50 protein-coding genes and 3 pseudogenes (2 of these 53 only partly in view) are annotated in these 57,671 nt (G+C 53.0%); 18 read left to right on the top strand and 35 right to left on the bottom strand.

Features of this window, described 5'->3' with window-relative positions; all coding sequences use genetic code 11:
- Positions 1 to 2,148, top strand: the 3' end of a protein-coding gene (locus tag JMJ04_RS21955; RefSeq protein ID WP_201372618.1) for an ATP-binding protein. It extends 3,417 nt beyond the left edge of the window; only the last 2,148 of its 5,565 coding nucleotides appear in the window; the start codon falls outside the window, past its left edge; the stop codon is at positions 2,146 to 2,148.
- Positions 2,149 to 2,739: 591 nt separating this feature from the next.
- Here the strand turns inward: JMJ04_RS21955 and JMJ04_RS21950 are convergent.
- From JMJ04_RS21950 to JMJ04_RS21885, 14 genes are all read right to left on the bottom strand, one after another.
- A complete protein-coding gene (locus JMJ04_RS21950) occupies positions 2,740 to 3,243 on the bottom strand; it encodes a DUF7694 domain-containing protein (RefSeq protein ID WP_201372617.1) in 504 nt (167 codons plus the stop codon).
- Between the two features lie 83 nt (positions 3,244 to 3,326).
- Positions 3,327 to 4,655 carry a hypothetical protein gene (locus tag JMJ04_RS21945; protein WP_201372616.1) on the bottom strand — a complete coding sequence of 443 codons (1,329 nt, stop codon included), beginning with the start codon at positions 4,653 to 4,655 and terminating at the stop codon, positions 3,327 to 3,329.
- Positions 4,648 to 5,565, bottom strand: a complete 918-nt coding sequence (locus JMJ04_RS21940) for a tetratricopeptide repeat protein (RefSeq protein ID WP_201372615.1) — start codon at positions 5,563 to 5,565, stop codon at positions 4,648 to 4,650. Before JMJ04_RS21940 ends, JMJ04_RS21945 begins: the two co-directional genes overlap by 8 nt.
- A gap of 106 nt (positions 5,566 to 5,671) precedes the next feature.
- Positions 5,672 to 6,436: a 3'-5' exonuclease gene (locus JMJ04_RS21935; protein WP_201372614.1), complete on the bottom strand. Its 765-nt coding sequence runs from the start codon at positions 6,434 to 6,436 to the stop codon at positions 5,672 to 5,674.
- A 208-nt stretch (positions 6,437 to 6,644) separates the two neighbouring features.
- Complete coding sequence (locus JMJ04_RS21930; RefSeq protein ID WP_201372613.1) at positions 6,645 to 7,058, bottom strand: ArsR/SmtB family transcription factor; 414 nt, start codon at positions 7,056 to 7,058, stop codon at positions 6,645 to 6,647.
- 9 nt (positions 7,059 to 7,067) lie between these two features.
- Entirely contained in the window at positions 7,068 to 7,778 is a 711-nt protein-coding gene (locus JMJ04_RS21925; RefSeq protein ID WP_201374459.1) for a hypothetical protein, read from the bottom strand.
- 97 nt (positions 7,779 to 7,875) lie between these two features.
- Positions 7,876 to 8,649 (bottom strand): hypothetical protein, encoded by a 774-nt coding sequence (locus JMJ04_RS21920; RefSeq protein WP_201372612.1) that lies wholly within the window; start codon positions 8,647 to 8,649, stop codon positions 7,876 to 7,878.
- Between the two features lie 196 nt (positions 8,650 to 8,845).
- The gene (locus tag JMJ04_RS21915; RefSeq protein WP_236038276.1) at positions 8,846 to 9,667 is read right to left on the bottom strand and encodes an integrase; all 822 of its coding nucleotides are present in this window, start codon (positions 9,665 to 9,667) and stop codon (positions 8,846 to 8,848) included.
- A gap of 81 nt (positions 9,668 to 9,748) precedes the next feature.
- A complete protein-coding gene (locus tag JMJ04_RS21910; protein ID WP_236038275.1) occupies positions 9,749 to 10,003 on the bottom strand; it encodes a hypothetical protein in 255 nt (84 codons plus the stop codon).
- The gene (locus JMJ04_RS46665; protein ID WP_236038273.1) at positions 9,996 to 10,316 is read right to left on the bottom strand and encodes a carbon storage regulator; all 321 of its coding nucleotides are present in this window, start codon (positions 10,314 to 10,316) and stop codon (positions 9,996 to 9,998) included. The genes JMJ04_RS21910 and JMJ04_RS46665 overlap by 8 nt, the downstream gene beginning before the upstream one ends.
- Positions 10,310 to 11,893, bottom strand: coding sequence for a hypothetical protein (locus tag JMJ04_RS21900; protein WP_201372611.1), 1,584 nt, complete (start codon positions 11,891 to 11,893; stop codon positions 10,310 to 10,312). The genes JMJ04_RS46665 and JMJ04_RS21900 overlap by 7 nt, the downstream gene beginning before the upstream one ends.
- 186 nt (positions 11,894 to 12,079) lie before the next feature.
- Entirely contained in the window at positions 12,080 to 12,988 is a 909-nt protein-coding gene (locus JMJ04_RS21895; RefSeq protein ID WP_201372610.1) for a hypothetical protein, read from the bottom strand.
- Between the two features lie 156 nt (positions 12,989 to 13,144).
- Entirely contained in the window at positions 13,145 to 13,462 is a 318-nt protein-coding gene (locus tag JMJ04_RS21890) for a hypothetical protein (protein ID WP_201372609.1), read from the bottom strand.
- Between the two features lie 106 nt (positions 13,463 to 13,568).
- Entirely contained in the window at positions 13,569 to 14,501 is a 933-nt protein-coding gene (locus JMJ04_RS21885; RefSeq protein ID WP_201372608.1) for a hypothetical protein, read from the bottom strand.
- Between the two features lie 813 nt (positions 14,502 to 15,314).
- Between JMJ04_RS21885 and JMJ04_RS21880 the strand changes: the two genes are divergently transcribed.
- The 3 genes from JMJ04_RS21880 (at position 15,315) to JMJ04_RS21875 (ending at position 19,091) form a co-directional block, all read left to right on the top strand.
- On the top strand, positions 15,315 to 17,105 hold the full coding sequence (locus JMJ04_RS21880; protein ID WP_236038271.1) for a hypothetical protein: 1,791 nt from the start codon (positions 15,315 to 15,317) through the stop codon (positions 17,103 to 17,105).
- Entirely contained in the window at positions 17,102 to 17,788 is a 687-nt protein-coding gene (locus tag JMJ04_RS46660) for a hypothetical protein (RefSeq protein WP_236038270.1), read from the top strand. The genes JMJ04_RS21880 and JMJ04_RS46660 overlap by 4 nt, the downstream gene beginning before the upstream one ends.
- A 484-nt stretch (positions 17,789 to 18,272) precedes the next feature.
- Complete coding sequence (locus tag JMJ04_RS21875; protein WP_201372607.1) at positions 18,273 to 19,091, top strand: alpha/beta fold hydrolase; 819 nt, start codon at positions 18,273 to 18,275, stop codon at positions 19,089 to 19,091.
- 120 nt (positions 19,092 to 19,211) lie between these two features.
- On the opposite strand, the gene tnpC is transcribed toward JMJ04_RS21875, so the two are convergent.
- A complete protein-coding gene (tnpC, locus tag JMJ04_RS21870) occupies positions 19,212 to 20,699 on the bottom strand; it encodes an IS66 family transposase (protein ID WP_201372606.1) in 1,488 nt (495 codons plus the stop codon).
- A 343-nt stretch (positions 20,700 to 21,042) separates the two neighbouring features.
- On the opposite strand from tnpC, the gene JMJ04_RS21860 reads away from it, so the two are divergent.
- Positions 21,043 to 21,534, top strand: coding sequence for a hypothetical protein (locus JMJ04_RS21860; RefSeq protein ID WP_201372605.1), 492 nt, complete (start codon positions 21,043 to 21,045; stop codon positions 21,532 to 21,534).
- A 117-nt stretch (positions 21,535 to 21,651) separates the two neighbouring features.
- Here JMJ04_RS21860 and JMJ04_RS21855 read toward each other — a convergent pair whose 3' ends face one another.
- The 6 genes from JMJ04_RS21855 to JMJ04_RS21830 all read right to left on the bottom strand — a co-directional run bounded on the left by JMJ04_RS21855 (position 21,652) and on the right by JMJ04_RS21830 (position 28,303).
- Positions 21,652 to 22,095, bottom strand: coding sequence for a hypothetical protein (locus JMJ04_RS21855; RefSeq protein ID WP_201372604.1), 444 nt, complete (start codon positions 22,093 to 22,095; stop codon positions 21,652 to 21,654).
- A gap of 1,586 nt (positions 22,096 to 23,681) precedes the next feature.
- Positions 23,682 to 24,311: a YdcF family protein gene (locus JMJ04_RS21850; protein WP_201372603.1), complete on the bottom strand. Its 630-nt coding sequence runs from the start codon at positions 24,309 to 24,311 to the stop codon at positions 23,682 to 23,684.
- A gap of 186 nt (positions 24,312 to 24,497) precedes the next feature.
- Entirely contained in the window at positions 24,498 to 25,940 is a 1,443-nt protein-coding gene (locus JMJ04_RS21845; RefSeq protein ID WP_236038268.1) for an IS4 family transposase, read from the bottom strand.
- A 560-nt stretch (positions 25,941 to 26,500) separates the two neighbouring features.
- On the bottom strand, positions 26,501 to 27,259 hold the full coding sequence (locus JMJ04_RS21840) for an AMP-binding protein (protein ID WP_201372602.1): 759 nt from the start codon (positions 27,257 to 27,259) through the stop codon (positions 26,501 to 26,503).
- 50 nt (positions 27,260 to 27,309) lie between these two features.
- Entirely contained in the window at positions 27,310 to 27,597 is a 288-nt protein-coding gene (locus tag JMJ04_RS21835) for an AMP-binding enzyme (RefSeq protein WP_268887393.1), read from the bottom strand.
- A 241-nt stretch (positions 27,598 to 27,838) separates the two neighbouring features.
- Entirely contained in the window at positions 27,839 to 28,303 is a 465-nt protein-coding gene (locus JMJ04_RS21830) for a GNAT family N-acetyltransferase (protein WP_201372600.1), read from the bottom strand.
- A 50-nt stretch (positions 28,304 to 28,353) separates the two neighbouring features.
- Between JMJ04_RS21830 and JMJ04_RS21825 the strand changes: the two genes are divergently transcribed.
- Positions 28,354 to 29,469 carry a tyrosine-type recombinase/integrase gene (locus JMJ04_RS21825; protein ID WP_201372599.1) on the top strand — a complete coding sequence of 372 codons (1,116 nt, stop codon included), beginning with the start codon at positions 28,354 to 28,356 and terminating at the stop codon, positions 29,467 to 29,469.
- 56 nt (positions 29,470 to 29,525) lie between these two features.
- On the opposite strand, the gene JMJ04_RS21820 is transcribed toward JMJ04_RS21825, so the two are convergent.
- From JMJ04_RS21820 to JMJ04_RS21810, 3 genes are all read right to left on the bottom strand, one after another.
- Complete coding sequence (locus tag JMJ04_RS21820) at positions 29,526 to 29,798, bottom strand: hypothetical protein (protein WP_236038266.1); 273 nt, start codon at positions 29,796 to 29,798, stop codon at positions 29,526 to 29,528.
- 1,073 nt (positions 29,799 to 30,871) lie between these two features.
- Entirely contained in the window at positions 30,872 to 31,258 is a 387-nt protein-coding gene (locus tag JMJ04_RS21815; protein WP_236038264.1) for a nuclear transport factor 2 family protein, read from the bottom strand.
- A 357-nt stretch (positions 31,259 to 31,615) separates the two neighbouring features.
- A complete protein-coding gene (locus JMJ04_RS21810) occupies positions 31,616 to 31,960 on the bottom strand; it encodes a hypothetical protein (RefSeq protein WP_201372596.1) in 345 nt (114 codons plus the stop codon).
- Between the two features lie 126 nt (positions 31,961 to 32,086).
- On the opposite strand from JMJ04_RS21810, the pseudogene JMJ04_RS21805 reads away from it, so the two are divergent.
- The 3 genes and pseudogenes from JMJ04_RS21805 (at position 32,087) to JMJ04_RS21795 (ending at position 36,190) form a co-directional block, all read left to right on the top strand.
- A pseudogene (locus JMJ04_RS21805) lies at positions 32,087 to 32,959 on the top strand (IS982 family transposase).
- 140 nt (positions 32,960 to 33,099) lie between these two features.
- Complete coding sequence (locus JMJ04_RS21800) at positions 33,100 to 35,190, top strand: serine/threonine-protein kinase (protein WP_201372595.1); 2,091 nt, start codon at positions 33,100 to 33,102, stop codon at positions 35,188 to 35,190.
- Between the two features lie 130 nt (positions 35,191 to 35,320).
- The gene (locus tag JMJ04_RS21795; RefSeq protein ID WP_201372594.1) at positions 35,321 to 36,190 is read left to right on the top strand and encodes an IS982 family transposase; all 870 of its coding nucleotides are present in this window, start codon (positions 35,321 to 35,323) and stop codon (positions 36,188 to 36,190) included.
- Positions 36,191 to 36,929: 739 nt separating this feature from the next.
- On the opposite strand, the gene JMJ04_RS21790 is transcribed toward JMJ04_RS21795, so the two are convergent.
- Together JMJ04_RS21790 and JMJ04_RS21785 are read right to left on the bottom strand one after the other, a co-directional pair.
- Positions 36,930 to 37,811 carry a metallophosphoesterase family protein gene (locus JMJ04_RS21790; RefSeq protein WP_201372593.1) on the bottom strand — a complete coding sequence of 294 codons (882 nt, stop codon included), beginning with the start codon at positions 37,809 to 37,811 and terminating at the stop codon, positions 36,930 to 36,932.
- A 323-nt stretch (positions 37,812 to 38,134) separates the two neighbouring features.
- A complete protein-coding gene (locus JMJ04_RS21785) occupies positions 38,135 to 41,023 on the bottom strand; it encodes a Tn3 family transposase (RefSeq protein ID WP_268887365.1) in 2,889 nt (962 codons plus the stop codon).
- Between the two features lie 174 nt (positions 41,024 to 41,197).
- Here JMJ04_RS21785 and JMJ04_RS21780 point away from each other — a divergent pair, with 174 nt between their 5' ends.
- The 3 genes from JMJ04_RS21780 (at position 41,198) to JMJ04_RS21770 (ending at position 43,366) form a co-directional block, all read left to right on the top strand.
- Complete coding sequence (locus JMJ04_RS21780; RefSeq protein ID WP_201372591.1) at positions 41,198 to 41,821, top strand: TetR/AcrR family transcriptional regulator; 624 nt, start codon at positions 41,198 to 41,200, stop codon at positions 41,819 to 41,821.
- A complete protein-coding gene (locus JMJ04_RS21775; protein WP_201372590.1) occupies positions 41,818 to 42,627 on the top strand; it encodes an alpha/beta fold hydrolase in 810 nt (269 codons plus the stop codon). The genes JMJ04_RS21780 and JMJ04_RS21775 overlap by 4 nt, the downstream gene beginning before the upstream one ends.
- Before the next feature lie 133 nt (positions 42,628 to 42,760).
- Positions 42,761 to 43,366, top strand: a complete 606-nt coding sequence (locus JMJ04_RS21770) for a helix-turn-helix domain-containing protein (RefSeq protein ID WP_201372589.1) — start codon at positions 42,761 to 42,763, stop codon at positions 43,364 to 43,366.
- A 105-nt stretch (positions 43,367 to 43,471) separates the two neighbouring features.
- On the opposite strand, the gene JMJ04_RS21765 is transcribed toward JMJ04_RS21770, so the two are convergent.
- From JMJ04_RS21765 to JMJ04_RS21750, 4 genes and pseudogenes are all read right to left on the bottom strand, one after another.
- Positions 43,472 to 43,939 carry a transposase gene (locus JMJ04_RS21765; protein ID WP_201371659.1) on the bottom strand — a complete coding sequence of 156 codons (468 nt, stop codon included), beginning with the start codon at positions 43,937 to 43,939 and terminating at the stop codon, positions 43,472 to 43,474.
- The gene (locus tag JMJ04_RS21760; protein WP_201371658.1) at positions 43,914 to 44,501 is read right to left on the bottom strand and encodes an IS110 family transposase; all 588 of its coding nucleotides are present in this window, start codon (positions 44,499 to 44,501) and stop codon (positions 43,914 to 43,916) included. Before JMJ04_RS21760 ends, JMJ04_RS21765 begins: the two co-directional genes overlap by 26 nt.
- A gap of 280 nt (positions 44,502 to 44,781) precedes the next feature.
- Complete coding sequence (locus JMJ04_RS21755) at positions 44,782 to 45,486, bottom strand: tyrosine-type recombinase/integrase (RefSeq protein WP_201372588.1); 705 nt, start codon at positions 45,484 to 45,486, stop codon at positions 44,782 to 44,784.
- Between the two features lie 29 nt (positions 45,487 to 45,515).
- Positions 45,516 to 46,181, bottom strand: a pseudogene (locus tag JMJ04_RS21750) (Tn3 family transposase); the annotation flags it as partial.
- Positions 46,182 to 46,551: 370 nt separating this feature from the next.
- Here JMJ04_RS21750 and JMJ04_RS21745 point away from each other — a divergent pair.
- The 5 genes and pseudogenes from JMJ04_RS21745 (at position 46,552) to JMJ04_RS21725 (ending at position 53,014) form a co-directional block, all read left to right on the top strand.
- A complete protein-coding gene (locus tag JMJ04_RS21745; RefSeq protein ID WP_201372587.1) occupies positions 46,552 to 47,784 on the top strand; it encodes an MFS transporter in 1,233 nt (410 codons plus the stop codon).
- A gap of 247 nt (positions 47,785 to 48,031) precedes the next feature.
- Positions 48,032 to 50,982 (top strand): annotated as a pseudogene (locus JMJ04_RS21740) (Tn3 family transposase).
- Positions 50,983 to 50,987: 5 nt separating this feature from the next.
- Complete coding sequence (locus tag JMJ04_RS21735; RefSeq protein WP_201372586.1) at positions 50,988 to 51,692, top strand: tyrosine-type recombinase/integrase; 705 nt, start codon at positions 50,988 to 50,990, stop codon at positions 51,690 to 51,692.
- Between the two features lie 34 nt (positions 51,693 to 51,726).
- Positions 51,727 to 52,368, top strand: coding sequence for an HAD family hydrolase (locus JMJ04_RS21730; RefSeq protein ID WP_201372585.1), 642 nt, complete (start codon positions 51,727 to 51,729; stop codon positions 52,366 to 52,368).
- Positions 52,369 to 52,513: 145 nt separating this feature from the next.
- The gene (locus JMJ04_RS21725) at positions 52,514 to 53,014 is read left to right on the top strand and encodes a hypothetical protein (protein WP_201372584.1); all 501 of its coding nucleotides are present in this window, start codon (positions 52,514 to 52,516) and stop codon (positions 53,012 to 53,014) included.
- A 597-nt stretch (positions 53,015 to 53,611) separates the two neighbouring features.
- On the opposite strand, the gene JMJ04_RS21720 is transcribed toward JMJ04_RS21725, so the two are convergent.
- Together JMJ04_RS21720 and JMJ04_RS21715 are read right to left on the bottom strand one after the other, a co-directional pair.
- The gene (locus tag JMJ04_RS21720) at positions 53,612 to 54,271 is read right to left on the bottom strand and encodes an NADP-dependent oxidoreductase (RefSeq protein WP_236038262.1); all 660 of its coding nucleotides are present in this window, start codon (positions 54,269 to 54,271) and stop codon (positions 53,612 to 53,614) included.
- 93 nt (positions 54,272 to 54,364) lie between these two features.
- Positions 54,365 to 55,192: an SDR family oxidoreductase gene (locus JMJ04_RS21715; RefSeq protein ID WP_201372583.1), complete on the bottom strand. Its 828-nt coding sequence runs from the start codon at positions 55,190 to 55,192 to the stop codon at positions 54,365 to 54,367.
- 164 nt (positions 55,193 to 55,356) lie between these two features.
- Between JMJ04_RS21715 and JMJ04_RS21710 the strand changes: the two genes are divergently transcribed.
- Positions 55,357 to 55,944: a TetR/AcrR family transcriptional regulator gene (locus tag JMJ04_RS21710; RefSeq protein ID WP_201372582.1), complete on the top strand. Its 588-nt coding sequence runs from the start codon at positions 55,357 to 55,359 to the stop codon at positions 55,942 to 55,944.
- A 593-nt stretch (positions 55,945 to 56,537) separates the two neighbouring features.
- On the opposite strand, the gene JMJ04_RS21705 is transcribed toward JMJ04_RS21710, so the two are convergent.
- From JMJ04_RS21705 to JMJ04_RS21695, 3 genes are all read right to left on the bottom strand, one after another.
- Positions 56,538 to 56,798 (bottom strand): hypothetical protein, encoded by a 261-nt coding sequence (locus tag JMJ04_RS21705; protein WP_201372581.1) that lies wholly within the window; start codon positions 56,796 to 56,798, stop codon positions 56,538 to 56,540.
- Entirely contained in the window at positions 56,798 to 57,370 is a 573-nt protein-coding gene (locus tag JMJ04_RS21700; protein WP_201372580.1) for an alpha/beta fold hydrolase, read from the bottom strand. Before JMJ04_RS21700 ends, JMJ04_RS21705 begins: the two co-directional genes overlap by 1 nt.
- Before the next feature lie 121 nt (positions 57,371 to 57,491).
- On the bottom strand, positions 57,492 to 57,671 hold the 3' portion of the coding sequence (locus JMJ04_RS21695; RefSeq protein ID WP_236038260.1) for a DUF2071 domain-containing protein. The gene runs 474 nt beyond the window's last position; only the last 180 of its 654 coding nucleotides appear in the window; its start codon lies off the right edge, out of view; its stop codon occupies positions 57,492 to 57,494.

Below are 57,671 nucleotides of genomic sequence, written 5' to 3'. Positions count from 1 at the left end.
GGAAATCGCGTGGTTATTCCACTGGATGCCCATATAAATCTTTTTCATCAAGATCCAGGATTTTCCAGACGGCGTAGCGATTTGCTTATGGTAGAAGTTGAGCCAGAAAAGCGCGTCATGGTCTTTCACCTCTTGGAAGTCAAATCGCGCCGTTATGGGGCTGAGCACGGCTTGGAAAATGAGATCGAAGAGCAACTTACAAATACCCAAAGAGTGTTGCAAGATCGCTTTGATCCTCGGCGGCCTCTTCTGGAGAGAGAAGTGCGAACCAAAGAGTTGATCACACTGCTTGATTTCTATTTGAAACGCGCCCTACGGTATGGACTGATTGAGTCTGAGATAGCAGAACAGATGTCTGACTTTTTTATCTCTTTAGATCAGGGGTATGCTCTACAATTTGTGAGCCGTGGCCTTATCTTCGATTTGAGTTCGGCTTCTTTGAAAGAGACAACGAATGCAAATGTTACCTTTCATTTCATTGGAACAGAATACATTAGCCGGATGGTACAACAAGGACTACGCTCTCTTAATTTCATATCAATGTATGTTGAGCAGGCGGAAAGTATTCCCATACTCTCGAGCCAATCCTTTTCTGCTATGCAACGAGATCCTAGTTTTAACTCTATTCGTAGTGCTCTCACCACAACATCTTTTGGTGCACGAGCATTGAGCCGCGGCAATGGGGCTACTTCTAAAGATGCCCCTACGAACGTACCGGAAACAAAGCACTTAGCCGACCCAAGGATATCAAGGAAAGAGGAGGAGCCGGGCTTGTTGTCCAAGCCATTCGAGCCGTCGGTGGAGGCTTCCGTTGGTGAGTCATTGACTAATTCAATGGCAGAAAAAGCTCTAGCTCTTGATCCAGAACTATCTTCCAGCAGTGCGGCAGCGGTGAACAATGATCCGGCGCCTGCGTCATCTGCTATACTAGAGGGACAAGAGCCCATTATTGATGTGTTAGTTGGCGATACCCGCATGACTCCACAGTATGGTGTGCTAGGTAGTGGTGGTGGTAGGATTATCGGGCTGGACTTGAATGGCGTCAATACGATTAGCCTCTTTGGAGTACAAGGAGCTGGGAAGAGTTACACTATAGGGACTGTTGTTGAGATGGCAACTCAATACTCTCCAGGAGTGAATCGCCTGCCTCATCCTTTAGCAACGGTAATCTTCCATTATCACGAGTCACAGGATTATGCGCCTGAATTTGTTTCTATGGTTCAACCTAATAACCGAGAGGAAGAGCTGCAGCGTTTACGCGTGGAGTTTGGCGCTGAAGCAGCCGCGCTATCAGATGTGCTGATCTTAACTTCTGCTGATAAAGTTGCGGCGCGGCGCAGAGAGTTCCCTGATGTTGAAGTACAACCTATCTCTTTCCGCTCAAACGAACTAACAGTACGCGATTGGTTATTCCTGATGAACGCAGTTGATAATCAATCCGTTTATATTACGCAAATCAACAAAATCATGCGTGAGTACCGAAATAACCTTACCATCGAAAATGTGAGAAAAGGTATATTCACTTCGCGGCTCAACGATGCTCAAAAAGATCTGGCGGAAATGCGCCTGGATTTTGCAGCGGAGTATATCTCTGACACTGCAACTCCATTGGCCGACCATCTCAAAGCCGGACGTTTGATCATCGTAGACTTGCGTGACGAGCTTATCCGTAAAGATCAAGCACTTGGTTTGTTTGTCGTTATGCTTACTATCTTTGCTGGTGTCGGGACACATGATGAGAATCATCTCAATAAACTGATTGTCTTTGACGAAGCTCATAAGTATATGACGGGGAGCGAACTGACCAACCAAGTCGTGAGCGTAATTCGACAAATGCGCCACCAAGGTGTTTCGGTTTTAATCGCTTCTCAAGATCCATTATCTTTACCTGGCACTGTAATTGAACTGTCTTCGATCATTCTACTGCATCGCTTTAATTCACCCAGCTGGCTAAAGCATATCCAGAAATCGGTAGTTGCGTTAAACGAGTTAACTTCTGGACAATTAGCTTTGCTCAAACCCGGTGAGGCATATATTTGGGCAAATAAAGCAACTGAACCACTTTTTAGTCAAAAAGCGGTAAAAATACGATTACGACCTAGAGTGACATTGCACGGAGGAGCTACGAAAACTGCGGGAGATCTTTAAGCTGGCTGCAACACCATAAAACTTCAAACATCTGTTTATTTACAAGAAATGATTGCGGGATAGTGTAAGATCAGAATATCTCGCCGCATCCGTGCAGCAAGCGCTTGTGTCAATCCCGCAAGAGCGTCCCAGGTTGTGCTGACTGCTTGGGGCATCCGTTCTAAAAACCAGAGCTTTTATCAAAAAGAGCGAGAGTCAAAAGCTCTGGAGTCGCATTGTTCTAGTCCTTGCCATGAAATAGCTCAAGCCGCTTCTGGTCTAGCTTCATAGGAATTTTATCTAAACTCCAAAATTCCATCAAAGAGGTATAGCTGTTTCCTGCAACTATACCTCAAAGGAACAGGGGCTACATCTGTGTTTACCACGAAAGGGTATGAACCACCATACGATTGAGATGGAACCAATGACCACGTGTGTGAACGAACGCAACATTTTACTCCCCAGCTTTTTGAGGGTCCGAAAATACCAAAATTTGGTATTCTATTATTTATAGAATTATTATCTCCAAAAAAGCGCTTTCTTGAATTGTGCCTCTCCCTTACACTGGATATGGCCTCTGAAGAAGCCGTATCCAGTGCATTGTCGCGTGTGTTAAGAACGCCTGCGTTGTTCTTGCTGGAGAAGTGCTCTTATTTCTTCTTCGGAAAGACAATCAGCCGGGCGTTCGTTGTCCGGCCATGGCTCTTGTCGAGCATCACCAATGGTTGCTTCGGTGATCAGGCGCCGGGTAAACCCAAAGGGGAAGCGGAAGGTGGGATCATCAATGATCCACAGGTGAAACTGGTTGCTTGTGCCTACTTCCCGTGAGCGAGCGGGAAACAACTCGACGCCTTCGCATTCAGGCCCGACGAGTTCATCCTTAATGCGCATTTTATCTCTATAGGGCAGAAACGTTCCGCGATACAGGCGCCGGAACGAGAGGTGGATCAGATCTGGCCCGCCGTCATGTGCCTTGAGCCGCCGCACGTGAACCTGATAGCGGCTGTTGCGAAAGATATCGCAATCAGGATCATTTGGATCTTTCTCACACGGGACAAACGGCGTCCAGGGGGTGCTCAGAAGGTCCTGGGTATGGCGATGTTTCTTGTGTTTCATCTGTTTCTTTCTCCAGAGCACACGCAAGACGGCGCCTTCAACGAGGCGCCGTCTTGCGTGCTAATGTACCACTGGTACGTTTTTCATACGCCTTCCATGCCCTCTAGAGCGATTGCCTTTTGAGGCTCACCGCTGTCTTGTAGTGGCGGCATAGGTGTGTAGAAGAATCCTTCATAGCTGATAGCAGCACAATTGGCCCAGGAGAGGACAAAGAGTTGCCAGGCCGCCTCAAGCGCGATCGTGTCTTGCCCGGATGGAAACAGAAACCAGATGGCCCTGGGAGGTTTGGGGGCACAGGGGGGAAGCTCTGCCGTGTCCATCCAGGGGGCAATGGTGGTGAGGACCTCCGTCCATGGCGTGAAGATGAGCTGAAGGCAATAGAGGTGCGCCGGCTGCCTCCCCTGATCATGCCGGGCGAACAGGGTCTCATACCCTTGCCAATGCATGCGCAGGGCGTAGCCACGCGCTCCAAAGCAAAGCTGATTGACCAGCGCAATAGCCTCTTGCAGTGAGGGCTCATCTTGTATGACCTGTCGGCTTTGCTCAAACGATACGCTTCCCGATGTGGTCCTGTGCCAGGAGCGCCTGGCAAGACGTGCTTGCAGTGCCTCTTCCTGCCGGGCGCAGGAGGCGAGTGCCTGTTGGAGCATCTCCACCGCGTGGATCAGCCGTGCGGCGTTATGGAGATGGGAGAGGGGGCCAAAGAGCGTGTCCGGGTCGGGATCCGCTTCAGGCTCATGCACCGTTTCCCAGCACGCGTGAAGGACGCAGCGATCAAAGGTGAGCACTTCACCAAGGTACCCTGGATCAGCGCATGTTCCTGTTAAGACCTCATGCAGCAGTTGACCGGTCCATCCACGGGCATGGGCTTCAAGTCGAATTTGCCTGAGGGCCTGTTCGGTGCGATCCATATCCGTACTGCCAAGGATGGCAGAGGCGGCGAGGCGCTGCTGCAAACACGCCTCCACCTCTTCCAAGATCTCTGCTATGGTCTCTTCCGGAAACAGATGAGCCACACCCCATCTGTGTGCCAGGGCAATGGCGCGCTGCCAGGTCGCTCGTTCTTCTGCCCACTCCTCTTCAAATGAGGCATACGGCAGTTTCGGGGGACACTGGGCATGAGCCAGTTCGTGGAGAAGGGTGCGCAGGACCTGCTCTTCTGGCATCTCCGGTGCAGACCAGACCCAGATGTCACGATGCTCAACAGAATAGGCCCCTGCGGCGTGAGGATCAAGCGGCTGGCGAACCACGAAGAGCTCGCTCACCACAATACCCGCGGCTCTGGCACACTCCCACAGGTGGAGGAACGCGTCGGGCGGTGGATCGATCAGGGGATCAGGTGCCTCTGGTGGCAGTGAGGCGCGTAGCTCCTGGAGTTGACGGGTGAATGTGGACGGTGGGTGGTTAGGCACGCCTTGTTCCTCCTCTTCTCGTGTGCATGGCAGGTGTGGTCGTGGAGACTGCAAGCTGTGTACTCAGGCGTTGCATGACGACGAAGAAGCAATCCGCCAGTTCCCTGTCTTCTGGCATCTCGTGCAAGGCACGCCAGAGGTCATTATAGGCGGCCTGCCAGTGCTGCCGTTTGGCATGGAGTAACCCGCGAATGGAGAAGAAACGAGCACAGGTGGGATGGAGCTCAATCGCAGCGTTGAGGTCCTCGATGGCTTCCTGATGGTACTGCAAGAGGGAACACACCCCACCACGTTGGGAGAAGAGTTCGGCGTAGGCTTCCGCCCGTTCCTTCTGTCGTGGCAGGCGTAGGCCAGGCGTGGTGGGGGAGAGGATCTCGGTGAGGACCCGGTAGGCTGTGCGCAGGTGGTTGAGCTGCACGAGCACCTTCGTGTAGTACCAGGTCAACGCTAAGTGGTCATATTCCTGTGGATGAAGCCAGGCCCGTGCCTGTTTCCAGAGTGGAAGCGCATCCGGGTAGCGTTCCTGTTCCGTGGCGAGGACGGCAAGCACCAGACAGGCGAGTCCTTCCAGTTGCCTCGTCGTCGTTCCACCGCGTTGTAGGAGGGCATGCAGATCCTGCCGTGCCTGCTCAGGGGCTCCAAGCAGCGCATAGGCGGTCCCGCGTTGTAAAAGCAGGCGTTTCGTATGCTCTTTGTTCAGGAAGATGCGTGGGTTGGACAGAGGGTGTCTCAGGTGTGCAGACCAGGCGGCCATGTGCTCAGAGAGGTGTGTACGTTCGACGGTCCCCTCCTCGCTCACGGAGGAGAAGATCTCGGTGAGTGGATGGGGTGGATGTAGGATGAGGATCTGGTGCAAAGCGTAGCCGATCTCTGAGGCAAGGGTGGGTGTTGGTGATGAAAACGTAGGCATAGTATCATCATGTCCTTTCTAAGGATGATGTGTTGTGGATGGTAGGGTGCCAGAGGGAGCGTGGTGATGTTCCTCCTCTTCTCCCCTGGCAGGGTGGGTGTACGGGTTAGTGCTCCTCGCCCTCGTGTGCCATGGCGCAGAGCACCGCGTGCAACGCCTGGGCACAGTGGAGGGGACTAGGCGTGGGTGGAAGGGATATCCCACATCGTTCGCAGAGGTCTGAGAGCCGCAACCCGAGTTCGCCAAAGTAGGACCGGGTGTGGGCGCGCAGATCCTCCATCTGGACGCTGAGAGGCGGAAGGTGCAACTGTGTGCTCACCTCTTCAAGCCGCGCCATGTCGTAGTCGCACTGGAAACTGAGCAAGAAGCGACCCTGACAGGCCTGGGCAAGCCGATCCCACACCTCGGGTAAAGAGGGCGCCGACGCCAGTTGGGCGGCGCTCAGGTCATGGGTCTCGCCGCGCGCAAAGGAGATGGGCTCTGTTGGGCGAACCACGAGGTGCTCGATGGGCAGGCCTGCTCGATCAAGGAGGGTTACCGCGATGATTTCAGCGTCATGTGCGAGCCCGGCGGTGGTCAGGTGGAACACGGCCAGATCGGGGCGTGCCAGCATCTCCTGCGCCCAGCGGATCTCCTGTAACGGTGGCAGTGGTGGGAGCGTGTGCAGGGCGTAACGCAAGTGACCAATCTCCTGCTGCATACGGATCTGGATCTGCATGAGCAGGTGCCCGAGCCGTTCGCGTCTCTGTGCTCGCGCTCTGTGAGAGAGGCCTGAGGGCATGAGGCTTGCCTGCTGCTCTTCTGCCAGGAGGGCACGTGCTTGTTCCATGGCCTGCTGGTAATCAAAGCGTGGTGGGTTGGTATGCGTCATAGATAGAGTTCCTTTCAGACAAAGGACGACAGCCTCCCACATGCGTAGTGGGAGGCTGTCGCTACCAGAAAACAATGGGGAGAATGGTGCATGCCGGGAGAGCGTGAGGTATCCTCAGAGGAGAGTAGAGTTCTCCAGAACTCCCGCTCTCTCCGTGCCTCTTCAGGGGTGATTTGTGAGATTGAGTCCCTGAAGAGGTGCTTTGTGTTTAGCGCTGATCCTCACGTCTCTGTTGAAGTAGGTGTTCAACGGAGGACAGGGCCTCGCGTATCTCTTTCAGCTTGTCGGGCAAAATGTAGTAGTAGTTATGCGTTCCCAGACGCTTCACTCCAATCAGCCTGGCAAACAGTAAGAGCCGCAAATGGTGTGAGACGACGGGCTGGCTGCGTGGAATCCGTTCGACCAGTTCACGCACACAGAGGTTGCCGCCTTCCTGGGCCAGCAAGCGGAGCAAACGAAACCGGACGGGGCTGGCGAGGGCCTCAAGCAGGAGCACGAGGCCTGCATCCTCTTCCAATCCTGCCTCTCTCCAATCGGTGTTCTCACTCGGCGCTGAGGCTGTCTCTGCGACGGAAGGCATGAGCGAGAGATGCAGGGAACGTTGTTGCTGCTGTGTATTCATAGGGCGTGTTTATCCTTTCTTCGGTGTGTTGGTTGAAGGAGTGTGAACCTCGTTTCGAGTAAAGGGGCCATCGATGTACTGACAGAGTGGGCAGACCAGGGTCAGGGTGCGCTGTGTTTGCTGATCCACATGGGGTGTGAGCCAGCTTTCGCAATGGGGACAAGAGGGAGACTCCTGCAAGAACCCCAACGCCGTGGAAGGCAGGCTGGCAACCGGTTTCAGTGGCACAATGACCTCAGTCTGCGCCGCGAGCCAGTGGCGGACCGCATCGGCGGTCTGTCCCCGCAGTTCCAGGGTCTGGACGGAAGAGGTTGTGGCATCTCCCATGAGTGGATCTGGCAGTGAGTTATAGCGCAGGAGGAGGGTAGTGTCGCCCTCAATGGCGCTTTCCAGCAGTTCGCAGATGTGTGCGCGCGAGAGCAGGTGGGTGCCGAGCTGGAGAAACGGTCGAGGAGTCGAGGGACGCGCGTGGAGATACCAGTCGAGCAGGACCTCCTGGTCGGCTGGGTCCTGAATCAAAAGTGGTGCCAGGCGTTCGCTTGCGAACACGACCTCGATCCCAGGTGCAAGCAGGCGGGAGCGATGATCGATGAGGGTGACCATGTGTTCGCGATCAAGGATGCGACCACCCAGTGGGAGATACCGGTAGGACTGGTCCTCGTCGTGGGCCTTGTGGTCGGCGTCAAGAGATATATGTGTGTCATGGTGGGTCTCAGGCATAACGGTATGATGTCCTTTCTCTATGTGCGTTGTTGGTGAGACGTTGATCTTGAGAGCGAGGCGCGATGGAGGGCTGCGGCAACGGGGAAGGGAATGGTTAGTCATGGACAGTATCTCTCTTCATGGTCTGTTGTGGGATGTCCTGGCAGGGCGGTGTGTGCGAGGGCAATGGCAGTGGGGTGACCTGAAGGGGGCGCTCCGTGTAAAAGGTGGTCAGTTGGGCCACGCGTCTGGCGAGGGCGCGATGTACTGCGGGTGGGAGGTGTTCCAGTTGCCGCCAATCGGTGAAGGCCGCGAGCCGATGGAGTCGTGGCAGGAGCAGGGGAGGCAGCAGACGCAATGGCGCGGGAGGGAGTGGCATGCTCCAGATAACGTAGCCTGTGCAATACGTACTCACTTGACAGTGGCGCGTTCTCACCCCACCTTCTATCCTGATCAGGAATTGATCGGTATAGCGCCAGGTGCGAAAGCCACAGGGGATGAGAGCCTTGGGACGTGCCGGTGGCGCAGGTGGGATATGGGCAAAATCGAGATGGTGGCGTCGCCACGCTTGCTGCCACCATTCGACGAGGTGCTGTTCTATCTCGTCATTGAACGGAGTCAGGACCGTGTCGCGGTAGGGTAGAAAGATGCGCGTGGGTTGAGGGAGCGGACCAAAGGGCTGGAAGAGCCGCTTGATCATGTCAAAGCCCTCGATACGTGCAAGGACCTGCCAGGGAAAGACGTGTCGGTACCCGTGTTCCTGGTCAGTCACGTTGGATGGGTCGCTGGTAAACTCCACGAACCAATCCCGGGCCGTCGTTTTGTAGAGGCCGGTGAAGGCCTCTATTTCTTTCAGCAGAAAGCGGTAGCGTGTATCTTCTCGACGCATAGGAAATGCTCCTTTCATAAAAGACATGAAAAAACTGGCTCACCTGCCTGTCAGTGCAGGCAGATGAGCCAGTACGTACGAAGAAAGAATCTATATGCACAGGAACAGCAGTGTTCCTGAGTGATGGTGCCTACTTAGCGCAGGTAGGAGGTCAGGACCACGTCTCGACGGTTATGGCCCAGCGCGCGTGACACGATCAGGACGGCTTCCTCATCAAGAATGCCACGGGGTAGTCGCCCTGTGACGGGGGCAGAGGACGACCAGAAAGGGATTGATAGAGTGCCTGGGCATATTGTCGACGATAGGCATGGATATCGAGGTGCTTGGGGAGGCGCGGAAAGACCTTCTCCTCGCCCCGCCGTCCCTCGACCAGGCGGAGCACGGTTGTCTCTTGCCCTGGAAGGACAGGAACCTGGCGTATTTTGCCCCCTTTACCGTGGACGTGGGCAAGCACCACGTGTCCATCTGGCTGTCTCTCGATTTGGCCAACCCGTAGCGCTCGCGCTTCATGTCGCCGTAAGCCGGTTGCGCCAAGAAAGGCAAGGAGATCCTGCCAGTCTTCAGCGGACATGTGGCGAGGCCGTTTCTGATGCAAAAAAGGGGTACGGGAGCGACGAATGACCTCTCGGCGACGTGCCGGTAATGCCACCTCGCTGGCAAGAGTAGGAGAGCCAAAGAAGAGGCGCAAGGCGCTGCGCGTGGTTGCCAGGGTCCAGGGGCTGTAGTCCTCCTGCACATGCAGGTGCAAGTAGGCAGAGACGAGCGTATCCGCACGTTGGTCGATCTCGTGCAGGCGTTTGGTCCCATGCGTTGCGCGGCACCAGCACAAAAAGCGCATCACGATGTTCTGGTACGTTGTCCGTGTGGTATAGGCGTGAATCTTCCCATCAGAAAACGGCCAGTGATAGGTTCCCAGGACGCGAGCCTGGGCTTTGGCGTGCGCGCGGCTCTGTCCCAGCGCCATCAAACTGTCCAGCCTCTGTTGTGCTTCATAAAGGAGTCCTGGTCGTTTTCCCATTGCAGGCACACTCTTCTGTGTGTGAAATGACGTGGTTTTACAAGGTCTTTCGTTGCGTTCAGTAATTGCGAAGCCGTCTGCCTACAGAGGCAATCCTCTGCAGAACAGGGAGAAGACGGTGAAGAGGTGCTCCGTGCTCTCTTTGGTGCCCTGTGTTGTGCTGGCGCCTGTCTCCCAGAGAAGATGGGAACCATGCACCAGTCGACACAGAATACGTGTTGTCTTCTCGTGAGGTGCAGACAGAGAGCCAGGCTCAATCTGTTGCACGTGCAGTGCCAGCAGAGCAGGAAGGATGGAGCGACTCAACATCCACCCTTGCCCTGCCTTCTTATGCACTGCGGTTCTCATGAATGAGAACACGTGTTCTACTGTAATACGGGTGAGTAGAGGTTGTGGTTACATGTTTTCCTCGCTTTCTCAAAAAGCGGTCTTTCTCCTGGAAAAAGAGTATACACACCTCACTCCGTTTTTGTGGCAGGAGGCTTCGAGAGGGGTGGTTGCCGCCGCAGTAATTCCTCGCGCACGATAGTGACCTCGGGGGAGCGGTGATCCCGAGTTTTGCTCGTCCTTCATCCACCTCAAGGACTTCAATGAGAATGTTCCCAGAGAGGATAATGCGCTCCCCTTTCTTGCGTCGTATGACTAGCATGATGGTTCCCTTCTTTCTTTTGTGATGGACTCGAACGGCATTGGCGGATTCGTAGGTGATGTATCCTGTTCTGGCGGTACCGTGTTCTCTTCGTAGGCACTGGCAACCGCTTTTTTGATCACTTGCCGTTTGCGCAGCGCGGGGCGAAGCAGCGGGACCCACTTGGGGTCGGGATGTTTGACGGTGACCTCTCCCTCTCGCCGGGTGCCATCTTTGCGCGTTGGATAGCTACGAGTAAAGGTGTCGATGATTCGCTGCTCATAGAGCAGATCTTCTGGTTTGGCCTGGGCCAGCCAGTTCTGGCGTTTGTTCGTGCTTGTAGGTTCTGGGGCTTCGGCAGTAGCAGGGCGAGAAGCCGTCTCTGAGAGGTCGTAGGTGACGGTAGTATATGTGCGCGAATGCGTGACCCACTTCTCTTTGGGCTTCCCTTTGCCATGTTTACGCGGGACGGATGCTTTGGTCTGGTAGGAGACAACACGATCGGGAAACGCCGGGGCCTGAGGGGAGCGTGCATAGCGTTTGTGGAGCATCCCAGCTGCGATGGCAAGCCAGCGTGTCCAGGGAAACACCTGGCTCATATGCTGATCGTGTGGCAGGACCCAACACGCGTACTGCGTGTCGTAGGACAGGCGCAAGAGCACCGACGCATTCTCGCCGATGATATCAATGTTCCAGCGCGCGGCTTCTCGCCCAAGGATCTGATGCGCCTGAAGCCAGGCGTCCAGATGCGTGCTCGGGTCAATGAGTCTATTGAGCTCTCGTGCCGGGTAGCGCGGGTAGAGAAACACGGCTCGCACGCGACCAAGGGGATCGGGCTGCGGCTCGTCAAACTCGATCCAGTACCGTTGATCCGTCTTGAAGAGGTCGGTGACCAGCGTGTTAAAGTGAGCCAGCTGGTCATCAAGTGTTGTCCATCCCTTGCGCACCCAGAAATCCTCAATGGTTTGGAGGAGGTCCTGGTACATCTGTCTGGCTGAGGCTGTCCAGAGCCAGAGGTGTGCATGGTCCAGCATCTGGCAGAAGATGCTGACATAAAAGGGGTCAGCCTGGACCGGGGGAACGTCTGACGTGATCCGCTCCCCAGCGAACATCATTTTGAAGACCTCGACGAAAGGCTTCCCCTCAGCGAGGATGGTCTCAATGGTGGCAATCCAGGCCTGATTGCGTCGGTCTCTCTCCTCCTGAGAGAGGGTGGCGTCGGGCGTCTCATGAAAGGCGACCGGGCGGTACTGATGGGAAACGTGAGTTCTGCCAAACTGTGTGTCCCTGGCGATTTCATGCTCTTTGCTCAGACGTGCGCGAACAAGCGCGTCCAGCTGTGTCTCTTCAAGGGTCAGAAAGGGCTCATAAGGCGTGAGTGGGGCTTCAAGGCGCTTCTGTTCCTGCTCAGGAGGGGCGATGGCGCCTAAGCAAAAGACGATGATGTAGTAGTTGCCACCCGCCATATAGGTGTTGACGGTCAATGTCAGGTCGATGGTTGCGACAATCTTTTCAAGTGTGGCGAAGAGCGCTTGTTGTACGCTCCGACTGGGAACCTGAACCGCGCGATACCAATTAGGAAGAAGCAAATCCGTCATCGGGATTCCTTTCCAAAAAACACGCTCCCACCAGGAGCAGCACGCGTCCAATGCTGCATGACGCGTATGCGCGCTTCTGGTGAGAGTGAAGGACGAATCGGAAGAAGATGGAGAGCGGGAAAGGGACTGGAGGGGGAGGCGAACGGGCTGTAGGGGCGGCCGAAGAGCCTGGACAAAAAGTCTCGGTCATGCGAGAGGCTCATCCCATTGTGCTGCCTCAAAGACTCTGGGCAAGAGGCGTTGCCAGAGGGTATAGAGATGAAAGATGGAGGTTGGCTCTGCCTGTGGCAGGAGTGCCGCGTGGAGCAAGACCAGGGGCTGGTGTGTAAAAAGGGCGTTGCTCAATGTCTCAGGTGGTTGCCAGAGAAATCCCTGCCAGCTCATCCCTGGCAGAGGCTCGATCAGGTAGGCAAGGCGTGCCAGGTGAGCAGCGCCAAGTGGCTCACATTCGTCGGCTCGTGGAGGAGGAAGGGTCCGTTCTCCCCAGCGCAGTTGCCAGGCGACGGCATCGAGTTCCCCAGGCAGGTCCCTTTGCCAGGTCAGCATGGCGTCCCCCATCTGTGCAAGCGACCACGCACTCTCTCGCGGCGTTTGCTCCGCCATGGCAAAGAGAAAGGCTTGAGGAAGTGCGTCTCGTGCAGAAGCGCGTCTCTCGGTCGTGGAGACGAGACCCAGGTTGGTGGGGAGAGGCCTCGAAGAGGTGCTTGTCGCATCAGGCAGGGTATGCCAGAGGATCTGTGTCCCTAACCGACCGGGGTAGGTATCAATGACGCAGACGGCTCCCAGGCAGTCCGGGCAGATGCGCATAGGTAACTCGTGAAAGGTGCCGTCCTGGCGCATCGGGGCGTGTAACTGGTGTCCAATGTAGGCTGCTTGCTCGGGAGAGAGCCGAAGCACAAAGAGGCGGTGGTCAGCTTGCCACCAGGGCGTAGCGCAGCGAGGGCACCACCAGAGGACTTGCCGTCCGCCATAGATGGTCTCAGGGAAGAGCTGGGAGAACTCCCTGGAGAGAAGCACCTGTTGCTGAACACGACCATCGTCATATTGGGGTGGAACAGCATTGAAAACCGCATCAAGGGATGGTATGCTAAACATGTGTAATAGCCTTTCTTTTCCGCGTGAGAAGAGAGGGAATGAGAACGCCCGGCGTATTCGTAGTACGCCGGGCGTTTTTTGTGGTATGTGCATTGTTCTCTCTTCTTCACTCGATCAAACTCAGGCGAAAATGCCTGGTCTTTGTCCAAAAATGCCTTAGAGGGCCGCGTAGGATGGATGGCTCGACGCATGTATCACCACGCCAGTGACCAGCAGCAGGCTCTGCCATTCGCGAGGCGAGAGCTGCTTTTGCCTGGCGGCAAGGTGTCCGGGAGGGACCTCGAGACTTGCCAGGGGACCAAGCACCGTCCACCTGACCCGGGAGATAGGAAACGGGCTGATCCTGGGCAGCAAGAGTGGGCCATGTGCTCGGAGAACAAGATTCAGGCTTCTGGTCGCTGCGGCGCAATCGGGAGAATATCCAGTGTGGGGGATACCAGGAAAGGACCAGGAAGCGCGAGCATGATGTGTCATGAAGTGAGACTCCTTTGTTCGCAAGGGAACAAACAACAAAAAACGCAGCCCGTCCTTCTCGCGAGGGAGAAGGCAGTGGGACTGCGTTTGGCGAAGGGAAACAGGATTAAAGGAAGTAGGAAAGTGCTAATGCCTGGAGCGATGAGAGTTGGTCGGGATCAGCCACCTCGACAGACAATTGCGCGTGCAGCATGTGCCAGCGCTCTTGTTGGGCGGCAAGTACCGTTGCCTTGTATTCACCTTCCATCTTTTGAATGAAGAGGCGAAACTGTTCAACCTTGGTGGAGAGGAACAGCTTGCATTGCTGTGCGTACAACTCCAACTGCCGGGTATGCACCATCAACTGGTAGTTCATGTTCGTCTGGGTGAGACTCACAGGACGACCGATACCGGTGACGACGTGTAAGCTCCATTGTTTGTGTGCTTGATTTCGACCTGCTTGATAGGCCTGGGGAACCTGAGCGATCTCGTAGTCGAGACGGTCGCGCTCGTAGGTCCAGCGTTGCTCAAATTGCAGGAAGATCTCGTGTGCGGAAATGGATGCCAGATGGTGTTGCTCAATCCGTTCTTCTTGATGGCGCAAAAGCTCATCGAGAAGTGGAAGACACAATCCCAGGCACTCCGGGGTCAGCACGAACTGCTGCGCACACTTTTGGAGATAGGTACGATAATTGGCCATGCCTCGTTGGACCTGCACGAGCCGTTGGTCCCAGTGGTGTTGCTGCTGCTTCACCCACTGGTGAAACAGGCGCTGTTCGGCTTCGACAGCCCAGCGAGGGGTAGTGGTATGCGCGCGGGAGACGCTTTGGGCAAGCGCGAGATTGGCCTGCGCAGTCTCACAGGCTGCAACCGCACCCAACCACGCGGTAAAGCGGTGTTGAGAGGCGCTCACCACATTGTGAAGATGCTCCAGAATGCTTACAATGACCGACTCTTCGCGTGCCAGAAGGCAGAGTTGGTTCTGGGTGTCGGCGAGGTCGCGAAGGGCTTTGGTAACGCGGCAATGGGCCCCGCAGGGACAGAGTGATCCTTGACTCATAGTGGTGACTCCTTTCATGGTGGGAAAAATGCACAAAAAGGAGCCACACCTCTTTCCACCAGGGGAAAGAGGGCAAGAGCGTCATTGATCCTCTTGTGTGGGACAACCTCCTTTCTGCGCAAAATACGAGGGAAACCGTTGGACGAGAGACGCGGAACGCATGCCGGCAGAGAGACTCGATGTCTGCATGCGGGTTGCCTGCAAGCGCGAAGCAATGGAGAGACTCGACATTGCTTCACGCTCGTGGTGCCACCAGGGTCAGGCGACTCTCTCTTATTGACGAGAGAAGAGAGAACCACTGAACTCTCTGGTGCAGGCTGCGCCACTTTCTCCTCCCTCAGTAATGAGGTGAGAAGACTCCCCTGGACATTGCCAGGACCATTCATCCCCTGTGGACGAATAGTAACTTCCACTCTGTTTGTACCCAAAAAAGTATCTTGGGTCAATGGCGTATTTCTGGGACGAAAGCTGTAAAAATTGAAGCCGAAGAAGATAGTGTTTACTCCCTTGCCAGAGGCGCTCCTCCCCACAGTGTTTGATTGGCTTTTGAAGCGGGTTGAGCAGCGATGGTGGTGAGAGAGACAAAGAAAAAATCATGCTGTGCCTTGTAGCAACTGTCCAACTTCGCCGAAAATTGCGAAGAACTTCGCCCACTATTGGGTGGTTTTCCTCTTCCCTTTTTGGAGGGCTTTTTAGTACACTAAGAGCACGTCGTGTGGCTCTCGCGCTATGCCTCCCCTCCTATTCTCCACGACCAACCAACATACGTGAGGGCTGCACGATCTTATTATGACGAAAGGCGGACAGAACAACATGATCAATATGGAGCGTCTCCTGCCACCATCGAATGCTCCTAAAGGTCTTCCACACGCTCCTCCTGGAAGTAGGGAAGGGCATGAAGAGCAAATGATGGCACTGCACGCATTGCAAGTGGTTCCTCCTGCGTTACTGGAGCAGGTGCAACAGTTATTTGGGTCACAGGATCGGCGCTGTCTCAATGGGCAGGCGTTTCTGGCCCAGTGGCTTCGTGTGGCGCGCATCGAACAGATCCCACTTCTCCCTCATGAACCTCCCCAACCAGTTGCTGTGCTCACGATTCAGAGTCTTCGCGCGTTCTGCACCTCTCCCTTGTCTGCCTGGCCCTGGTGCTATGACACCACAGCTAAATACATTTCAGTGTTACAGGCGGCAGGCCTCTTGCTCAAAGCGAAACAGCCCAAAGGCATGGGGACGCGCTATTATTTTCCACTGACCTCGACGCCCTGCCTGCCTGTCTGTGCCGAGCAGGTGCAACAGCTCACAAGTCGACGCAAAAGCGTCAGACGTTCGCGTGCGTTGCAACGGGTCGCAGTGTGTCTAGAGGAGCAGACCCCCTGCGTCGAGAGTGATCACGATGGAAAGGATGCAGGAGCCATGAAAACCCGGCCAGGGTATCTGCGTTTAGTTCCACCTCCACAGCAAGGACAATATGAGCAACGAACCTGTAGTCATACTTCCCAGATGACGGAAAGGCGTGGTGAGCTTTCTGGTAAAGAAGAGCGGGTGGGGCGAACGGTTGAGCGCCTGACGGCGATGATGCAGTCCTCTGGGATGCGTCTCACCCCTGCCATGAGAGTATCGATAACCACCATTGTCTGGGAGGAACTGACCCACTCAACGCAAGCGGTTTCACCACAACCGTTTGAGGAGCGTGAGCCAGTTTCCTCGTCACCTGAAACGCAGACGAAACCAACCTGTGATGTGATGCATCGTGATCGAACAACAATACCACGTCAAGGTCGACGTTTTCGAAGAAGGTCGAGAATTGCAGAGGGAGATTCTCGTCCACAACCTGATGTGTCGACTTCAGAAGAAAACGATCGCCCTCAAGCCGCTCCATTGACTCAGAGGGAGAACAGACAATCTCCTGAGAAACTGTCGACTCCAGAAGAAAATCGTCGACCTCAAGCGAGCGCCTCAGTGGGTGAAGAAAACCGTCAACTTTTCGCCAAACCATCGACTGCTGTGGAGGATCGTCGACCTTTGGTGCAAGAAACCGTCGATCTGTGCGGCACGCAAACGCAGACCCAGGAGGCCCATACGCGTACACACGCGCGTGCGCGCGTTGAATTCAATTCTCTCAATACTCATCAATTACCAAAAAAAGAAATAGATGAAAAAAGTGAAGATGAATTGAGAGAACATGGTCTTCCACAAAAACAGGTCGATGGTTTTGCGCGTATCGCAGAGGAACCAGGTCAATCATTTGCTGCCTGTTCTCGCAGAGAGGTCATTGATGAGTCTTCCTCCACCCTGTCTTCTCCCGCGCAAGAGAATGTCTCTCTTGTGACCACAGAGGATGAGGGTGATAGTCCTTTGCTCTCCCTTCGGGATCAGGTGGCTGCAATGAAGCGCGTGTATGAACCGGCGACCCATGAGATGCTTGAGGCACTGGCTCTGGATTACTCACAGCGCTTTAACCAGAGCAATGAAAACGTTGGAGTCTACCTCAAGCGTATGCATGAGCATCCGGAGTGGCTGCATGTGGCGGCGGTGGACGCCCTGGTGCGCACCTGGTTCCCTGATCCCGGACGTCGTGCGGCTCGCTTGGGGGAGGATGGGTGATCAAGAAATACCGTGAGTATGTGGAGGAGCTGGAAGAGCCTCCCGCCGAAATGGTGGCCTGGGCAGAGTGGATTCTCAACGGTGGATTGACCTATAACCATCTGGAGTGGGTGCTTGAAGTTGCAGCGCGCAGTGGGAGCATCACGCCAGGCGAGGGGAAACGCCCACTTCCTCACGAGATGATCATTGAAGCGGGATGGTTGCAAGAGTTCTGGGCAGCAGGCGGCGCACAAGGCCTGGAGCGCTACGGCTATCTCTTCGTGGATCGTGATGGTGCATTCTTGACCCCTCAGGAGTATGAGAAGCATCGCCAGGTCGCGGTCGATGAAATCCTCGCCACTCCCTATGACCCTGATGATGCTGAGGTGAGGTATGAGATCCAGACCTATCTGTCCTGGGGTGAGTCCCAGCGGCTTCCTACAGAAGAAGAGCAGGAACTCCTCACCAATTTACCACGCCCCCTAGTGCAATGGGTGAGCGCACTGGGCAAGCGTATTGACGTTGATCATTATGGCATTGGCGTGCGTTTGGCTCCTCGAAGCCGTCGACGTGTCATTGAAATTCGAGAGAAGTCGACGGTTGGACAGGTCTGGCATCTGGGCAACCAACAGCAAATTCTTCAGTGGTTGCAGCAGTATTGCTTTTTTCCTGCTGAACAACAATTAGCACTCATGGGTAACTGATATGAGGTAACGATAGCACCAATAATAGGAATTCTTATAGACATTAGCGAATTGATGATTGGTTAAAGGAGCAACGCAATGGAAAGAAAGTAACTACTCAGCAGGGTTTCAGCTCTTTTGAAAGAGCGTTTTGAATGGCTGACTTTCTGCTCTTGATGCCGTCCTCGATGTGGATGAGGTGCCTAGACCCCAATGAGCACGTTTTTTCATCCTCGTTGCCGGTTGCCAAAGCTGTCTGCTTGAGTTATTATGAGAACTCATAACACGAGAGAAAGGAGGTGTACAGTGATGCTTTTGAGAGACACGCGAAAAATGAGGCTGAGCTGTACACCTGCACGCCGATGAAGTAAGTTCTGCCTCATTTATCCTCTGTTCCCACGTATCGTTTTTCAACCCTCACTGCCGTAGGCAGTCCACGGGTTTCTTTCTGTTGCTGTGAGTACGTATCACAGCAACACATCAAGATGGAAATAAGGAGAGTTTTGTGGCAGAAATCCATTCACAGACAGGCTTTTTGGAGGCACAAGGTGCCCCATTGTATTATGAAATTGCCGGGCAGGGCGATCCCTTGCTGTTAATCCACGCCGGGATTGCTGATAGCCGTATGTGGGACGAGCAGTTCCCTGCATTCGCACGTCATTATCGTACTATCCGCTATGACGTCCGCGGTTATGGCCAGTCGCCTTTCCCCACCGGATCTTTCGCCAACCATGAGGACCCGGTTGCGCTTCTCACATCTCTTGGGATCGAGAAAGCCCATGTCGTCGGCATCTCGCTTGGTGGCAAGATCGCGCTCGATTTTGCGCTCGCTCACCCTGAGATGGTGACCTCTCTCGTGCTGGTCGCCACGAGTGTGAGCGGGGCGCAGTCATCGGAACTGGTGCGGCAGTTCTTCGCGGAAGAGGAGGCAGCACTTGAGCGGGGTGACGTGGAGGGTGCAACTGAGCTGAGTCTGCGGATGTGGGTCGATGGTCCCAGACGTACATCCGCACAGGTGAACCCGCTGGTGCGGAAGCTCGTGCATGACATGCTGTCTCCCGTTATTGCCGTCTCTCTGCCTGAGAGCGCGGATGAAATCGCCTTACAACCGTCGGCTCTCACGCGTCTGGACGAGATTCATGTCCCTACCCTTCTCATGGTCGGTGACCACGATCTTCCCGACAAGCTGACGCTTACTCGCCAGCTTGCTGACCAGATCATCGGAGCACAGCAGGTTATCATCCCCGGCGTAGCCCACATGGTTAACATGGAGCAGCCTGAGGAGTTCACCCGCATCGTATTGAGGTTCTTGAGCGAGTTGTAAGAGCATTTCAGCTCTTTTGAAGAGGACGCATCATCTGCGAGAATGAGGAGTCGGGAAACCTCTTCTCCAACTCTTTTCTCATCCTTGGTGCATCCTTCTTTCACCTGGCAAACTCCCTGTTCAGGTCCCTGGCTCCCATGCAATCGGAAACGGAGAACCCTCAAAGATCGCGGTCAGAGCAGCGAGCATGGGACGGCCTTGCTTGCGCATGGTGGACACATAGCTGCGAATCGCGCAGAAGGCCGTGGCTCCCTGTTCGCTGCGGAAGGTGCCGGAAATCTTTTGTTGCACTTTGATCATGCGTAAATCACGCTCGGCCAGGTTATTCGTGAAGGGGATCGAGAGATCATCCAGGAAAGCCCGCACTTGTTCAGCTCGTTTGAGCAGGGCATCCAGCAGATTTTTCGCGGCCTCTTGTTTCTTGCGACCTGGCTTTTGGCGTGCTGGATCTTGTTCAGGTGGGGACAACGCTCGGTTAGCAGCAAAGCCTTGCCGGAGAATCTCAAAATACTGGAGCACGAATGCATCCCGCTCGGCTCGGGGCAGGGCTGTGACTCCCTGCGCGCGCCACTGTCCCGCAACCTGGCACATATGCAGAAGTAACTCGTACATGGCTTGAGCCCACGACTGTTGGCCCTGCTCGGCCACCGCGACACAATCACGCAGCAGATGGGCCCCGCAGAGGCTGTGTTCACAGCCATAGTGATCGTAGCTACTCAAGCGATCATGGATGGCGCGACCAGTGTAGTTCGGTAACACCCCAATCTCATTCATCGCAACCTGACTTCGTTTGCGATGCCAGGAATAGAGCGTGAGCCAGGCCGTTGCGTTCACATGGAACCAATGCAAGATCCCTTTGATCCGCGCCCCAGTTTCATCCACGTGATCGATATGGCTGCGCAGGAGCAATTCTTTGAGGATGAGCAGACTTGGGGAGAGCGTGCGGGCTGCCTCTTGGACCCAACTGGCCAGCGTCCCCTCCGAGAGCGTGCACCCGAACAGATCCTCCCACACCTCACAGACGCGTTCCATGGGCAGCAACTGAAACTGCGACAGATACACCACCAGGGCCTGCACGCGCGAGCCGTATTGAGCGGGGGCACGCACATCTGCCGGAAACTGGCCGCGGGTGGGATGCCCACATCCCGGACAGCACACCGTTTCGACCCGATGCTCGGTCACTCTCAGGCGCAGGTTAGGAAGCTCGTGGATTTGCCGACGTTCGCTGACGTGCCCAGCCACCTCTGCCAACTCCCAGTGACACGTCGAGCATTCCGCGGGCCGATGCACAATCACCTCATCTGGCTCGTCCACTTGAGCCAGCGCATGGCCCTGGTGGCCAGGTTGGCCCCCAGAAGGTCTGCTCGTCTTCTGATGAGGTTTGGGCTGGTGCTTCCATCCATCACTCGATGGCGGTTTGTGGCTGTTGTGGCTATCTTTGCCCAGTCGCTGTTCCAGTTCCTCAATCCGCAGCAGCGCGCTCAAAAGTCGCCCCTCTAACTCCTCAATGTGCCGCTCTTTCTGCTGGCTTTCTTCCCACAATCGGGCATACGCCTCGTGAAGGTTTGCGTTCTCTTTTCTTAGCCGGTGGATTTCTTCTTCTGTCATACCCGTAGTTTATCAGCTTTGTCTACCTCCTCTCCGAGGGGACCTGAGTAGTTACGAAAGAAATGAGCATACTGAGCCTTGGCTCCTGACTGTAGAGCAAGCTGCAAAGCATCTGAACATTGGTCGAACAAAGTGCTATGACCTTATAAGCTCTGAAGGTTTGCCAGTAGTCAGCAGATGGCTCAAGAAAGGTGATACTGGTAATTTTGTGAACGGATGTACCAGGTAGCCAGTACAGTCTTGTTGTTTGGTAGATTTCAAACAATTTGATTTAGCAAGCAAAATACGTTTATTCTATCTAGAGGGATACTATAATTGTGTGAATGGCTAAGGAGTGCCAGTTATGCTTCAAAGAACAGTGTCATTTAAAACCCTTTTACGAATTGTTGGCGTGTTCTTTCTGCTCTATGGGTTCTATGTGATTGTGCTCGTTCTGACTTCTCAATTTGAAGCCCTTACGGATGAAATAAACTATCTCCTGTGTGGTGGCTGGTTTATGGGAAATTCGACTCTGCCTGGTAATTTGTATCTGTTTGGTCCCTTCATGCCTGGTCCCCTTTTCTGGGTAGGCATTGGTGTGCTCTTTTGGGGAGTGACGAGCGGGCGTGTGTGGGTGGCGTATGTATGTTTACAGCTCGCGCTCTGGTTGATTAGCCTATCGGTTTGGTTTCCTTTTGCTATTTTGATTGGTACTACATCTTATTCACCCGGAGTTTTTACACCATTCGCGCTGGTGACGCTGGTCCTTTCTCTGGCTCTCCTAGCTTGCTACAAGCCTGTGGCCTGCTTCTTGCACAAGCTCGTAGGATCAAAAAATATTACGCCCGTTGCCTAAGTGCGTAAATGAGATAGTCCCAGTTGCCATGGGTTCTAGAGGTAGCGCTACAGATCAGTAACCGCCTTTACGTTAATGCTAAGCTGAGCTTCAAAGGAGCTTAAAGTGAGCTAATCCTCATTTGATTACTGGGAGAAGAGGAACAAGAGGATCAACATGTATAACCTTGGCCACGAGATGTAGAAATTGGTCGTCTTCCTGACGAGTGTCTTGTGCCGTTGTCAAGGTCAAGCATCCTGATACCTGCAAATCCATCTCTTCGCTGCTCTGGGTATTCTGTATGAATTTCAAATAGTAAACAATGCCAGTATTTTCGAGGCATTGCCGTTTGCCCAGAGATGGACTTGGCAACTTATACGCTGCTTGATAGAGTTGCTGCACAGCCTTTGCATCAGTCACCGCGATATGCAACGCTGGCAGAGGGCGAAGGGGAGATGAACGTGTCACCTCAAGCCTTGTGGGAACAAGACTTCCAGGAGAAACGCATGAGCTTAAACTACCGAGTAGCAAAGCATAGAAAAAAACATACGTTGGGAAACTAATAAAAATATATTTTCTCATGTTCTTACATCCCTCTCTTTAGGCTCACTAGATGTAGATTTTTATACCTTCTAGTCTATTTCTTCAAAACCCACAAATTAGAACTTTTGATATCGATTCCGGCATCTATTAATTACAAGATCCTGAAAATAAATAATTTCTTATTATTTTATATGAGTGTGAATTGCTACAGATGCACCTCCTCGTCCATCCAATTTTCTCAACATGCACGTAATAGGAATGTAGAATGCGAATAGGATGAGGGAAACAACCAAAGTGACAATCAGCTGTGGCCATGGATCGTTTGGAGTCGCAATGAGAATCGAAAAAGGTGGAATAACACTTGTAGTTCCAAAATTTCCATTGAACTGATACCAGATATTTATACCTATAAGCCAGACAGTAACCTGTAAGCACCAATAAGCTAGTGTTCCCCTCATGGAACTGAGACCCAGGCATACTATACCAATACCAAGAAATGATGGGGCTCCAAAATAGTAGGGAGGACCCATTCTAAAGGGGGTAGTTAAAATGACCTGTAATGTGATGCTAAGAATCTGTGGGTGTGTAAAGGCATGTAGAACAATATACGCTTCACAAATACCTAGGAAGATAAACGAAATACCAAGAATGCGAAGAAATGCTTTATACAAGAAAAATATACGCAACACGTTATCCCCTGTCTTACGAACACGTTGTTTGTGACATACGTATTATACAGCGCAAACTAGAAATATGTATATATGCATCCATGCTTGCTCTTTACGTTTGTTATTGCCATTACTAGCAGTGTGTTGACCACAAGTTTTTTGAAGGAGCACCATTGAGGCCTCCCGCAACGTAAGCTGTCACCAGCCGCAAGGTAGCAGGTAATACGGGCATAGCTCTTTCTCCCTCATAAGTTCCGCCTTTTTTTCTGGAAAAGAACTTGATCCCATTTGACCTATGAGAATCATTACATGTTGTGCTTAGGGGCATTCTTCGTTTTATTCATGTAGAAGTTGTCAGTTCCGACACTCTCAGAATCAGGAACTAGCGATGGCTGACGATACTGCTTATGCATGTAGTAACCGCTACCTTGCGGCTCATGACACCTTACGTAGCCCAGGGCCTATTATGTTAAAAGAATGAGGAGTGTCACAATGTCCAAACATAGAAACTATATAACTTGGGCCTAGAAGCGATGTTTGGATTGTAGGCTCCAGTTCTTCGACCGTCTTGAGGCATTAGGAGAGGGGTTACAGGCTTTATGGACAATGACACCTATCTCTGCAGGATTGATTCAACCATCCCGCTCGCTGACTACAGAAAGCGCAGATCCTACTATGGCCGCGACATGAAAGTACACGTCCCTGATGGGAACTATCAGCACTTCATACTCTCTCCCTCAGAGTCTGCCCGGGTTGACGTATACGACGGAGGCGGCGAGTGTAAATCCCAATATTAAACTGGTCATTTTTCAACAATTCTTCTGGTGAAGGTGGTTGCTGTGCAGATAAAAGATCGTGAGATCCACCAGGATAATTATACCAATTTCACCAGTTTAATGTTGGGATTTACATCTTAATTATCAGACAAACTGCTGCTCAGATACTTTTTAGCAATCTCTATATTTTCCCTGAGAGAAAATAGTCAATTATTGCTAAAGGCTCTCTGAGAGAATAATCACTTAGATGCGAGCAAGTTGTGTTCATATCTGGAGATAAAGAGTATGTGTAATGTAGCTTTGAAGCTATAAGCCCAGCCCTAGCATTTGTGGCAGGGTCAGTAACAATGATGGCTGAATGTAACCCTGCTTTATTAAGTATGTTTTGCGAGAACACGAGATTTTCATACGTTGAAGTTGACTTGTTCTCAGTTAGAATATCCGCTCCTGGAATGCCATCTTTCATAGCGATTGTTTTCATAGTTTCGGCTTCATTAACATTATCTTCTTTGTCGGTCCCGCCAGACATAAGGATTTTTGGCGCGTAGTGGTTTTTGTAAAGAGAAACCGCTTGGTTTATTCGGGAAACCAGGCAAGGGTTATCGTGGGGGTGTGGAACAAAACCATGCTGGCATCTTGGTCCGAAGCAGGAAATACCACCCATAGCCCCCTCACCTAAGACTACGATTACATCTGATTTTACTTTTGTATCCTGCTTTGCCATGTGACTAATGTAGATTACCAACGGCACATATATGAGTAGAATAATAACGACAATTATCGAAAGTGTGATGAGAATTTTCTTCTTCATTGTTTTATTTTAATCCAATTCCTATTGTAAATCCCAATATTAAACGGCTGTTGCCCACTTTGGGGGCTTAGTGTCCGCTTGCTCTTCATTACAAGCTCGATGATTTGCACTTGGTAGCTCTCCTTCAGGTCAGCAAGCAAGCCGTAAGCCCCCAAAGTGGGCAACAGCCATTAAACTGGTCATTTTTCAAAATTCTTCTGGTGAAGGTGGTTGCTGTGCAGATAAAAGATCGTGAGATCCACCAGGATAATTATACCAATTTGGGGATTTTTGCATAACCCCCCATACGCACCAACTTAAGGACTCAAAGCCCAGTTGGTCGATCTCCGCTGGAGGAGTTGGGCGGAATTGGGATGCTTTTTGCGCTTGTTCATTTGGCACCCTAAACGCATGCGACGTTGGATGGCTTGTAGGGCAGAGAGAAACGAGCGCTCCCCTGCAAAAGCTTCCAGCAGCGAACTGGCGGTATCGCGGACCACCTGTGCCAGTTTGCGGCATTCTGCGCTGCTCATCTTGCCAGGCGAACAGGAGAATGAGCCAGTGTTGCAGGAGCAGTCCAATGAGCTTGGCATACAGTTCACAGAGCACGCGCCAGGGATTCGTGGTGCGCCATTCATCAATCCGCCCGTATTGCTTCCATAACTTGTAAAGCATTTCCATTTGCCATCGTTCCCGCACCAGGACGAGAGCCTCCTGCAAGTTCAGAAGATTCGCAGGGACATCGGTGAGCAAGATGGTCCAGTCGGCCAGTTTCCAGGCTTGCTCCCGCACGGGTTGAGCGCGTCGCTTGGCATCAGCCTCCAAGTTGGCGCGTCGTCGCGAAGCTCCGTCTTGGGGAACTCGCAAGATGAGCAGACGCATCAGATGCCGATGCTCTTTGCCCACACGAACCCAGCGTTCGTGGGTCTGTCCGACCTGCTGTGGGAGCAGCGCATCCAGTTCCAGCGGTTTGCCTTCCGGCGTCCAGTAGTTGGTTCTGGCCTGGGCACGAGTGAGCGTGTAACTGCCAGCCGCTCGTCGAGCAGCAATCGCTCCCCAATCCAGATACCCCAGATCGGCGATATACAGACTTCCCACCGGCAAGCCATCATCTTTGAACGGACTGGATCGATCAATGATCCGTCCGTGCGTGAGCCTTGGGCCTTGCACCTGTCCCCGTTTGAGTTCCCAACGAACATGCAATTTCACCGCAGCTTGCCCCTTTCCAGGAGATCCCCCGCATCCCTGCCACTGCTCTGCCAATTCCTCTGGGAGGGCGATACTGCTACTATCCTCCAGCACGACTGACTGAAAGCGACACAGGAGCTCCAACGGGACATCCTGGCTGGCTTCAACGACCACACTGGCCATCTCCTCAAACACCGCATGCAAGAAGTGGGCACAGGGCTCCGTGAAGCGTTTGTGCAGCGCGGTATCTGTCACTTCCACCTTGCGGATGGTCGCCATGGATGCGAGCCGCTCCAGACTGGCATCCGGATGGCTCAGCCAGCCAAAAACCAGCGTTTGCAGCAGGTCGGCTCCACTGAATTTTCTCTGCCGTTCAATACAGCCCGTTTCGCGGGCCAGGACATTCGCTCGTTCTTCCAGGATGTGCTTCAAAGACTGCTCGACGTGTGCTACATTTGCCATGTCTGTGCTCCCTCTGCTCTCGATATCAGGTTTCTCTTTCTGACATCATCGCAGATGGAGCCTCTTTTTGCCTCTGCCTTGCTTAAGTTGGTGCGTATGGGGATTTTTGCATAACCCCCCGAAACGGTGCACTCAGCTTTAACTCAAGGCCAGCACGGGCGTTCCCTGGAGAATTTGCGCCCCTACGCATCAAGACGTTAGCTGTGGAAAGAGAGGAGAGGGCGGGTGCAGATTAATGCCACTGGCTCACGTTTCTTGTTCTTGCACCAGTGACCACAAGAAACGAGCAACAGGCGAGAATCGATATTATGGGGAAAGAAGAAAGGGTATGCCAGGAACGTTCGCTATGTTTCCTTGCCGAGCGGTGTTCAATCGTTGCGGCCAGTACTGGCCGCAACGATTGAACACCGCTCGGCAAGCGGCAGGATCGCCACGCTACTGACGTTGCAAACGGCGAGAATGAGCCAGGGAACAGCACTCGACATTGCTTACTCCCCATAAGCTCGATTTGCGCCTGTTTCTTCGGGGTGAACTCAGGTGATCTATGAACTCTCTGCTGGCTACCAGCCCTGGAAAAAGCGCGAAAGGCCACGCAAGAGCACTTCCTCCGGCGCGAGCCTGGTGACCAGGCCAAGCGCCCAGGCGGTGTACAGCAACTTCCCGTGCGTCAAAGGCACCAGGACAAGGACACCGGTCGTGCTACTGGGAGAGAAGGAGACCGCGAGGTCGTCGAGGGTGATCTCACGTCCGGTATGGAGGTGATCAGCAGGATACTCCCCGACGAGGGCATCGAAGGCATAGACTGCATCTCGCTCCTTCCCCGGCCCCCGCACCTGGAGTACGCTGGTGATGCTCTTGACTTCCCGGCGAACTGCCTCGGCCTTCCGCCACAGGTCCTGGTTCACCTGTGGCCCTGGTACCACGAGGACCTTTGCCTGGGCCGCCTGCAGCAGCTCGATGGCGTGCTCTACAGGGACGCCGGGCTGGATCGGGCACACGATCCCGGCGGCCTGTCCTCCCCAGAACAGGAGGTGGGCCTCCAACAGATTGGGCAACAGCTCGGCAATCACATCTGTCGCCTCAACGCCCAGGTTGGCTGTTTGATGCACCCCTTTGAGCAAGGCGCCCGCAGAGAGGTGGGTCGCCCGATCCGAGCACACCACACCTGCTGGCAAGGCGATGGCCGGCCGATCCGGATCCTGTGCAGCCATTGCCCGAATCAGGTCGTAGGTGCTACGGGCGCCGAAGCGTTCCTCAAGGGGAATACGCTCAATGGCCTCGATCTCCTGGATAGTCCGTGCAGGCGTCTGCTGTGACATGGTCCCGTCCTTTTCCCGCAAGAGGGCGTTGCGTCGCCGCCTTTCTTGTGTCAGGCGGTTTTCGTCTTCGCTGCCTCCTCCAAGCCCAGGGCTGCGATGGCCTGCTCGCGTAGCACGAACTTCTGCACCTTGCCGCTGGCCGTCAGGGGATAGGCATCCACAAACAGGAAGTAGCGCGGAATCTTCTGGTGGCTGATCTGGCCCTGGCAATAGTCCCGTAGCTCCTGCTCGGTGAGTAGCTCGCCAGCTTTGGGGAAGACCACCGCCAGCAGTTCTTCGCCAAAGAAGGCATCTGGCACGCCCACAACTTGCACATCAGCCACTCTGGGATGGCGGATGAGAAAGGCTTAGATCTCTGCCGGGAACAGGTTCTCACCGCCGCGAATGACCATGTCTTATGCAAAAAGAAGCTTGATAGAACAGGAACCCCTCTACAACATAGCTGTAAATCCGACCACTATTCTAGTAAAAATCCCACAATTATCCTGGTGAACAAGTTGTTCAGAGTAGCTTACCCACCAGGACAATTATGGTAAAAGCGGCCGGAATAGTGTTCGGATTTACACGAATGTGCTTGCGTCACCGGAGTTCGCAGATGTAGGACCTGGCTGGCTTATCGTTAAGCGTTAGCTCACTGACAGGGACGAAGCCATTGTGTTCAAGCACCTTGCGGGAAGCCGGATTATCCAGCGTGACCCTCGCGCGCAGACTGGTAAGCCCATACTCTGTGGCAGCGAGCTCGCGCACCTCACGCACCGCCGCTGTGGCCAGCCCTTGCCCCGCAGCCTTCTGCGCGATCCGGTATCCGAGTTCCGCCGACCCGTCTGCCACATTGAACAGGTTTACCCGCCCCACTACCTCGCCGCCCTCGGCCACCAGCAGGTAAAAGTAATCCGTCCCGGCGGCCTGCTGCGCGAGCAGTTGCGCATGCCGCGTATCGAACTCGGCGAAGAACTCGTCCCCCCGATCCGGTATCACCGCCGCGAAGTAGGCCCGATTCTCCCGCTCGAACACCAGCAGGGCAGAGGGACATAACCAACCCATCTCCCGCCACTCACCCACACCACATGTATATATAGGAAGGGATTCACCCGATGCACGATCACCAGTCAGCGACCCACCAGGATCACCAGAGCGACTGGTCAGGCGCTACTCACCTCCCCATCCTCCAGAGCCAGGCCCTCACGGGGGAGCAGGTCTTTGCGTGCATCGTCCCAGGATGCCCGCACCTGGTGCATCTACCTGAGGATGGCGTCCTGGTGGCCTGGCTAGATGCCAAGACCGGCAAATCACACAGTCGCAAGACCCATCTCGCCTACCATAGTACTGCCCTCTCCTGCCGTGACGCGCTGCGCGCCCAGGGCTATGACCTCTTCATGGATCTCTCGGAGCGCGGGACCCGAGCGCACTGGCTCCTGATTGTCCAGCGCTGGGCCGGAGAACGTGCCGCTACCTCGACCCGCGCCGGCGCACCCGCCAATAGCACTTATAACCAGCGCCTGGCGATTCTCAGCAGCCTCTTTGTCTATGCTCATCGACAGCAACTCTACCAGGGCGACAATCCCATTGAACTGCTGGAGCGGCGCAAAGTCTATGACTATGCCAGTGCCGAGGCCATCGAACCCCTCGACATGCGCAAGCTCCTGGCCACCATTGACCGGACATCGCTCAGTGGCCTGCGCGATTATGCGCTCCTGAGCCTGGCCCTGCATACCGGCCAACGGGTTCAGGTGCTCGCCGACATGCGGATCGGCCACCTCACCCGCGCTGGGGCCGCGCTTCGGGTGACCTTCCCACGTACCAAGGGCGGCAAACGCAGCGCGCGGCAGCTTGGAGAAGAAACGAGTGCCACGCTCATTGCCTACCTGGAGCAGGTCTATGGTTCCGGATGGGCTACTCAGGGCGAGGCCCCCGTGTGGATCTCCCTCTCACGCAACCAGAGCCGCGGGCAGGCTCTCTCGCTCCAGGCCCTGGAACAAATCTGTGCGCGTCGCCTGGGCACCAGTAAATTCCACGTGACCCGTTACACGACGGCCAAGACCCTCGATCAACTCGGGGTCAGCGCGAGCGAGATCCAGGAGTTCCTTGATCACGAGAGCCTGGCGACCACTGGACGTTACCTCAAAGTGCTCAAGCGGGCGGAGCATAAGTATAGCCGCGATCTGGAGCAGGTCTTTGGAATCTCCACACACTTGGCAAAGGAGGAGTAAGGCCAGATGATGACCACTATCCCATACTCCTCCTTATAGAGAGACAACAGACGATTTTAATTGGAAGGGCCATTTGCATCAGAATGCAAGCTTGCAGCCAAGCTACCATCATTCTCAGGAAGCCATTGGAGGTATTCTTTCGTAAATGATCCATCATTGCGAGGAGCAAATTCCAAATGAAGGTCACCGCAAAAACCTTGATCTAGTAGAGCTTTGACCTCCAGCCAGTTTGCCAGTGTTGCAGGCAATGACAATGGTTTAATTGGTCCGAGGGGATACTCCTCACCGAATAAAGAAAGTATTTCATTATCTTGCTGTAAGTAAACCATGCCTCTCTCTTCGGCCTGGCTCAGTATCTGGCCTGTCTCTTCCATATTCTCATCAGTAACAGGAATGGATGCAGGAGACTTGCTCCAGGTAGCGCCGATTTTCCCCGTGCTGTAAATTTGCTCATTTCATGGGAGGAATTTCGCTCATTACGTGGTTCTGGCTTACTCTTGATACCGCTGGCGAATCCTCCTCAGGAGCATCAGGATGGCATTGTAAAGAGCGCATCTGGATCTTAATCACGCTGAAGATCTATGAGCCTTCAGCGTGATGCAGAAGAGATCAACAATTGCATCTTTTGCTGGTCATCTGCTTGGTTCATGAATGCTAGCCGCTCCGACAACATCCACAATGCACTTGTTACCTGGCTGCCTCATGGCTCTCTCCAAGGTTCGCCAGCGGTATCAAAAGCGAGCCAGAACCACGAAGTAAGCAGATCTAGCCCGCAAACGTGGAATATTGCCCTCAATCTTGAGCACAGGGACAAACGAATCTGGGCAAAACCGCCCTACATCTGATATACTGCCTCTGAAATCTGTAAATTGCGCTCTGGAGACACATCCTTGTAGGAGGGATACTCGTGGTTATACAGGTTGTCGAAATACGATTGGAGCCGAGCCAAGGATGAAAGTCCCTCGACTAGACGGAATGGAACGGAGCGAGAACGCCAAGGAAACGGGCAGCAGAAACAACGAAAACGGTGGAAACGGAGAAAGAACAGGAACACACGAGCCAAACAGTCAACTGCACGTTCTCTGGAGGAGTTCGCATCGATCTCAAACGATTTACCGACAGTGGCATCAACCTGATGGAATGTGCCTTCCTGTGGAAGAATGCGTTCACTTTCCCCGGTTAAGGGCATCCTCCGATTCAAAGAGCACGTCCCACGTAAGCAGCAGACGCCTTTGACAGCGAAACGTTGGTCGGTCACAGGAAAAACAGACTAGAACGTGGTTGGCGGGTAACGAACGAGAAAGGGAATGAACGATGTGCAGAGACATTCCACATCTTTGAGGAACAAGTCATTCATCTGCGTGGTTCTTGAAGCAGAAAGTCCTGTGAGTCCCTATTCGCGCTACTGTGAAAGAATGAAGTATTCATCCCGTTCTTCTTTGATTTTCTTGCTCTCATCGAGCAAGTAGAGAATAGCTCTCGCCATGGTCACCATTGTCCCACCTGGGCCCAGACCTATTCTAAAAGTTACCAGAACGAGTGCGTTACTTTCATCGCCAATCGACGAGATCTCCTGAACACTTCCGGGCTCGATAAGCTGCGCGGCTTTTATCTTGGGCTCCATGTAAGCGTCGATGCCTGTCAATTCTGTGGGAGCCTTCATGGGCTGCGTCGTTGTTACCACAGCGTGTACATCTGGTGCAAGTAGTTCTCTTGTCTTCTCCCAATCCTGATGACTCCAAGCGTTGATATGGGCGCGTGCTATGGTAACGGCTGTCGAGTCTTGCATGTTCATCATTTTTCCTCCAAATGAATTCTTTTTTGAACAAATGCTTTCCAAAGGGTACTAAAGCAGCATTCTCACAGAGGAAAGGAGAAGCGGAAATGTGTAAATCGTTTTGCTTCACGGGCCGAAATCGGTCCGGGAGTGTCCTGATCTGGTCCTCGCGGATCACTGCCGTTCGAGATGGATACCTTACTTGACCTGATCAGACTCCTCCTCCAGGAGAGCTAACGCGAACCTCTTTTTCTCTCCAATTTACAAGATATCGATGGAAGAAGCCAGATGAGGAGCGGTTTTTCCAGAAATTTTTGTTCCAGTGTCCAAGATTGAGGGCAATGTTCCATGTTTGCGGGCCAGATCGTCTCACTTCGTGGGGCATTTACCAGCCACTTCATTGAGTAAGATGCGGTCCAGGCCAGCTTCGGCCTTTGAGCCGAGCATGGCATCTTTGAGTTTGCGATAGAGCCTGGCGCGATCAACCACCACTTCCCCTGACTCAAGGACACGCACTTCCAGCCGTCGAGAAACGCTGAGCGTCAAAGTCTCGTCCTCAACACTCACAATCTGCGCAGCGATCTCCTCATCAAATCTGGTCGCACGAAGTAGTACATCAGATCCCTCAAGGAGCGTGGGAGATGCGCCAGCCTCTATCTCGAAGCGATAGGCATAACGCCGTTTTTCCTCACGCACCAGGGACCCATGAGACACTCGAAACGTCTGCTCTTTTTGTATACTCTTAATTAACGTGAGTTCTGGATAAGTAGATTCTCCTTCGATGAACTAGAATAGGAGCACTGACAAAAAGCTTCTATCCACCATCGGAGGGATCTAGACATGAGTGTACTCGAATTGTTTTGCGATGTCGATGATTTTATGCTGAACTTTGCACCGAATCTCAAAGCCACTCAGATCGCAACAGGCAAACAGCGTCAACGCCCAGGGCAGCTGTGGCCAAGCGAGATCATGACCATTCTGATCCATTTTCATCAGTCGCACTATCGAACGTTCAAAGCGTATTACACGCAGCACGTGCAAGTCTCCCTGACCAGTGAGTTCCCTCATCTGGTGAGTTATCCCCGCTTTGTCGCACTCATTCCTACTCTGCTCGTGCCCATGCTCGCCTACTTGCAGAGCCGCTATGGGGATTGCACAGGCATCAGCTTCATTGACTCGACCTCGTTGGAAGTCTGTGATCCCAAACACATCCACCAGCATCGTGTCTTTGCCGCCGACGCAAAGCGAGGGAAGTCGTCAATGGGCTGGTTCTTTGGGTTCAAGCTGCACCTGGCGGTCAACGATCAAGGCGAGTTGCTCGCGTGCTCTTTGACACCAGGCAATGTCGATGATCGCGCTCCAGTGCCTCAAATGGTACAGCGTCTGCGTGGCAAGCTGATTGGGGATCGCGGCTATATTTCCGCTTCCTTGACCCAGTTGCTCTTTGAGCAAGGGTTGCAACTCATCCCTCTCTTGCGAAAAAAAACATGAAAAAATCATCTGATGCACCTTTCTGATAAACTCTTGGTGCGCAAACGCGCGATTATTGAGTCGATCATTGATCAGTTCAAAAATATCTCGCAGATTGAGCACCCGCACCATCGCAGCCCGATCAACTTTGTCGTTCATTTGATTGCTGGGCTTCTTGTTTACAGTCATCAAGCCAAAAAGCCCAGCTTTCATCTCGATCAACGCTTGCTTCTGGCTGCTTGATCGGGTTGGCTTATCCAGAACTCACGTTAAAAAGCCTGCAACGTAGATCATCCCTCTTGCTTCCGGTGCCCGCCGAGCCCTATAATCTGAGAGGAGACCCCGACAATCCGATAGATTTCTCAGGGAGGACAGCCAGACTAATGATATCCACCCTTTTCTGCTCCGTCTGCGGCGCGGCTAACGAATCAACACACCCCCATTGTTTCTCCTGCGGACAACTCCTGGCAACGGAGGAAGAGAAAACGGAAACGCAGGATGAGGCACTGTTGCATGGTCGCTACCAACTCGATGTGTTCCTCGGTTCTGGCGGCTTCAGCGCGGTCTATCGCGCCAGGGATATGCATGAGAATGGGCGAGCAGTCGCTATCAAACAAATTAATTTGCAGGGCTTGAGCGCCGAAGAAGCGATTGAGGCGACTGATACGTTCAATCGCGAAGTAAGCGTACTCTCCACACTCAGCCACCCCCAGGTGCCGCTCATCTACGATCATTTCAGTGACCGGAATCACTGGTATCTTGTGCTGGAATATATCGCGGGGCAAACGCTGGAAACCTACCTGACCACATGCCAGACGCAAGGCAAGAGGCTGCAGATCAAGGAGATTCTCGCTCTAGCTTCCCAGCTTTGCACTGTGCTGGAATACCTGCATACTCGCCAGCCGCCGCTCATCTACCGTGACCTCAAACCGAGCAACATTATGCGCACTCCCACGGGTAACTTCTATCTGATCGACTTTGGCGTCGCACGCCGCTATCGTTCTGGGCAGGCCCAGGATACCCAACGCCTTGGTTCGCCGGGGTACGCTGCCCCTGAGCAGTATGGCCGCGCTCAAACCACTCCGCAGACGGATATTTATAGCTTGGGAGTGCTGCTCCATCAGGTACTCTCTGGCGAAGATCCTTCCAGCAACTCACAAGGTTTGTCTCCATTGCGTTTGAATGGTCTGCCTGGCAGCAAAGAATTAGGAATGTTGGTAACCTGGATGCTCGTACCGAACCCCGCTGAGCGGCCCTCCAGCGCGCGAATTGTTGCCAGCGAGCTTGATCGGATCAAACAGTTGATTGCTATGAGTAATACCGGACATATCTGGCTGCCGCCTGTATCGCAGGTATATTCTGCGCCTGACAGCCCGCAGCTTCAACTCCAGCATCTGCCTCAAGTTCCGACGCCGCCCGCAAGACCCATGCCCCCCCGGCTTCTTAAACACCCCACCCGCCGCCGAGTACTCATCGGTCTGGGTGCGCTCGCCGTCGGAGTTGGTGTTGGTGCTGTAGCGGAGATCATCCACCTGGCGGGTCCCTCTCTTCATCCCATCTACACTTATCAGGGGAACTCAGATGATGTAACAGACGTAGCGTGGTCCCCGGATGGCAAGCGCATCGCTTCTGCCTCATATGATCATACCGTGCGAGTGTGGGAGGCAGCCGATGGGAGAGATGCTCTAATCTACCGACAACATGCAGATACCGTAACAGCCATCGCGTGGTCCCTGGATGGTAAACGTATTACTTCCGCCTCTGCTGATACAACTGTGCAGATCTGGGACGCAACCACTGGCAGGAATATGTTGACCTACCGAGGGCATACGGAAAAAGTGAACGCGGTGGCGTGGTCCCCAGATGGCAAGCGCATCGTTTCGGGCAGTGGAGATGTTTCCGGGCATGATGAGGGCATAGTGCAGGTCTGGGATTCCACCACTGGCGAGACTATTCTAACCTCTCGGGAGCATACCTCTGCGGTGAGTGCGGTGGCGTGGTCTCCGGATGGCAAGCGCATCGCTGTTGGCTTTATCGATGATAATGGCGTGGACATTTGGGATGCGGTCACCGGGAAAAAGGTCTCAATCTATGAACGAGAGTCGCCTCTTTTGCAGACGCAGGGCTGGGCGTCGGTTGGAGTAAATGCGGTGGCGTGGTCTCCGAATAGCAAACACATCGCTGTTGGCTTTGTCGATGAAACTGTGCAGGTTTGGGATACAACCACTGGCGGTACAGTTTCGACCTATGAAGGACACTCTGCCCCTGTAATGGCCATAACGTGGTCCCCCGATGGCAGGAATATCGCCTCTGCCACCTCCTTTGATGATACAGTGCACGTTTGGAATGTGGCTACTGGAAAACAGATCTTGGCTTACCCAGGACAGCCGATGGATACAGTAGCGTGGTCCCCAGATGGCCAACGCATTGCTTGCGGCGTCAATGCAATGGTGCAAATCTGGAATGCACCATAGAATAGATGGTAAGAGGTTTTCCTACGTTTTTTGTTAAAATACGTGAGTTCTGGATAAGCAAACCCCTTCCGATGGGCGAGAATAGGAGTTAGATGAAGGGCTTCTATTCCACCATCGGAGGGATCTAGACATGAGTGTACTCGAATTGTTTTGCGCTGTCGATGATTTTGTGATGAGCTTTGCCCCACAACTGCAAGCGAGCCAACTGGCAGCAAGTAAACAACGAGCACGTGCGGGCCAACTTTGGCCAAGCGAAATCATGACTATTCTCATCCATTTTCATCAGTCCCGGTATCGCACCTTTAAATCCTATTACACGCAACATGTCCAGGTTCATCTGACGAGTGAATTTCCTCACCTGGTGAGTTATCAGCGCTTTGTGGCTCTCATTCCCTCAGTGCAAGTTCCACTGTTAGCGTACTTGCAAAGGTGCTATGGAGCTTGCACAGGCATCAGCTTCATTGATTCGACGTCGTTGGAAGTCTGCGACCCCAAACGGATCAGTCAGCATCGCGTCTTCGCCGCCGATGCTAAGCGTGGAAAAACCAGTACAGGATGGTTTTACGGGTTCAAGCTGCACCTGGCAGTGAATGATCGCGGCGAGTTGCTGGCTTGTTGCCTCACGCCTGGCAATGTCGATGATCGCGCTCCTGTTCCCACTCTGGTGAAAAAGCTGCGCGGCAAATTGTTTGGAGATCGCGGCTACATTTCCGCTCCTCTGACCCTATGGCTTTTTGAACAAGGATTACAGCTCATCACCAGATTGCGTAAAAACATGAAAGATTGCCTCATGCATCTTTCTGACAAGCTCTTGCTCCGCAAACGAGCGATTATTGAATCGATTATCGATCAACTCAAGAACATTTCCCAGATTGAGCATTCTCGCCATCGCAGCCCGACCAATTTTGTCATCCATTTGATCGCTGGACTCATTGCCTACTCTCATCAAGAGAAAAAGCCGGGTTTGCACCTCGATGAACACGCTCTTCTGGCCGCTTGATTGCCTTGGCTTATCCAGAACTCACGTTTAATTACCAACTCTAAAGCATGTACAACCGCTGCCTCCACCTCTGCTTGTGTGGGAGGAGTGGAAATTGTCATAGTACCCATTCTCCATTATGATGAAAGCCCGTCGGGGGCTGATGTGGGCAAGCCTTGCATGGGTGAAACCCATCGCGCTGGTGAAACACCTGGTAAAAGTCGCGCTGCCCTCGCGCATCCAAAGCCTCTGGAGGTATCTCCCGGATAACGAAATAGTAGGAATTAGAGCAATTTGCAATAAAGCCCTCAGTTTTTTGGAAAAACTGAGGGTAAAAAGCGCGAAGAGCGGGCAGGTTTTAAGGCGTAGAGTAAGCACTCAGCGCGAAGCGTGAGCAGCACAACCATTGAGCGGCTGAGATACCGCTCTAGAGGTGACTTCCCATGCTCGAAGATTGTACATTTGGATGGTCAGCGTACATACATGCTTCATTTTCCCTCTGCTTGGAGATCCAGATAGAGCTCATCTTCATACAGCCTCTTCCTTTTGTGTCATTTACTCATCTCATCCCCAGAAAAATGAGATGTTGATTTTGACACCTTTTTTGAGATAAGCCAAAGCTCTGTGCCATGCTTACGGAGATGATGCGCAGCCAGGAGAAAGAACTCAGCTATCGGTGTCATAAAATTGGTCGCTTGTGAGATCTCTTCAATACATCCGCCTTTCCAGGTCTACCGTTCTCAGTTTCGGCTGCGCCTTTTTAGAGGTAGCGCCATGTATGGATGTTGTATTCTTTCAACCAGGGATCATTGAGCACAGTGAAGGAATGGAGTTCTCGATTCTGCCAGCGTAAGAGGCCCATCGATCCCCTTTCAAGCACCGAAGTACCGCGTTCCCAATGGAGGTCTGCCAGTTTTACCGAGAGCGTTAAGCCATTGATATCGGTGCGCACCTGTGGCGGACCTCCATAGTGGCCAAAAAAATGATAAGAGGGCCGATTTCTCTCCAGAAGGTCTTCTATCTCCTTCATCCCAGTACTACCCTTGCTTTTCACGCCGCGTTCCAAGAGCACGAAATCGGGACGAGCGTCATGGGTAAGCAGAATATCAAGAGGTTGTTGTTCCAGTTGAGAGAGACGCTCTACTTCGTAATCCTGAATATACTTGCCTTGTTGCAGGTCCTCTTCTCCCGATGGTGCTGCAATACGCCCAATACCCAGTATCGTGATCTGCTCATTCCCTTTCTGGAATATCCAGGGCAAACCCGTTTTCAAATTGTACACACGCCTGTAAGCATCAATGGGAACGATGGTTTCCCCGCTCTGCTGCTCCAGTTCATCGAGCCAGACATGATCTTCATGATTGCCACGTACAAAGATCATGGGGCAAGTTGTTCCGGCCAGTAACATGTCTACAGTAGGATCATAACGGCGGAAATGTTCTAGAAACCCAAGTTCCGTTGGATCATGTTCAGCATACCTGCGAGTGGCTTTATCCAGCCTCTCCACATCAGAAAACGCACCTAAGTCTCCAGCCTGTAAGATCAAGTCGATGTTTTCTCCGGTCTCTCTCTGCCACCGCGTACAAAGCTGAAAGGCAAGTAGCAATCTGCCATGCAAATCTGAAAAAATAGCGATGTTCATGTTGTTCCTTCATTGAAAGGTTACTTCGGAGTGTAACATATTCATCAAATATGCTCCATGAGAAACAGGCTATTTTTCTCAGAGAATGAACGGTTTTGACACTCATTGTAGAGCTTTCATTCACTGCTTCCTCCGATCTTTCAGGTTCGATCGGCGCGGAAATTTACACCAGTTGAGTGACAGAAACGGCTTCTAAAGCCATGCACTCAGCCGCTCAATGATTGTGCTGCTCACGCTTCGCGCTGAGTGCTCACTCTACGCCTTAAAACCTGCCCGCTCTTCGCGCTTTTTACCAACTGAGGGCATTGAGAGCGCAAGGGATGCTAGACTGGAATAGGAAAGTCATCCTCAATTGGCTGAGGAAGTGTTTCCAGATCCATGACATAGTTGCCGAAACGTTTGACATGATGGGTCATGTATGGGCTAAGCATTGCCAGTTCATCACGAGTAATACTCCACCCTTCCTCGATCAGCTCTTTCAGGATCTTGCTGAGTTGAAAGGTATTATCCAGAATCACCGCATTTGCGAGGAGATCAACATATTTAATGTGTTTCTCGCTTTCTTCTGTGGTAAGCGCGTTGATTTTGCCATCATTGCCGAAAGAGAGCCACTTACTGAAGGCATTGAATTGTTCCATTTTGTTCGTGGTTTGCTGAATGATTTCGCGGAGTTTGGCATCAGAGATATATTGTAACAAGAAGACTGTGCGAATGACGCATCCCAGCTCGCGGAATGCCTGGTAGAGGCGATTTTTTCGGCTGTAACTGGTTAATTTGCGCAGCAGCATCGAGGGCAAGACCTTGCCCGCTTTAATCGAGAGGACAACACGCAGCAGATCCTGCCAGTGAGTTTGAATCAGTTCCCAATCGATGGCCTCTTCGCAAAAGAGCGACTCGATATGTTGGTAGTGGGTATCTTTGCTGGGACGGTAGAACTTGAGGTCTTTCCAGTTGCGAATACGAGGCATCAGCTTGATTCCTAAGAGATGCGAGAGCGCGAAGACGGGGAGGTTCTGGCCCTGAGTGTCCGCATGAATTGTGTCTGGTTGGATATCAGACTGGTTTTTCATTAACCCATCAATGATGTGTACTGCCTCCCAGACTCCGCACGCGATAAAGTGGGAGAAAAGCAGGATATACATGTCACTCACATGATGATAGGCAATGCCTCCAAATCCCCCATAACGAATATGTTTCTCCGCCAGCAAATTTTCTTCGGCCAGGTCGTACTGTGTTCCATCGGCGGCAACTCGTTTTCCTGTGCCCCAACAGCGAGGAAGGGGACAGCGGTTAAAACGGTTAATAATGTCCCGGATAGCGGCTTCGAGTTTCTCGACCGTGACATGCCGACGGTTGATGGTCGCCAACATGTCCCCGGTAATCTCTCCATGGAAATGGCGGGCCAGTTGATACGGTCCCAGGTAGCTGGCATACGCAAACGCGGTCAGGATATGGCGTGCCCGCGCATCTTCCATTTTCGGATCGGCACCCGAGAGTGGACCGAGATGGCGTGTCCACTTGGTCCAGTAATCAATCCGGCACAAGACATCGAGAACATGAGATTCCGGCATGCGTTCGGCGACCGCCGTTTCCAGTTTGGCAAAGCTCCTCGGTGCCGTTTTGCGCAGAGGCTTCTTCAGCATCGGCTCCCCTTTCTCGGTAATCACTAATTCTTGATTCTCTGGCTTCGTGCGATCAACCTCCAGAGCAACCTCTGTCAGCCAGCGCTTGAGATTTTCGACAAAGCCCTGTGCAGACGTTTCAAAGCCCAGTTGCTGACAATAGTCAGCCACCTGTGGCTCGCATGCTTCCCAGCTCAGGAGCTGATCGCGATAGTCAGCAAACTGCTCCGAGCCACGAATGCACAGATCCCCGGTTTTGAGTTCTGTTGCCACATACGTCAGGACACAGGTTTCCAGGTGCTGGCGGATAAACCAGTCTTTCCCTCTCCGTCGCTTCTGAATCGTTCGGAGCCAGTCTCCGTTCGCAAAGGAGAGGTCGATGGTAGCTTCGAGATATTTCTTCGGGTCATGTTCATGTTCCAGAATGAACGTCACCGCATTCATTAATGAATGATCTGCTGTTGTTGCGTGAATGTCGAGCACCTTGAGCACCTGAAAGAGCGCTTTCCGGTGACTGGCGTAGAAACGCCAGAGGAACGGTTGATACCGATTGCCGTGATGAGCGCTCACCTGCTCACATTGCTCTTGAAGCGTGGCGATGCCCCCTTCTCGCTGAAAGACCTCGCGCACGAGGCTCCCAACCTTCGCATCGTCCTCTGTTTCGGTGGTGGTTTGGAGCAGATCTGCCAGCACTTCGACCAGGTGCTCAGTGATTTTTCGCTCGCTCGCCCGCAAGCGCTCTAATTCTTCCCTGGCACGATCATGCAGTTTACTCATCCGTTTCAAAAACATGTCGGCAATTTCATCGCGCGTGGAGATGGTTTCTTGATAAATGAGGCAAACCAGAAGGGTCAACCGTTTGGGAAGTGTGAAGTCGCGCAGGTCGTCCGCGTGAAGCGCGCGGGCCTCCGCTGCGAAGTGGGTGATTTTGGCAGGAGCAAGATCTTCCAGGAGTCGCGCCATATTGCCCAACGAAAGTAACCAGGTGAGTCGCGTCGTCCAGTCCTCCAGATGGGTCAGGGTTGCGCTTTTAGGAGCTTCTCGCAAGCGATTGAACTCGGTGAAATACCCGGTCGGATTGGTCTCAACTAACTTCTCTAAGAGTGCTTGTTCCGCTTCAGTGAGCCGTGAAAGCACCGTTTGAAAGATCCGCTGGTGTGCGAGGTTGCGGAGGTGGCGAACCAGAAGATCAAGTGTACTGAACGCTGGAAGTTCACAATTCTCTTTGACCAGTGTTTCGATGGCTACATTGATCAGATCAGCGGGATCGTCCATGACCAGAACCACCTCGCTGATGGCTTTGAGGGCCACATGACGAATATGCTTGATATCTCCGTTGATCTTGAGGTGTGTGCGAATAGCGGCATGATATTTGTAGAGGGTACGCGGCGTAATATCTGGCACCAGATCTTTGGGAAGCTCCATCTCTCCTCGGATATGACCGATGATGGCCCCTGGGATAAGCTTCGGAGCCGGAAAGTAGCCCAGCTTTTGAAAGACTTTCAACAAAATCATGAGAGCAAATTTCTGGTTGGGGCCACGAGCTGTCGTACTCACGAAGGCCACGTCTGCTGGCGTTGGAGTGTACAATCAGGGTTTCAGGCCAATCGTAGCATTGCATATCTAGAATGAGACGGTTCTCTTCCTCTCAGCTTGTCTTCGAGACCTGTTTGGTCAGTTGTTTCCTCTCAAACGCTTGACAACTCCGCCCTTCTCAGCTACAATTGTGACTGAACAAGTCAGTCACAGATAGAAAGATGAGCCATGCCTCGAACAGAAGAAGTCAAGCAACGCCTGCGTGACGAGCAACGCGCCAAGATCCTGGAAGCGGCGAAGCGGGTCTTTGCTCGCAAAGGGCTGACGGCGACCATGGATGATATTGCCGCTGAAGCAGTGGTCAGTCACGGATTGGCCTACCACTACTGGGCCTCCAAGGAAGCCATTGTCTCTGAGCTGGTCACGCAAGCGCTCCGCTCCCCTGCAGCGGATCTACACCCTCCTCTTCACACCCCAGGAACACCTGGGGAGCGTCTGAAGAGTTTGGTGAGAGGGTTCGTGGAAAGCCGACGCCACCCCGAGTTCTACCTGCTCCTGGATCAGGTGCTCCGTTCACCGGACGCGCCGGAGGAGCTACGGACGCTGGTTCGCCAGCGAAGCAAGCAGATGCAAGAGGGGCTGCGGCATCTGATTGTCGAGGGTCAGGCGACCGGAGAAGTGGCCGCAGGTGATCCTGACCAACTGGTGCGCGCCATTTTTGCCTGCGGGGACGGCCTGCTCCGATGGGCGCACCATGACCCCGATGACTTCCAGGAGCACTTTCCTGACGCAGACATTTTTCTGCGCATACTCGCACCCGAACGAACGTCAATCAAGGAGGAGATGGAATGACACTCACGAAACAAGATACCTTACGTGTGCCTGGTGCGAGCCTCTACTATGAGGTTCGTGGGTCAGGTCCCCTGCTTCTCATGATCGCTGGTGGCGGAGGTGGCGGTGCTGGTGACTGGAACGGTTTCGTCAACTCTCTCACCGACGCTTACACCGTCGTCACCTACGACCGGCGGGGTGCCTTGCGCAGCACGCTTGATGCTCCAGTCGAAGAGATCCCCCTGGAGACGCACGGCGATGACGCTCACCGCCTGCTAGAGGCACTTTCGAGCGAGCCAGCATATGTGTTTGGCAGCAGTGCTGGCGCTCTTGTTGGGCTTGATCTGGTCGCTCGTCACCCGGAGCAGGTACGGACACTGGTCGCACACGAGCCGCCGACACACTACCTGGTAACAGATGAAGAACCATCCCAGCAGAGTCCTCTTGAGATCTATCGCCGTGAGGGTGGACTTGCCGCTCTGAGACAGTACGCAGCCCAGAGCGGGATCGACTACCAGGATCGAGAGGCAGGCGTTGTCCTCCCAGAGGTGAGCAGGGAGGGGGCTGCCAACGCCGACGCCCTTTTCAAGTACACATTCCTGGCCGTGCGCCGCTACAGGCTCGACTTTGCAGCGCTCTCTGCAGCACCCACCCGCATCGTGCTGGCCGGTGGAAGTGCCGGGAGAGAGTCGGTGCCCTACCGCTGTGCAGTCGCAGTGGCAGAGCGTCTCGGGACGACCGTCGTGGAGTTTCCCAGTCACCATGCCGGATACATCACGCATCCCCAGGCATTCGCCCAGCGCTTGCGCGAAGTGCTGAGCGAATAGCCTGGGAAAGTGAGGCGCGTCCACCAGGGATGGCGAATGTTTGCCATCCCTGGTGGAGACCCTCGCACACGCAACGTCCTTGCTACAGAGCTGAACGGCACCTCGATGGTTTGCAAACAAAGGAAGAAATGGTATGGAAGAGCAGGAAGAGGGGGAGCGTGAACTCGTTCGGGCGGCAAAAGCCCATCTGGTCCAGCTTATGCAAGCAGGTTATTCCTGGCATGAGGCGGTGGCGGCGGCAGGACTCTGTATGAGTCGATCGACAGCCTATCGGCTGGTGCAAGCAGTACAGACACATGGAGAAGCAGCTCTCCAGGACAAAAGGCAAGGACATCCAGCCAAACTGCGAGATGCCGTCCTTCAATGGTTGGTTGCAACCTGTCGCGCACATCCACAGATGCCAAGCAGTAAAGTGCAGACAGCGCTCCAAGAGCAGTTCGGCACCTCTGTCAGTATTGGGCATCTCAATCGCGTCCGTGCCCAATGGGGCATGGGGAAGCGTGTTGGGTGTCAGAAAAAAAACGGCACCAGCTCGCTTCTCTCCCGGAAGCTCAATGGCAAGAGGGTGCTGTGCCTTGTTACTTGTCGCCGCTGCACACGAGACCGGATTAACTTCCACCTGCGAAACGGCTCTTTCCTCCTGTGCTCCTCAGGCTGGCTCGCGTCTTGCTCACCTCACCTCTTCATCGCGGCAGAGCCTCTTGCAGACCTTGTTTTTCCTTGGGGTAGCGCTACGTAAGATACGGTATTGTTTGTCAAGAGGAGCATTGCTCAGTTTACCAAAAATAAAAAACATGTGGGATATGCAGAAGAAAACATTTTCTTCTCTTGATGTGTCAAACTATCAAGCCGTTTTTTGTGCTCTGGCTGCATACAACGGATCAAAGTCCGCCTCGTTTTTGACGACCGCAAAGGCAATGTGTAAGAGCTTTCGCGCCGCAGCGCAGCGGGCGACCTTCATGGGTTTGCCTGCCGCTCGTAAACGATCATAAAATGCCTTGATCACGGGGTTGTATTGAGCGGCACTCAAGGTTGCCAGATACACTGCCGTACGAAGTGCAGCATTTCCTGTATGCCCAATGCTTGCTCGCCCATGGACACTGGTTCCCGATTGGAAGGGATGAGGAGCCAGCCCAGCATATGCCGTCAGTTCTTCCACCGTGTTACACAGCGTAAAATTGAGTGTCGTAACCAGGAGCCAGGCGGCAGTCAGTAGCCCGATCCCAGGAATAGTCTGGAGCCTGATGGCGGATGCTGTCCATAAGGAATCAAGAGAAAGAGCCTCATCAAGCTCGGCCTCTCCTTCCAACATCTGTTCGGTCAGCGACTCTATCAAGAATTGCATGCGTGTGTGTACGGAGGCAATCACGCGCGGGACAGTGACTCAAGGCATGCAATTGGTTGCGGAGCTGTTGACGCATGTGCATGAGGCTCTCACGTTCGTTCAATCGTTGATAGAGTTCAACAAAAATGGCCGGAGGAGGGGTCCATACGGCTGGCTGAAGCAAAGCGGCGAGTTGCGCCAGCGTTTGAGCATCGATGGCATCTGTCTTTGCTTGCTTAAGTAAGGCTTTGGCAAAATGGTGAGCCTGAGTTGGGGTAATGACACTGATGGCGAAGCCAGCTTGAGCCAGGGTGGTTGCCAGCGTCATCCAATAGGAACCAGTTGCTTCCATCACAACAAGAATGCTCTTGGCTGAATGCCCTGTAGCGAGCAAGCGTTGCTGGAGCGTCTGGAAGCCTTGAGGGGTCTGATCAATAGTGAGCGCGTGCCAGATCTTCCGGGAGGGTTCCTTCCAAGCGACAGATGCCGTTACCGCTGCGATGTCAATGCCAACGAAGAGGTCATACAATGGTTCTGGTGAGGATGTCATAGCGACTCCTTTCGTCTGATCGAGAGAGAAATTCATTCCTGTCTCGGACCTGGGGCAAGGCCAGTCTTAGCTCGTGATACGTGGTCAAAGCCACACCATACGGTTCAAACTTGGGCCAGCCCGAGATGATGGGGGACCATCTTACGTTCGCGGTCGAACCGCTGCTGTCACCTCGTCCTCACCATCATCTTGGAACCGATGCTCCTAGTATACGAGCTGTCACCAGCCGCAAGGTAGCGGGTATAAACAGCATAGAAGACAAAAGTATCTTTCTGTTGTTTTACTGAATGGGAAAATGTTCCATGGCTTGATTGTAAGATGGTTGTGCATCCGCCAGTGAAAGCCTGGAGTAGATTTCGAGTGATTGTCGTGTGGCGTGTCCAGAGTAGGGCTGGATCAGAGCATCATCGATGCCCTCTTTTTTCAGCCAGGTGAAGAGAAAATGCCTCCATTTGTGGGGAGACATGGAGCGCGTGATTCCAGCGGCCTGGGCATAGCGCGTCAGCATTTTGCGCACCCCTCGATCTGTGTAGCGACGCTTGCGCACCCACTCGAACAAATACACTGCTCCACGGACCTTCATCTGCTCCATGTGCAGCGCGAGCAGTTCGCGGAAGAGGCGAGGGAAGGGAACCTGGCGGTCCTTGTTCCCTTTCCCCTGAGTAATGCGGATCTGGCAACGCTCGACATCGACCTCATTGAGACGGATTGTCACCAGTTCGCTCACTCGGACACCTGTGTAGAAGAGGGTTTTGATCAGCACCATATCCGCGAAATTCCGGCAGTTCCACACCGCCTGGTAGAAGCGGCAAATCTCCTCCTCAGTGGGAACCTCTGGGAGTTTGACCTCTTTGCGAGGGACCTCGATCTCCAGTTCCTCACGCAGCGCGCGGAAGACACTTTTGAGATAGGGATAATCGGGCCGCTCTGCTCGAAGCAGCTTCGCTAACTCTTTTGCCTTTTTCTTTGGTGGTGTCTGAGTCATTGTTCTGGCCTTTCTACGTACGAGAGCGCTCAGGCAAGCGCGAGGCGTTTGTCCATATCCAGCCTGAGTGATCCGTAGGGTTCAACGTGTGCATAGAACAGTGGCGTCAAGCCACGGTAATCCTCTTTGGTCAGGCGCTTCATCCACGCCTCGTCTTCGAGCACCTTTTGCACCATAAGCGTGTTGACGTAGGCCAGAGAAATTTGCAGCAGATGCAACGCCAGCATGGAGATCTCCTGGTCATCTAAGCGGTTGGAAGCGAACTCGCCTCCCTTGCCGTAGTGAATAAACGAGTTGGCGGAATTCCAGTTCTCAATGACATTTAAGCCCTCATGAATTTCTCGCCGAAGCTCCTCAGATTCCAGGTACTGGCAGAGAAAAATGGTCTTGATCGCACGCCCCAGCTCGGCAAGCGCCTGATAGGTGGGATGCTGGAGGTTGTTACGGGTAAACCGCCGCAGAATCGCCTCCGTTTCCGCTGTTCCCAGGCGTAGGGCTGTTGCGTACTTGACCATCTCGTCGTACTGGCTACTAATCAGGTCCCAGTTGATGGGCCGAGTCAGAATGGGTTGCAGGTTCTCGTACTCGGTCGGGTTGCCAGTTCCTGGCCGGTAGAGCTTCTGAGGCGCAATGTTCTTGAGGCGAGGCAGTAAGCGGAAACCGAGGAGATGGCAGAAGGAAAAAAAGACGGAACTTTAGGGTCTGGCTCACTTTCGGTAGAAAAACACAGCAAAAGATCATGCAGAAGCCACCCAAGCTCTCTCTTTCCAATTGTTGATGAGCTTTTCCACCGAAAATGAACAAGAGCCGAACTTTAAGTGAAGAGAGAAATATGCCCGTATTGCCCGCTACTCTGCCCCTGGTGTCACGGATCGTAGCGGGACCCCAACAAGGATTCGTACAAAAATGGGTCATTTGGTCTATAAGTGCCATTTTCGCAAGACAAGACGAGGTTTTTTTAAGAGAGAGCAGTGAAAGAAAGAGAAAGGAGGGAGTGATACTGGCGCTCCAGGCTTACAACCCCTACAATAGGAAGAAACATTCACATCATCAAGGAACAGTGTTATGCAAACGAAAGCAGATACCCTTACGAAACCTACGAAACCTCTTTGGAAAAACCGTAACTATATGCTCCTTTGGGGAGGACAAGGTATTTCTTGGTTAGGAACCGAAATATCTGGTATAGCAATGCCACTTATTATTCTTACTCTGACTGGTTCTCCTGCATTGGCTGGTGCAATCGGCGCTATGAGAGGAATAACTTATGTACTTTTAGCAATTCCAGCAGGCTATGTACTTGATAGATGGAATCGAAGAAATATTATGATAGTAGGTAATTTGGGAAGTGGTTTGGCAATGCTCAGTGTATCAGTAGGACTTTTGTTAAAACATCTCTCTGTTCCTACTCTTTTTATTCTTATGGGTATTGAAGGAGGCTGTTTTGTCTTTGCAAATATTGGACGTTTTTCTGCAAGAAGATTTCTCGTTTCTAATGAGCACCTGCACAGTGCTGCTGCACAGGACAGCATGATAGAACATCTTGCTCTTATGATCGGACCATCTTTGGGAGGATTTTTATACCAAACTGTTGGGGCTGTAATTTCATTTCTTGCAGATGCCATGTCATATTTTATAAATGCGGTTGCACTTTTACTTATAAACTCATCCTTATCAGTACAACACACAGTATCTGAGACAAGTTTAATAGAAGGGCTGAAGGAAGGAGCATTTTGGCTTTGGCGGCAAAAACTCTTTAAACTATTTCTCCTCCTTTCCTATGCACGTGGCATAGTGACAGCTGCATTATCACTTCTTATTATCGTTTTAGCAAAACAATTACATGCAACCGCTCTCACAATTGGTATTATCTTAGCCATAAGTGCAGGAGCAGGTATAGTAGGCTCTGCTTTTTTTGGAAAAATTGCACGAAAGTATAATAGGTACTCGGCATTGATTGTTACTGGTAGTGCCTGTACAGTGGTCTTTTTCTGCTACTTATTTGCTACTAATCTTACTATTCTCACGCTAATCACCGCTTTTTTGTTTGCGCTGTTGCCGAGTTTCTATATCATTTGTGGAGGAATTGCAGGAGAAATACCTCATCACATTCAAGGAAGAATTACTAGTATTGCTCGTTCTGGTGATTTTCTAGTTTACTCTTTTGGATTATCCTTAGCGGGCTTTACGTTACAATATGCAGGCAACACATGGACAATTATCATTTTCTTTTTGCTCCTTGCCATTTTTACTGGAGTAACTATTGCAAACAAAGGGCTTCTCAGTGAAAGTTATAAGTAATTTAGATAGTGGCCCTTGAGTATGGGGTGGAGTTAAGGTTGCTGTCACCAGCCGCAAAGTAGAACCAGAAGAGAGTCAAGTACCGACTTCTTCTTTGGAAAATGAACTCCACCTCTTTTGGCTATTTTTCCGTCTGCGTCTTGTGCTCATTGCTTGCTCTCGATATACTCAGCCTTGAGCAGAGAGTGCCGACTCCAATGATTCTCGGCACTTGATCCCTCACACTTTGAAAAAGAGAGAGCATGGTATGAGGCGACAATGGGAAACGGAAGATCTCATCGACCAATGGACCTTACATACAGAAGAACGGGCGCTTCTCGGCAATAAGACAGGGGCAACGCGGCTCGGCTTTGCCGTTCTGCTGAAGTACTTTCAGCGGACTGGGCGCTTTCCTGAGCATAAGAACGAGGTGCCGGGGATCGTAATCACCTATCTCGCAACACAGGTGGATGTGGATGCGGCAGCCTATCTCCAGTATGATTGGCAGGGACGCACCATTGAATATCACCGGGCGCAGATCCGTGCAGCATTAGGATTTCGCGAGGCGAGCGTGGCCGATGGCGAAACCATGAGTCAGTGGCTCGCGGAACATGTCCTTCCCCATGAGCACCAGGAAGATATGGTCCGCCAGAGCTGCTATCAGCACTTTCGTCTTCAACACCTTGAACCTCCCAAGCCAGACCGGATCACACGCATCATTCGTTCGGCCTATCGCAGTTTTGAAACACGTTTGTATGAGGCCACCGTAGGCAGCATAGACGAAAGGGCACGAGCTGCTCTGGACGCTTTGCTTGTTGAAGCATCTCCACCAGAAGGAGATCAGGTTATCGATGAGGAGCCAGTCACCCTGCATACCCTTCGGATGGACCCTGGTCAGGTGGGGGTCGAAACGGTGCTCAAGGAGGTTGCAAAGCTCCAGCAAATTCGTGCGTTGGGCCTGCCCAAAGACCTCTTTAGCCATCTCTCCCCGAAAGTGCTCCGCTCTTATCGGCAACGTGCGAGTGCGGAAGCGCCTAGCCACTTGCGTGCTCACCCTGAAGCGATCCGCTACACCTTGTTGGCTGCGCTCTGCTGGCAGCGGAACCAGGAGATTACCGATAGCCTGGTCGATCTGCTCATTCAACTGGTGCATCGCATTGGTGTCCGTGCAGAACGCAAAGTCGAAGAGGTCTATGTTGCCGAACTCAAGCGGGTGATTGGAAAAGAGAGTATCCTCTATCATATTGCCGATGCTGCCGTCAAACAGCCTGATGGGCTGGTGCGCGATGTCGTGTTTCCGGTCGCTTCTGAAACATTGTTGCAAGACCTGATCAAAGAGTACGAATCCAAAGGTCCTGTGTTTCGCCGTCAGGTTCATCTCGTGATGCGTTCTTCCTATCGCTCTCACTACCGGCGTATCCTCCCTCATTTGCTTGATGTGCTCGAATTCCGTTGTAACAATGAGCTATATCAGCCCATTATCCGAGCCGTGACCTTGGTGAAAGACTATGTTCATAGCCCTCGACAGTATTATCCTGAAGAAGAGCTGGTGCCCATTAAGGATATTGTCAAAGCCAAATGGCGCGATCTGGTGGTGGAAAGAGATGAGGATGGCACTGAAAAGGTCAACCGGATTAATTATGAGGTCTGTCTCTTACAAGCGCTGCGCGACAAGGTACGGAGCAAGGAGATCTGGGTGGTCGGGGCCAACCGCTATCAGAACCCGGATCTGGACTTGCCTCCTGACTTTGAGCAGCAACGCACAGATTACTATGAGGCCCTCAAACAGCCCACGGAAGCCACTCACTTTGTAGAGCAGGTGCGTACAACGTTGCAACAGGCACTCCGTTCCCTGGATGCCGCGATGCCACGCCTCTCACCAAAGGTCAAAATCCTCACCCGTCGCAATGGCTGGATTCATCTTTCCCCCCTTGAAGCGCAGCCTGAACCAACCAACTTGGCCCGTTTAAAGCTGGACGTGGCGAGAGAGTGGCCGATGACGAGCCTGTTGGATATGCTCAAGGAAACCGACCTCCAAGTGGGATTCACCGATCTCTTCACGAGCATCAGCCAGCGGGAGATCCTTCCTCGTGAGACCTTGCAGAAGCGCGTGTTACTGTGCCTGTATGGATTAGGAACCAATACCGGACTCAAGCGCCTCGTCAATGCCGATCCAGGAACGACCTACCAGGATCTGCGCTATGCCAGATCCCGCTATATTCACAAAGAGCAGTTGCGCAATGCGATTGGGCAGGTAGCCAATGCCATCTTCGCCGCACGCAAGGCGGAGATCTGGGGGAAGGAACAACGGCGTGCGCGTCCGACTCGAAGAAATTTGGAGCCTGGAACCAAAACTTGCTTACTGAGTGGCATATCCGCTACCGGGGGCCTGGGATTATGGTGTACTGGCACGTGGAGAAGAAATCGACCTGTATTTACTCTCAGGTGAAAAGTTGCTCATCCTCTGAGGTAGCAGCGATGATTGAAGGCATTTTGCGCCATTGTACCGATGCTGAGATCCAGGCTAACTATGTTGCTAGCCACGGACAGTCCGAAGTGGCGTTTGCCTTTTGCCATGTACTGGGTTTTCGCCTGTTACCACGGCTCAAAGATATTGGTTCTCAGCGGCTCTACCGAGCGGAGAAAGGGAACCCAGAGGAATTTGCTAACCTGCAACCCGTGCTCACCCGCGCTATTGACTGGGATCTGATCAGCAATCAATACGATGAACTGATCAAATATGCCACAGCCCTTCGTCTTGGGACCGCCGATGCCGAATCGATTTTACGCCGTTTTACACGCAATAACGTTCAGCATCCGACGTATCGAGCGCTCGCAGAGTTAGGAAAAGCCATGAAGACCATTTTCCTCTGTGAGTATCTGCAATCAGAAGACTTACGCCGGGAAATCCACGAGGGCCTCAATGTCGTCGAGAATTGGAATTCAGCCAATGGCTTTATTTTCTATGGCCGAAGTGGAGAGATTGCGACCAATCGTCTCGACGATCAGGAGATCGCCGTCCTGTCCCTACATCTACTTCAGATTTGTCTGGTGTATATTAATACGCTGATGGTTCAGCAGGTTCTCAGCTCGGAGCAATGGAAAGGCAAGCTCACCGTGCCCGACTATCGAGGACTCTCACCCCTCTTCTACAGCCATGTCAATCCCTATGGCACCTTTCGTCTGGATATGAATGAGCGTCTTCGCCTGGAGGCTTGAAACTGATGACACGAACTCCTGCTCGCACAAAAGCAAAAGAACTTGCCAAATTCCTCAGAACCGAACGGCCTGATTACGCCTATCTCAAAAGCGTGTTTCGCGAATTGCGCAAAGAACTAGAGATCGAGGTGGAACGTCCATCTTCTCGGCTCCCAGAGGTACCAACAGAAGAGGAAATTCGCGCCTTTTACCAGCAAGTCTGGCAGGCACGCAAGTTTACGGATATGGTGTTGATTAAGACCCTTTTCTACACAGGCGTTCGTGTCAGCGAGCTGGTTAATATTCGTTTGCAGGAGGTTGATCTGGAGCGCTGTCAGATCCGTATTTGCCTCGGAAAAGGGGGAAAGGACCGTATGGTTCCTTTCCCTTATGCGTTTCGCGAACTCTTAGGACTGCATATCCAACAGATGCAGCAAAAGCAGGCGGGGTATCTCTTCGAGTCTGTACGCAAACAGAAATACAGTGATCGTGATGTCCGCCGCATGCTCGAACGTTATGCGACTGCCGCTGGGATTACCCGGTCTCTTTCTCCTCACAAATGGAGACATTTTCTCTTTACTTGGCTCAAGGCTCAAGGGATTGATGATGCGCTGATCCAACCGTATTCTGGGCATGAAAGTCGGCAGTCGCTTGAAATCTATTCGCGCCTTTCTTTAGGGGAGGCACAGCCAGTCTATGAGCAGGCAATGGAACGCTTTCCCATTCCATAAAACACATGTACAGCTACCGGAAAGGATCAAGACAGTGAAAAAGTACATCCTCTTCGATCATGATGGTGTTCTGGTGGATACCGAATTCTGGTATTACAAAGCTGGAGAACGTGCCCTGGCGGACATTGGTGTGACTTTGGACAAGGATCAATACCTCCGGGACATGAACCAGGGATTGGGCACTTGGGCCCAAGCCAGGGCAGCAGGTATTGATGAACAGACCATCAGCAGGCAGCGTGAGGTTCGTAATGAGTATTATCAGCAATATCTTAAAACAGAAGCCATTGAGATTGAAGGCGTCGTTGAAACTCTTGCTGAACTGTCAAAATACGTTCGCATGGCCATCGTGACAACTGCAAAACGTGTGGATTTTGAAATTATCCATGAAAAGCGCCAAATTAGACAATTCATGGATTTCGTCCTTGTTCGCGAAGACTACCAGTTCACCAAGCCGCACCCGGAACCATACCTGACCGGCTTAAAGCGCCTCGGAGCTATCAAAGAAGAGACGCTGGTTGTGGAGGATTCATCCAGAGGGCTGAACTCAGCCGTGGCGGCCGGTATTGACTGTGTCATTGTCTCTAACGACTTTACAAAAGCACAGGACTTTTCACAGGCGAGCTATCGAATCGAAACGCTGATTGAATTGAAGGACATCATCCTTCATCTAACCTGAAGGGGGTCCGTGCATCCAAACCGAAGCCGACAGTTTTCAGATTTGGATGCGCTGACCCCTAAAATGCTACTTTGCGGCTGGTGACAGCAACCTTAACTCCACCCCTTTTACCATAGCTTGGCAGATGCACCACTGAGGAGATATCATGAACAAGAGAACAAAAATTGCCCTCCTTTTTCTAGGCAACCTTCTCCTTCTGATTGGCTTTTTCTTTTTACCCTTGTACATTGTTCCTTTTAATAATCACGGGAATCTTTTAAAAGGCCCCTCTGCGTGGAATCTCATGACCTTTCCCTTCGTCACTCAACCCCGCTCTAAACTCGGAGCATTCCTTTTGACTATTCCTTTTTGGCTCCTTGCTGCACTTATTATTTTTGAGTTAGGAGGAGAAATTTGGAAATTGTGGCGTCGTCAAAGGACTTCTCCTCATCGATTGTACAACAATATCGGCCAAATAGGCCTTCTCTGGATGGGAATCATTTTCATCCTTTCATGTCTTAATTATGCTAACTGGGGGTGGCGTAGCATCTTGATCAATGTAAGTGGGCTTGGATTCTGGTCTTGCATCATCGGTTTTTTGCTTATTGGGGTGACAAGATTACCGCTGCGTGGCATGCAGCGTGTATCTACACGCGACCGCGCGTAGACTTTGGCATTACGCAGACCGGACTCACTCTCGGTGATGCCGCTTGCTTGATTCAGTTTCATTTACAACATGCCGATGGAAGAAGCTAGATAGGAAGCGCTTTTTCAAACGACAATGATTGTGTTGACCGCTCTTCGCGCTGATTGACCACTCGTGACCTCAAAACCTGACCGCTCTTCGCCTTATTTACCAGCAGAGTAGCGAGCAATACAGGTAAGTGTGGTATAAGCATATCATGTGCGGATTGGAGTAGAATAGGAGATGAAATCTCGCATGTATTTATCCCTATTATGTTAAAAGAATGAGGAGTGTCACAATGTCCAAACATAGAAACTATATAACTTGGGCCTAGAAGCGATGTTTGGATTGTAGGCTCCAGTTCTTCGACCGTCTTGAGGCATTAGGAGAGGGGTTACAGGCTTTATGGACAATGACACCATTACACTGCTCTATAAAAAGCAAGACAACAACACCTATCTCTGCAGGATTGATTCAACCATCCCGCTCGCTGACTACAGAAAGCGCAGATCCTACTATGGTCGCGACATGAAAGTACACGTTCCTGATGGGAACTATCAGCACTTCACGCTCTCTCCCTCAGAGTCGGCCCAAATCGACGTATACGACGGTGTCGGCGACGCAGTCGAGAGGACCGAGTTTCTCAATCTCTGCATCATCATCGATAGCGATGGCCTCGCTCACCCCGGGAAGGTGTCGAGCAGCGTCCAGTCGCTTGCCACGAACGCCAGCAATGACGCGAGCCCCGATCTGCGATGCTGCGAAGACCGCTGAGCGACCAACGCCACCTAAAGCCCCGGTGATGAGGACGGTCTGACCGGGTTGGACCTTGGCACCAAGCCGTATCATCGCATCACCCGTGACGTTGACCAGTGGAAGCGCGGCAGCGGTGGCCATCTCCAGGCCATCGGGAATCTTGACGAGGTCGGTGGCTTTGACGGTACAGAGTTCGGCGTAGGTATGTCGAGCCACAGCCATGACTCGGTCGCCAGGCTCGAAACCGGTGACGCCCTCGCCCACCTCGACAACGGTGCCAGCGAGGTCGAGGCCGGGGATGTAGGGGAACGCTATGGGAATGAAGTCCTTGACTGCGCCAGAGCGTACCCGCCAATCAGCAGGGTTGATGCTGGTGGCCGCGACGCGCACGAGCACCGAGCCTTCGGAGGGTCTGGGGTCTGCGATATCTTCATAGGCGAGATTTGACGCGGGGCCGTACTCGTAGAGAACGATTGCTTTCATGCTTTCCCTCGATTTCTTGAGAACTGTTTCTGAATCTCCAGGTCCGTTTCTCCTCATGACCTGTTGCCATAAAGAGTGGTCCTGAGCCTTATCTCAGTTGTTGACATAGTGCTGTTCGATGTCCGCGAGCAATCCCGGATGCACAGGCCGCCATCCCAGGAGTTCCTGGGTCTGGGCACTCGACCTCGGGAAGTCGCTTGCCACCACGTTGCCCAGAAAAGAGCCGAAGTGAGCCTCTGCCTCTTCGCGGGCAATGCTGACCACTGGCAGGTTCAGATTGCGACCGATGACGCTGGCAATGTCGTGGAAGGGGACACCCTCGTCGCCGACCCCGTTAAGCCGTGACCCCGCCGGGGCGCTTTCCAGGGCCAGGCGGTACAGGTGCGCCGCGTCGAGGCGATGAACGGCGGGCCAGCGGTTGGACCCGTCGCCGATATAGGCCGAGACGCCCTTCGCGCGTGCGATGTTGATCAGCATCGGTACGAAGCCGTGCCTGTCATCCTCGTCGTGCACAGACGGAGAGAGAGTGACGACCACTGATCGCACTCCCGCCAGGGCGAGCAGCGCGTTCTCCGATGCCTCCCCGTTGAGGTGCGCGGTGATCACGAATGGCTTACCTGTGCCTGCGAGCGCCGTCCCCATCGTCTCGACGGCGCGCAGATCGGTGGTGAGCGAGGCCGCGAAGTCCGAGAGGTTGTGCTCAAACGCCAGGTGAATAACGCCGTCCACCGCCGCCGCAGCGGCGCGCAGGCCGTCGAGGTCGTTAAGGATACCGCGCTGCACCTCGGCCCCAACTTCCTTCAAGGCCTCGACACCCTTGTCTGAACGGGTAAGGCCGACAACGGTATGGCCAGCACCAATGAGCTCCCGGACGACGGCGGAACCGATGTAGCCTGTTGCTCCTGTGACAAAAACACGCATAGGAAAGTTCTCCTTCTCCCTGGAAAATGAATCGTGACTGTGATAAAATGAGGCTACTTCCTCATACTAAACGGAGGGACCCTCACATTTCCCTCTCATATAATAACGGAGGGGCCCTCACTTTGTCAAGGACCAGTATCCCCAGGAGAACGGAGGAACATGAAATGCACGAGCCAGCACCAGCCAGCCGCCCCATGCGAGCTGATGCCCAGCGCAACTACGCCAGCCTGCTGAACACGGCGCGAGTCGCGGTTTCGGAGCGTGGCGCTGACATCGTCCTGGAGGACATTGCCAAATCGGCTGGGGTCGCCATCGGTACGCTGTATCGCCACTTCCCCACGCGTCAGGATCTCCTTGAAGCTGTGTTCCTGGATGAGACCAATGAATTGAGGGCGCGTGCTGAAGCACTCGCCAGCGCTCCGGTCCCTTTCGACGCCTTGATGAGCTGGCTTCGTCTCCAAATGGACTTCGCGGCTTTCGGGCGGAGCATGGGAGCAGTCATCATGGCTGCCAAACATGTTCCGGGAACGAGAATCTATGAGGCGAACAAAGCGATGCACGAGGCGGGAGCAGTCCTCTTGCAGCGCGCCCAGGCCGCAGGAGAGATCCGCCCAGATGTCCATATGCTCGACGTGATCCGACTCGTCTACGGAATTGCCCTGGTGAATGAACATGCGTCCGATCCTGATGGGGCCAACCGCATGCTCGATCTCGTCATCGCCGGCATTAGAACACAGCCGAGTCGGAACTGAAAGATGGGGTGCCACCTCTCAGCGAGGAGTCGATCCTGCTTTCTAACGGCGTGCGCTAGGTCGCGCATGCGCACCCGCTTCGCTGGAAAGTCGAAAGGCAATGTTGGGGGAGGGCCAACCTTGGAACGTTCTCGATAGCGGGCATGGAGGCCCAGTACCAGCGAAGCTGACACAGACCGCAAAGAGATGGTAATAGTTGGGAAACGTCCAGCACCTGTTGGAACCACAAGATGTCCCCTGCGCTGCCCTCACCCATTTCCCAAAATAGTGCGAAACAATTCGTCTCTGGGGCTCCTTCTCTCGATTCTCCAGAGCCAATTTCCCTGTTTCGCGCTGATGTTATCAGTTTTGCTCAAAAGGTGTGCTGATGCGCACCCACTGTACTATTTGGATACATTCCTCCACCTTGGCAATCCTCTCTCAAGGATTGCTGAGTTTATTTTAGTTTAAACTTCAAGGATAAGAAAGTGGGGTATGATTTAAAGCGAAATGCTTGAGATAGATGCAAGCGCATTTGCTAAAGAACGTGGGCCTTAAGCTTAAAAACGTTTTTCAGATGGCGGGCAAACAACATGAGAAAAAAGAACACCCTTTTATGATGCCTGCATTCCTCCACTTTGTCGTGCCAGGTCAACCATAGAACGAATAGCATGTGCAACCAGTTCTGGCTCCTCAAGATGAATATAGTGCCCACTGTGTTGTGCTCTTATTTGTTGGCTGTGTGATGAAAGAGACAACAATTGACGTTGATGTTCCTGCCAGGCATGGTCGAGCCTGATGACAAGCGTTCGTGGAAAACCAGGAAACGCTGTCACCAGCATCTCTACCCAGGGGTCAGAGGTGTGCGTCAGCACTATAGTGGCAATGCCCCAAATGAAGTGATGGCGCGCACCTGGGCTGCACTCTCGGCTGGATCGATCCCTTCAGGGTTGTCCATCTCCTGGGTCTCTTGAATGAGGACGCGTCGGACTTGCCGTATGCCCTGGTTCTCCTCTGGTCTCTCAGGAGGCAACACTGCCACCAGGTCCAGATGAGGGCTGGCCGAATCAACCAGGATCAGACCGACCACCTCCTCTGGATACTGGCTGGCGTAGAGGCGTGCGTTGTATCCTCCAAAGGAATGTCCAACGAAGATGTAGGGACCGGGGATGTGGGCGTGCCGTAAGAGTGCATGTAATTCAGTGGCGATGGTTTGGCTTGTACGGGGTGTGGGACCTGGGTCGCTTTGTCCCCGGCCTGCATGATCATAGCTACACACACAGGTAAACTCTGACACGGCTTCCTGTACCTGGCGCCAGACCTCACTCGTATCTCCCATGCCAGCATCCAAGATCACCGCCGGGCTTCCTGAGCCAGTGCATGCGATGGCGAGTCGATATCCTCCCACATCGATGAGGTCCATAGGGAAACGAGATGATATCTCCATCTGGGGACTATTTCTCTCTCTTTGCATGAATACGCCTTTCTCGCTGAGGAGACGACCTCCTCAGCATTTTTGGGGAAGGTCCAGAGAGTGAGGTGCTACCTTCTCCGTGGAAAGAGAGAGGTCAAGGGCTCCCCGTCGGTACATGGACGCTCTTTGTCGAACCTTCGCTCCCGGTTGAGGAGAAGGGTTCCCGTACATACCATTCGTGGCGGATAGCCCGCATCAAGAGTGCGCAATCGAGCTTTGCTGAGCCAGAGGGGAACCGCCTGAGATCCTCGAAGAAACTTGACTGCGCCTTTGT

The organism is Ktedonobacter robiniae (genome assembly GCF_016587375.1).
GTDB classification, from domain to species: domain Bacteria; phylum Chloroflexota; class Ktedonobacteria; order Ktedonobacterales; family Ktedonobacteraceae; genus Ktedonobacter; species Ktedonobacter robiniae.
This window is presented reverse-complemented; position numbering and strand designations above follow the sequence as displayed.

Coding starts and splice junctions, on each gene's coding strand:
- JMJ04_RS21850 (WP_201372603.1), bottom strand. CDS start 24,311: ATGAAGAAGAAAATTCTCATCACACTTTCGATAATTGTCGTTATTATT.
- JMJ04_RS21780 (WP_201372591.1), top strand. CDS start 41,198: ATGCCTCGAACAGAAGAAGTCAAGCAACGCCTGCGTGACGAGCAACGC.
- JMJ04_RS21915 (WP_236038276.1), bottom strand. CDS start 9,667: ATGGGAAAACGACCAGGACTCCTTTATGAAGCACAACAGAGGCTGGAC.
- JMJ04_RS21735 (WP_201372586.1), top strand. CDS start 50,988: ATGACACGAACTCCTGCTCGCACAAAAGCAAAAGAACTTGCCAAATTC.
- JMJ04_RS21845 (WP_236038268.1), bottom strand. CDS start 25,940: ATGGCAAATGTAGCACACGTCGAGCAGTCTTTGAAGCACATCCTGGAA.
- JMJ04_RS21860 (WP_201372605.1), top strand. CDS start 21,043: ATGCTTCAAAGAACAGTGTCATTTAAAACCCTTTTACGAATTGTTGGC.
- JMJ04_RS21925 (WP_201374459.1), bottom strand. CDS start 7,778: ATGCCTGAGACCCACCATGACACACATATATCTCTTGACGCCGACCAC.
- JMJ04_RS21790 (WP_201372593.1), bottom strand. CDS start 37,811: ATGAACATCGCTATTTTTTCAGATTTGCATGGCAGATTGCTACTTGCC.
- JMJ04_RS21760 (WP_201371658.1), bottom strand. CDS start 44,501: ATGACATCCTCACCAGAACCATTGTATGACCTCTTCGTTGGCATTGAC.
- JMJ04_RS21775 (WP_201372590.1), top strand. CDS start 41,818: ATGACACTCACGAAACAAGATACCTTACGTGTGCCTGGTGCGAGCCTC.
- JMJ04_RS21855 (WP_201372604.1), bottom strand. CDS start 22,095: ATGAGAAAATATATTTTTATTAGTTTCCCAACGTATGTTTTTTTCTAT.
- JMJ04_RS21795 (WP_201372594.1), top strand. CDS start 35,321: ATGAGTGTACTCGAATTGTTTTGCGCTGTCGATGATTTTGTGATGAGC.
- JMJ04_RS21895 (WP_201372610.1), bottom strand. CDS start 12,988: ATGTTTAGCATACCATCCCTTGATGCGGTTTTCAATGCTGTTCCACCC.
- JMJ04_RS46665 (WP_236038273.1), bottom strand. CDS start 10,316: ATGCTAGTCATACGACGCAAGAAAGGGGAGCGCATTATCCTCTCTGGG.
- JMJ04_RS21700 (WP_201372580.1), bottom strand. CDS start 57,370: ATGGAGATATCATCTCGTTTCCCTATGGACCTCATCGATGTGGGAGGA.
- JMJ04_RS21885 (WP_201372608.1), bottom strand. CDS start 14,501: ATGAGTCAAGGATCACTCTGTCCCTGCGGGGCCCATTGCCGCGTTACC.
- JMJ04_RS21950 (WP_201372617.1), bottom strand. CDS start 3,243: ATGAAACACAAGAAACATCGCCATACCCAGGACCTTCTGAGCACCCCC.
- JMJ04_RS21930 (WP_201372613.1), bottom strand. CDS start 7,058: ATGAATACACAGCAGCAACAACGTTCCCTGCATCTCTCGCTCATGCCT.
- JMJ04_RS21710 (WP_201372582.1), top strand. CDS start 55,357: ATGCACGAGCCAGCACCAGCCAGCCGCCCCATGCGAGCTGATGCCCAG.
- JMJ04_RS21755 (WP_201372588.1), bottom strand. CDS start 45,486: ATGACTCAGACACCACCAAAGAAAAAGGCAAAAGAGTTAGCGAAGCTG.
- JMJ04_RS21890 (WP_201372609.1), bottom strand. CDS start 13,462: ATGACACATCATGCTCGCGCTTCCTGGTCCTTTCCTGGTATCCCCCAC.
- JMJ04_RS21765 (WP_201371659.1), bottom strand. CDS start 43,939: ATGTTGGAAGGAGAGGCCGAGCTTGATGAGGCTCTTTCTCTTGATTCC.
- JMJ04_RS21830 (WP_201372600.1), bottom strand. CDS start 28,303: ATGGGTTGGTTATGTCCCTCTGCCCTGCTGGTGTTCGAGCGGGAGAAT.
- JMJ04_RS21715 (WP_201372583.1), bottom strand. CDS start 55,192: ATGCGTGTTTTTGTCACAGGAGCAACAGGCTACATCGGTTCCGCCGTC.
- JMJ04_RS21900 (WP_201372611.1), bottom strand. CDS start 11,893: ATGACGGATTTGCTTCTTCCTAATTGGTATCGCGCGGTTCAGGTTCCC.
- JMJ04_RS21725 (WP_201372584.1), top strand. CDS start 52,514: ATGAACAAGAGAACAAAAATTGCCCTCCTTTTTCTAGGCAACCTTCTC.
- JMJ04_RS21840 (WP_201372602.1), bottom strand. CDS start 27,259: ATGTCACAGCAGACGCCTGCACGGACTATCCAGGAGATCGAGGCCATT.
- JMJ04_RS21800 (WP_201372595.1), top strand. CDS start 33,100: ATGATATCCACCCTTTTCTGCTCCGTCTGCGGCGCGGCTAACGAATCA.
- JMJ04_RS21935 (WP_201372614.1), bottom strand. CDS start 6,436: ATGACGCATACCAACCCACCACGCTTTGATTACCAGCAGGCCATGGAA.
- JMJ04_RS21825 (WP_201372599.1), top strand. CDS start 28,354: ATGCACGATCACCAGTCAGCGACCCACCAGGATCACCAGAGCGACTGG.
- JMJ04_RS21820 (WP_236038266.1), bottom strand. CDS start 29,798: ATGGTTTACTTACAGCAAGATAATGAAATACTTTCTTTATTCGGTGAG.
- JMJ04_RS21770 (WP_201372589.1), top strand. CDS start 42,761: ATGGAAGAGCAGGAAGAGGGGGAGCGTGAACTCGTTCGGGCGGCAAAA.
- JMJ04_RS21940 (WP_201372615.1), bottom strand. CDS start 5,565: ATGCCTACGTTTTCATCACCAACACCCACCCTTGCCTCAGAGATCGGC.
- JMJ04_RS21920 (WP_201372612.1), bottom strand. CDS start 8,649: ATGCGTCGAGAAGATACACGCTACCGCTTTCTGCTGAAAGAAATAGAG.
- JMJ04_RS21720 (WP_236038262.1), bottom strand. CDS start 54,271: ATGAAAGCAATCGTTCTCTACGAGTACGGCCCCGCGTCAAATCTCGCC.
- JMJ04_RS21815 (WP_236038264.1), bottom strand. CDS start 31,258: ATGCAAGACTCGACAGCCGTTACCATAGCACGCGCCCATATCAACGCT.
- JMJ04_RS21880 (WP_236038271.1), top strand. CDS start 15,315: ATGATCAATATGGAGCGTCTCCTGCCACCATCGAATGCTCCTAAAGGT.
- tnpC (WP_201372606.1), bottom strand. CDS start 20,699: ATGACAGAAGAAGAAATCCACCGGCTAAGAAAAGAGAACGCAAACCTT.
- JMJ04_RS21745 (WP_201372587.1), top strand. CDS start 46,552: ATGCAAACGAAAGCAGATACCCTTACGAAACCTACGAAACCTCTTTGG.